The sequence below is a fragment of the Kutzneria sp. 744 genome (assembly GCF_000568255.1).
In the GTDB taxonomy this organism is placed as follows: Bacteria; Actinomycetota; Actinomycetes; order Mycobacteriales; family Pseudonocardiaceae; genus Kutzneria.
This window is the reverse complement of record NZ_KK037166.1, coordinates 9,416,119-9,471,928: the sequence shown is the minus strand read 5'-3', so window position 1 is coordinate 9,471,928 and position 55,810 is coordinate 9,416,119. Positions and strand designations below refer to the sequence as shown.

Here is a 55,810-nt window from a genome sequence, read left to right as displayed (position 1 = left end):
TGAAGGCGTCCAGGTCGGCCACGTCGATGCCGGCCACCTCCAGGGTGCGGCGGGCGACCTTGGCCATCTCCACGGTCGCCCAGCGGAACACGGGCTGCCCCTTCATGCGCAGCGCGGGCGCCTCGGCCGACGGGTCCTTGGCCAGCTGGTCCCGCCAGTCCAGCCAGCTGTGGTCCTGGCTGATCAGCTCCGACTGGCTGCCGTCGCTTCCCCACACCACCGGCCCGATGCCGGGCTCGTCGCTGCCGCCGACGACCGCCGCGCCGGCGCCGTCGGCGAACAGGAAGGCGGTGCCCGCGATCGCGGTCGTCGATCAGGTCGGTCATCCGCTCCACGCCGATCAGCAGCACGTACTCCGCGCTGCCGCCGCGCACGATGTCGCCGGCCAGCGCGAGGCCGTAGCAGAAGCCGGCACAGGCGGCGGAGATGTCCATGGCGCCGGCGTTGACCGCGCCGACCCGGGTGGCGACCTCGCTGGCCGCCGCCGGCGTCTGCTTCAGGTTGGAGATCGTCGCCAGCAGCACGCAGCCGATGCGCTCCGGGTCGACGCCGCTGCGCTCGATCGCCTCAGCCGCGGCCGCCGTGGCCATCTCGACGATCGTCTCGTCCTCGCCGGCCCAGCGGCGGCAGCGGATCCCGGACCGGGTGCGGATCCATTCGTCGGACGAGTCGATGAGCCCGGCCACCTGGTCGTTGTCCACGACCAGCCGCGGCCGGTAGGCGCCGATGCCGAGCATGGCGGCGTTGCGGACGGGGGCGTTGCTGCGAATGGACGCCCTCACGGCGGCGGCTCCTGTCGTCGACGAAAAATCACGTGCCGTCAAGGAGATCCGCTACCGATCGGTAAGGCAATTCCGTCGGCGGTCGCGTCCGCCACACCCGAAAACGAACCCGTCTCGTTTCGCAAAAATACCGGGGAAAACAACTCGGGCGCCGCGGGCCCGATCGGCCCGCGGCGCCCGTCCCGTCCCCGGTAGTACCAGCCAGAATGCCACCCGAACCGGTGATATACCACCCGAGGGCGGCGAAATCACCGGCCCAGCAGTGCCCCGAGAACCGACACGTCCACGCCGACCAGTGACTCGCGGTGCACCATGTTCGGCCCGATCGGCACATCCACGTCGCACGGCACGACCAGCACCGTGCAGCCCGCGGCAGCGGCCGACACCGAGCCGGTCGGCGAGTCCTCGACCGCCACGCAGTCGGCCGGGTCGACGCCCAGCAGCCGCGCCGCCTTCAGGTACGGCTCCGGCAGCGGCTTGTTGCGGCCGTCCACCTCGTCGCCGCAGATGGTCACGTCGAAGAAGTCACGGCCGATCGTGTCCAGGGCGACCTCGGTCAGGGCCCGCTCGGTGGACGTGACCAACGCCGTCGGGATGCCCGCCTCCTTCACGGCCACGAGCAGATCGGCCGCGCCGGGCCGCCACGGCAGGCCGTCCCGGAACAACTCCTCTGTTCGCTTGGTGAGAAACCGGCCGCCCTCCTCCATGGCCAGCCGGTCGTGCGGCAGCCCGAGGTCGTCGAACATCAGCACCATGGTCCGGTCCATGTTGGACCCGATCATGACGTCCCTGGTCTTCGGTGAGAGCACGCCGCCGAGGCCGGCGGCCAGATCGGCCAGCGAGACGTCCCAGACCTTCTCGGAGTCGATCAGAGTGCCGTCCATGTCGAACAAGACCGCCGCCGGCCTGCGCACGGTTACTCCCGCCTGTCGAAGTCGAAGCCCGTCCAACCGTAACCGAGCCGACCCCGCGGGCCTGCGGTTCGCGGGCCCGGTGCGGCCAGCGCCACACCCCTGCGCCGACGGGCCCGCGTTACGACGCGCGGGCAGTTATGAGGTGCACCGATCGAGTCGGCGGCGGCCCAGGTCGTAGGCTGGACCGGTGACCGATCCGGACCTGAACCCAGAGGGCGCCTCGGCCGAGCAGCGTCAGCTCACCGACCCCGTCCTCGTGGCCGCTTTCGAAGGGTGGAACGACGCCGGCGACGCCGCCAGCACCGCGATCGAGCACCTCGAACTGACCTGGGACGCCACTCCCCTCGCCGAACTCGACCCGGACGACTACTACGACTTCCAGGTCACGCGGCCCACGATCCGGATGGTCGAGGGCGTCACGCGGCGGATCGAGTGGCCGACCACCCGGCTGTCGGTCTGCCGCCCGCCGGGGTCGTCGGTGGACGTGGTGCTCGTGCACGGCATCGAGCCGAACATGCGGTGGCGCAAGTTCTGCGCCGAGCTGATGGGCTACGTCGAGCAGTTGGGCGTGACCACCGTCGTGACGCTCGGGGCCATGCTGATGGACACGCCGCACACCCGCCCCGTGCCCGTCACCGGCATGGCCTACGACGCCAACTCCGCGGCCAAGTTCGGGCTCGAGAGCTCGCGCTACGAGGGCGCGACCGGCATCGTCGGGGTGTTCCAGGACGCGTGCGTCCAGGCCGGCGTGCCGGCCATCTCCTTCTGGGCCGCCGTGCCGCACTACGTCTCGCAGCCCCCCGCCCCCAAGGCCACGCTCGCGCTGCTGCACCGGGTCGAGGAGGCCCTCGACATCGAGGTGCCGCTCGGCGCGCTGCCCGAGCAGGCCGAGGAGTGGGAGGTGACGGTCACCGAGATGGCCGAGGAGGACGAGGACGTGCGCAACTACGTCCGTGCCCTTGAGGAGCGCGGCGACGCCGACGCCGACAACCAGCTCAGCGAGACCAGCGGTGACGCCATCGCCGCCGATTTCGAGCGCTACCTGCGCCGCCGCGGCCGTGGCGGCCCCGGCCAGCGCGGCGACGGCCCGCCCGGGCCACTGGGCCGGCAATAGGTTGGCATGAACGCCAAGGCGGCGGGGATCTCCCCGCCGCCTTTTCTGCTCGTGTCCGGTAGCTAACGGCGGTGCCATCGAGTGCAGACGAACACACCGTCGGCCGCTCGCTCATACGTCGTCAGCACGCCTTGGACGTGGGGCACATCGGGAAACGGCGGCGTAAGCGGCAAGAAATAGCCGATCTGGGCACGCTTGTCGAAGGCCAGCCCGTCAGTCAATGTACGGCACAGGCCGGCCAGCGAATCGACGCCGTTGTCCGGATGATCCGGAAACACGACTTCCGGCCCGTGCCGCCAAAACGGCCACCATCGGTTGACTCGGCTCAGTGCCAGCTGATCCAGCCGTCGAGCGAGGTCCGCAACCGCCTTGTCGAGCATTCCGTCAAGCGGACCGGATTCGAACTCCACGTCGTCTTGAAGCATCATGGCAAGTCGTTCGAAGGCCGAGGAACTCGAAATTTTTCGCTCGCCGAAAAGCACGCACACAGTTTCCCGCAGCCCGAGCATGGCCTGCACCAGGAGCCGAGGGCGCGACCGCCGGCTACGGCTCACTCCGCAACACAGCACGATCGAGATGCCCGTTCTTTCGGAGAACCTCTCGACCACGTCGACCGGCAGGCCGACGGCGACGACGTCCCATGCTCGAAGACGGTCGGCGATGCCGGCCACACCAGCGATGGCGACGCAGGAGTCGGACACGGCGCGAGCAATGCCGTACAACTGTTCCTGATCCGCCACGGCGAGCACGGACGGTTGCCCTGCGACCAGCCCGAACTGCGCCTTACCTGCGAACCCAAAGATCCACGCGAAGGTGCCGACCCGGTCCTCACGCTGCCGGGCGCTCATTTGGCCATCACCATCGACTCGATCGCGTCCCTGATCTCGACGGTGCCCCAATCGGAGTTCGCGCTTCCGATGATCCACTTGAACGGAATGTTGCCCCGCTTGCATTGCGCGGACAGCAGCCGACGGTGGTCGACAAAAATCTGCTCGTACCGCTTCACCGCCTGCGTGCTCGTCACATCGCCCGGTCCGGTCGCTGACAGCAGGTCGAACTTACTGGCGAACAGGATGACCAAGTGCGGCCGGACTCCGAAGTTGTCCCCACCCAACACCGACAGTGGAAGGTTCAGGTAACCGGCCTGCCGGGAGACGTAGTCCGCGTCGACCGGGTCGGGCGTCGTCGGCGTCGCGAGCGGACACGGCGCGACGACGACGATCAGCACCCGTTTGGCGCGCATCGGAGTGCTGTACAGATAGTCCCGCATGAGCCAGGGCTCGGCGCCGGCCGCGTCGATGATCTTGGGTAGGATCGTGAACCGGCCAAGCAGGAACGGAGCCACCTGCGTCTCCTTGGCGCCGGTGGACGGCGGCAGGTCATGCCGAGGCGTGGTGCGGTTCTTCCAGCGCACCCACAAACCCGTCTTGCCCGCCGCGGAATGCCCCACCAGCACGATGTGTACCCGCCGCTCACGTTTCCGCCGCGCGAGGATCTTGAGCATCCAGCCCACCAGCGGAAAACCTAGCACGGCCAACGCCTTGTCCCAGTTCTGGCCGAGCCAGCGCAGCGCGGACACCGGGAAACCCGGCGCCCAGTGGCCGAGCTGGTCCGCCTTGGCGCTGTCCTGAGCGGTTCGCTCCTCGGGGCTCGAGCTGCCGGCAGTGATCTCGGCACATCCCAGGCGCAGCAGGCTGATCCGGCGGGACGGGCCATCAGTGCCGGCGAAACTGTTCTCCCGCACGCAGCCGAAGTCGACGGTCAGGCCTGAGACATCGAGGCCGGTCTCTGCTGAGCCGGCGAAAGCGATTCCCGTCAGCGTCCGACCATCCGCGCTCAAACTTGTGAACTGCGTGCTCGGTGGACTCACCTCCGGTGCCCGCTCGCCGGAGCAGCCGGACAGCAAGAGAACCCCGAACGCCAGCATCGCGACCGTGCCGACCGCCGGGCTCCTCAAGTCAACCGAAACGCCGCGCGCCAATCCGCTCGGGCTTCGTCTCGACACGATCAGATGGCTTGCACAACGTCTCACAGCATCCCCACAACCCGCCCGCGACCGATACTCGCGCTCCTAGTTCGGGTGCGGCCGGCAAAACGTTAACCGGCATTGGCCGGACACGCGGCCGTGTAAGGGCGGTGGCGATCCCCTACAGGCCCTTCAGCAGGGTGAGGGGGTTTTCGACGCAGTCGGCTACGTGGCGGAGGAAACCGCCGGCGACGCCGCCGTCGCAGACGCGGTGGTCGAAGGTGAAGGAGAGCTGGGTGACCTTGCGAACGGCGAGCTGACCGTCGACGACCCAGGGCTTGTCGACGATGCGGCCGACGCCCAGGAGACCGGCCTCGGGGTGGTTGATGATGGGCGTGGAGCCGTCGACGCCGAAAACGCCGTAGTTGTTGAGGGTGAAGGTGCCGCCGGTCATGTCCTCGACGGCCAGCGAACCGGCGCGGGCGAGCTCGGTGAGGCGGGTGAGCTCGGCGGCCAGCTCCACGGTGGTGAGGCGGTCGGCGCCCCGCACGACGGGCACGACGAGGCCCCGGTCGGACTGGACGGCGAAGCCCAGGTTGACCGAGCGCAGCCGGACGATCTCCTGCCGCTCGGTGTCCACAGTGGAATTGAGCTCGGGGTACCGGGCCAGGCCGGCGACGCAGATGCGGGCCATCAGGGCCAGCACTCCGACGCCGATCACCTTGCGGGCGGCCATGAGCTCGGTGGCGTCGACGTCGACCCAGGTGGTGGCGTCGGGAATCTCGCGGCGGCTGCGGGAGAGCTTGTCGGCGATGGCCCGCCGCATGCCCTTGAGCGGGATGCGCTCGCCGTCGACGGCCGGGCCGGGCTTGGCGATGGCGGCCTCGACGTCGCTGCGCAGCACGATGGCGTCCGGGCCGCTGGGCGTGATCGACGCGATGTCGATCCCGTTGTCCCGGGCCAGTTTCCGCACCAGCGGGGAGATCACCTTGGGGGCCTGCGCGACGGCCGGCTCGACCGGCTTGGCCACGGTGGCGACCTTGGCCCGGCGGCGGCGCGTGCTGGGTGCGTCCTTGGTGCCGTAGCCGATCAGCACATTGCCGGAGCCGGATTCGGAAGCCTCCGCGGCCGAGCCGACGGCGATCAGCGGCTCCCCCACCGACACCACGGCGCCGGCCTCGGCGAACAGCTTGAGCACGGTGCCCTCGAACGGCACGGGCACCTCGACGGCGGCCTTGGCCGTCTCGACCTCGATCACGACCTGGTCGACGTGCACGGTGTCGCCGACGGCGACCTTCCAGCCCAGCACCTCGGCCTCGGTCAGCCCCTCCCCCAGGTCGGGCAGCCGGAACAGCTGTTCCATCGTCATGAGTGAGCCCCCGTGAGATACCGATGGTCGGGCTCGTCGGTGAACTGCAACCGGTCCACGGCGTCCAGCACGCGGTCGACGCTGGGCAGGTGCGAGTGCTCCAACATGGGCGGCGGGTAAGGAATGTCGAAGCCGGACACGCGGATCACCGGCGCTGCCAACGAATGGAAGCAGCGCTCCTGGATCCGGGCGACGATCTCCGCGCCGAAGCCGGCAAAACCCGAAGCCTCCTGCACGACGACGCAACGCCCGGTCCGACGCACCGACCGCATCACGGTGTCGTCGTCGAACGGCACCAGCGAGCGCAGGTCGACCACCTCTAGGTCCACGCCCTCCTCGGCCGCGGCTTCGGCCGCCTGCAACGCGACCGGCACCGACGGCCCGTAGGCGATGAGCGTGGCGTCCTTGCCGTGCCGGCGGATCGCGGCGTGCCCGAGCGGCTCGTCGATGTGCCGGAGCTCGATGTCCTCTTTGGACCAGTAGAGCTTCTTCGGCTCCATGAAGATCACGGGGTCCGGGTCGTCGATCGCCTCGCGCAGCAACGTGTACGCGTCGTCGACGGTCGCCGGCGACACCACCTTGAGGCCCGGCGTGTGCACGTAGTACGCCTCGCTGGAGTCACAGTGGTGCTCCACGCCACCGATGCCGCCGGCGTAGGGCACCCGGATGACCATCGGCACCGACAGGTGCCCGCGGGTCCGGTTGCGCATCTTCGCCACGTGCGAGGTGATCTGCTCGAAGGCCGGGTAGGCGAAGGCGTCGAACTGCATCTCCACGACCGGCTTGAAGCCGCCCATGGCCATGCCCAGCGCGAAGCCGACGATGCCGGCCTCGGCCAGCGGCGTGTCGAAGCAGCGTTGCTCGCCGAAGTCCCTGGTCAGGCCGTCGGTGATGCGGAAGACGCCGCCGAGCTGGCCGACGTCCTCGCCGAAGACGAGCACGCGCTCGTCGGCCGTCATGGCGTCGCGCAGGGCGCGGTTGAGCGCCTGCGCCATGGTGGTGGCGGCCATCAGCCCTCCTGGGCCTTGAGCTCGGCGGCCAGCAGGTCACGCTGCTCGACGAGCTGCGTGGTCGGCCGGGCGTACACGTGGTCGAACAGCGTCATCGGGTCGAGGTGCGGCTCGGCGTTCATCCGGCTGCGCAGGTCGGCGGCCAGCCGCTCGCCCTCGGCCTGCGCCTGCGCAACGTCCTCATCGGACAGGACGCCCAGGTTGCGCAGGTGCTTCTCCAGCCGCGCCAACGGATCCGCGTCCAGCCAGCGGTCGACCTCGGCGCTGTCACGGTAGCGGGTGGCGTCGTCGGCGTTGGTGTGCGCCTCGATGCGGTAGGTGTGGGCCTCGATCAGGAACGGCCGGCCGGCGCGGGCGTGCTCGAAAGCCTTGTGCAACACGGCCAGCATGGCGACGGGGTCGTTGCCGTCGACCTGCTCGGAGCGCACGCCGTAGCCGACTCCCTTGTAGGCCAGGGAGGGCGCCGCGCTCTGCTTGTCCAGCGGCACGGAGATCGCGTACTTGTTGTTCTGCACCAGGAAAACCACCGGCGCCTCGAACACGGCGGCGAAGTTCAGCGCCTCGTGGAAGTCACCCTCGCTGGTCGCGCCGTCGCCGATCAGCGCCAGCACCGCACTGTCGGTTCCCTTGCGCCGCATCGCGTACGCCAGCCCGGTGGCGTGCAGCGTCTGCGTGGAAAGGGGGGTGCACTGCGGGGCGACCCGGGCCGCATTGGGGTCGTACCCGCAGTGCGCGTCACCGCGGAGCAGCGTCAGCACCTCGACCGGGTCCATACCCCGGGAGACCATGGCCATGCTGTCGCGGTAGGTCGGGAACAGCCAGTCGTCCTCGCGCAGCACCATGGCGGCGGCGATCTGGCACGCCTCCTGGCCGCGGCTGGACGGGTAGACCGCCAGCCGGCCCTGCTTGGTCAGGGCGGTCGACTGGGCGTCGAAGCGGCGGCCCACCACCATCCGGCGGTGCGCGTCCTTCAGCTCCTCGACGCTCGGCTGGGTGTAGCCGGCGGGTCCGTCGACGGGGGTGCCGTCTTCGGCGAGGTAGCGGACGGGGGTGGCCGAGGGCAGCAGATCGGTGGCGAGGTGGTCGGACACCGGGGTCCTCCTTCGGCAGACGTTTGCAGGCGCTTTCTCGACATTCTGAGCTCCTTGTCCGACACTGGCGGAAGATCCGAGACAGATTTCCGCCGGAAGGCCGTTTGGAGGGCAATTTGCCCATCGAGACCGACGTCACAACCGGGCCGGCCGGACGTTCGGCCGCCGAGCTCGACGACGTGGACCGCGCGATACTGGCCGAGCTGCGCCGGGACGGCCGGATGTCGATCAGGACCCTGGCCGAGCGGGTGCACATCTCGCGCACGAGCGCCTACGCGCGGTTGGACCGCCTGCTGGCCGACCAGGTGATCACCGGCTTCAGTGCCGAGATCTCGCCGCGCCGCGCCGGCCTCGGCACCAGCGCCTACGTGCTGCTGACCATCGAGCAGAACACCTGGCGCTCGGTGGCCAAGGCGCTGCGCGGCATCCGCTACATCGAGCATCTCGCCCTGGTCGGTGGCGACTTCGACGTGCTGGCCCTGGTGCACGCCCCCGACAACGTGGCGCTGCGCGAACTGGTGCTGGAGAAGATCCAGAGCATCAAGGGCGTGCGCGGCACGCGGACCTGGCTGGTCTTCGAGGAGGACCCCGGCATGGGCCCCCAGTGGGCCTGACCGGTCCTGACCGGACCTGACCCCACATGTGCGCCACATTCGACTTCCAGCGCCACATGTGCGCCACATGTGGGAAGAACTAGGCGGCCTTCTCGGCCGGCATCTCGGCCTCGACCAGCTTGGTCAGCCGGGGCACGAGGATCACCTTGAAGCCCAGGATGAACAGCACGAACAGGCCGATCACCGGCAGCTGGGAGACGAGGCTGGAGGCCACCACCTCGTCCGCGCCGAACTGGAAGGCCAGCACGACCCGCAGCACCGACTCGGCCAGCAGGATCAGGCCGAAGGCGGCGGTGCCGATCCGTTCCAGGCGGCGGAATTCGGCGGAGTTGGCCCACGCCCTGTCGTACGCCACGTCGCGTCGAGGGTCGCCGGCCACGGCCATGGGCCGGCTGACGACGAACATGAAAGCCTTGCCGCGGAAGACGGTCACGAACACGTAGGCCGCGGCGACGAAGGTGTAGAACGCCGGGCGGGCGACCAGGAAGCGCGGGTCGCCGCTGCTGACGAAGCTGAGCGCGATGCCGAGGGCCAGCTCGATCAGCACCAGCAGGGCGAAGCCGTCCAGCTTGCGGCGGCGGATGATCGACACCGCCGTGCCGACGGCCTGGAGCACTACGCCGCAGACCAGGGCGATCGGGGCCGGGACGCCGGCGGCGTACAGGCCGAACATGGCCGCCAACGAGACAACCGTGCAGGTCAGCAGCAGTGCGGTGTCACGATCGCCGGTGTCGGTGAGCTTGCCGAACGCCGCCTTGCCGGCGATCAGGATGCCGCCGGCGGCCAGCGACAGGACCGCCGGCACGCCGAGCGGCTGCAGGACGAGGTAGACCACGATCGGGACGACGATGTCCAGCGCCATGTCGAGCAGCGCGATGAGCAATACCCGTACTTTGGCCGTGTTCATGGAAAAGCTCCCCCTCAACGTTGACGGCGGCCGCGTTCGGGCCGCTGCTGTTCCTGCTGCTCGCGCTCGATCACGGCGGCCTTGCTCTGCTCGAACTTCCACAGCAGGCGGGTGAGCTCGTGGACCTCGTCCGCCTCCCAGCCTTCGAGGAAGCTCTCGTAGCGACGCATGCCGAACTCGGTCAGCTCGGCGATCTGCTGCCGGCCCTGTTCGGTGAGCTCGGCGACGAACGCCCGGCCGTCGCTGGGATCCGGCCGGACCGCCACCTTGCCCTCGTCCTCCAGATCGCGCAGTTGCCGCGTGACCAGCGAGCGGTCCACGCCCATGGCCTCGGCCAGCTCGGACGGCCTGCTGCCCTCGTGCAGGGCCACGGCTTGGAGCAGCCGCAGCTCACCAGCCTTGGGGCGCTGCTTCATCGCCCGGGTCATGCCGTTGTTGACCGTGAACAGGGCTGCGACCAGTCCCGCCACGTCCTCCCGGTTCACCATGCCGCCTACTGTAGAGGTAGTTGATGGACTCCATCAACTACTTTGGCCGAAAAGAACGCCGGCCCCGCGAAGTAGTCTTCGGTTTCCTTTTTGGTACGAACCGACATTAGAGATGTATGAGGTAAGACACCCGACTAAGAGGTTCCGGACGGTCGTTTAAAGCGGTCGTATGGGCATTGTAACTCTGAGTAGCGATCGCAGAGAGTACTGATGCTTCCATAAGCGGATAGAGGGTCGTGCGTAAATACCACCATTTCTGGCGAACTCTTTACGACTACACCCGGACCGCTAGGAGTATGTTGACGCAGTCTAGGGTTTCATCTCCCACCGAAAACGGGCCTACCGAAGTCGGGCTATTCACGACGCAATCCGCTAATAGGGACAGAACAGCCAGGCCGCCGATCACGCCGCTGACCCTCGGGTGGCATCTGGGCGATGATGTCCCGCACGGTGTCGGGGTCGGCCTCGTAGGCCATCATGCCGAAGATCAGCGGGATCTGCTCCGGCACGGCGTCGCCCGCGCCGTCGGCGATCATCTGGCCCCACTCGGCGGCGGTGATGTGCCGCTCGATCAGCGGCAGCGCCCGGGCTTCCTCGGTGGCGAGGTGCTCGACGAGGCGCTCGTACAGGTCCGTGGCCGTGGCGGCCAAGGCCGCGCCCTGCGCCGCGTCCGCGCTGGCCCGCCACTGGGCGAGGCCGCCTCGCACCTCGTCCAGGAGCTTGTCGATCGCCCCGTGCTGGTCCTCCATCACCTGCACGACCGACACCGCCTGCTCCCCCGCCCGCTCGACAAGGCGGTGCCACAGGTGCCGGTCCTCGGCGGTGTGATGGTGGTGCAGGCCGTTGTCGACGATCCGCAGATGGTCGGCGACGATCGCCGCCCGCTCGACATCGCCGTCGGCGACGCCGCGGATCAGGCCGGCGGCCAGGCCGATCTCCCGGCGGAACATGGTGTGCGCCATGTACATGTCGCGCACGTCGGCAAGGGGTTCGTCACTCATGGTTCGCTTTCCGCCCGGTCACAGGTGAAGTCTGGAATTCGAACGCTAGCAACGAAAACGACGGTTCACCCGGAACTGTCCAGTAAGCGAAAAGGTCTATCCGCGAAGCGTACGCAGCGGCTTCTGGCCGAATTTCGCCTCGTGCGCGGCGGCGAATCGACCCAGATGAGTGAAGCCCCAGCGGCGGGCGACGGCGGCCACCGAGTCGGCGAACGGATCGGCCGCGCGCAATTCCTCGTGCGCGCGGCGCAGCCGGACATCGCGGACGTACTCCATCGGCGACATGCCGAGGTGCTGCTGGAACGCCTTCTGCAGGCTCCGCGGGCCGACCCCGCAGTGCGCGGCCAGCGTCGAGAGGGTCAGCGGCGCGGACGGGTCGGACTCGATCACGTCGACGGCGGCGCGGACGGCCGCCGGGCGGGCCGCGGCCACCGGGGCGGCGAGCGCGTTGGTGGCGGCCATCAGGAAGCCGTTGACCAGGCTGTCGGCCAGCGGGGCGGCCACCAGCGGCTGCGCGAGCAGGCCGCCCGGGGCCGTGAGCTGGCGGTTCACCGACAGCAGCAGCTCGGCCCAGCTGCGGCCGTAGCCGTCGCCGGTGTTCATCACCGGCTCGAACGCGACCCGGGTGGCCGCCCGGCCGCCGAACAGCCGGGCCAGTGCGCTGTCCACCGCCGGCATCTCGATGCGCACGCACAGGGCGCGGTAGCCGGTGCCCCAGCGGGCCTGGAACCGGCCGCCGCCGGGCCGGTCGAGGGCGGCGGAGAGCGGGGTGACCATCATGTCGACGCCGCGGTGCCGCGACTCGAACCGGCCGGCGACCGGCAGCTGCACGTAAAAGCCCGTGCCGATGTCGTCGCATTCCAGGCGCAGCTCGCCGGTCATGATGACCTCGCCGATGTTCACCGGCCCGAGATCGGCGGCGCGATAGGTCGAGACCGTGACCTCGTGCTGCGGAATGGTCTCGATTGTCGAGGTGCGCACCAGCATCTGACTTCTCCGGATCCGGGCCGATCCTCGAAGTGTACAGCGCCGACTGAAAGGGCAATTTATTCGATGATTCAAGGGCAGAGGTGATGCGCTTCACAAGGTTGGTTAGCGCCACTAAGTGATACGTTCGGTGAGCAACTGACTACGCGATGTCGGGAGGGGTCACCGATGACGCAGCAGGCCGGCTGGGACATCGTCACGGATGTCGGCATCACCGCGCTGGCCGTCGCCGCCGCACGGGCGATCGAGAGCCACCGCGCGAATCCGCTGGTGTCGGATCCGTGCGCGGAGCTCTTCGTCGCCGCGGCGCGACCACAGCCGGCGATGCCGACACGGCAGGCGGATGCCGCCGAGTCGTGGCGGGACATGGCCGACTACATGGGTGTGCGGTCGCGGTACTTCGACGAGTACTTCGCCGCCGAGAAAACCGGGCAGGCCGTGGTGCTCGCGGCCGGGCTGGACGTGCGGGGCCACCGCCTCGACTGGCCGCCGGGCGCCGTCGTCTACGAGCTGGACGTGCCGAAGGTGTTGCAGTTCAAGCAGAACGTGCTGGCCGACAACGGCGTCGCAGCGCGGGCCGAGATCCGGAACGTGGCCGTCGATCTGCGCGACGACTGGCCGGCAGCCCTGATGGGGGCCGGATTCGACCGCACGGCCCCGAGTTCGTGGCTGGCCGAGGGGCTGCTGCCGTTCCTGCCCAACGACGCCGTCGAGCGCCTGTTCACGCTCGTCGACGAGCTGGCCGCCCCCGGCAGCCGATTCGCCGTCGAGCACATCGACATCGACATCGACGAGGTCGCGACCATGCGGCCGATCTCCGACATGGCCGCCGACTTCGGTATGAACGTCGCCGACATGTGGCCGCGCGGCAAGACCTTCCAGCCGGTGGCGTGGCTGGCCGACCGGGGCTGGCGGGTCACCAGCACACCGGTCGTCGCGGCGGCCGAGGGCTACGGCCGGCCGCTGCGGGACAGCGCGACGGGCCTGCGGCACACCGTGCTCATCACCGCCACCAAGGGCTAGGCCCGGTAGCGCGCGACTCCGTCCACTGTGGACGTGTGCAGCCGTCCGTCCCGGACGAGCACGTCCAGGTGGGCGGAGGTCTCGCCGATGGCCAGCATGCGGTTGAAGAAGTCCATTTCGGACAGCTTCCGGTTGTGCCGTGTCCAGCCCAGCCGGCCGGCCACCTCCGCCGCCGTCGCCTCGTCCTGGGCGAGGGCGCGTTCCGTCTCGTCCAGGCGCTTGCGGTGGTGGTCCAGCAGCTCGTCCACGCGCACGTGCGTCGAGTCCGCGACCGGGCCGTGCGCCGGCAGCAGCCTCATGTCCGGGTGTTCGCGCACCAGCCGCAGCGAGTCCATGTAGTCGCCGAGCGGCATTTCCTGCCGTATCAGCTCGAATCCGATCGACGGCGTGATGTGCGGCAGAATGTGGTCACCCGCAAACAGAAGCGACGACTCCGTGTCCAGAAACACCACGTGGCCGGCGGTGTGCCCCGGCGTCGGCAGCGCCCGCAGCGTCCGGCTGCCCAGGCGGATGTCCGTCACGCCGCGGATCCACTCGTCCGGCATCTCGTAGCCGTCCGGCTTGGGCCCGCCGCCCTTGGCCATGCTCCTGCGGATCCGGTCGGCGATGTCGTGGGCGCCCCAGCGGACCAGGTCCGTCAGCTGGCCGTCCACCTGGCCGTTGATCACCGCCTCCAGCGTCGGCTGCTCGCCGATGCCCAGGCTGATCCTCGACCCGAACATCCGCCGCAGCGTGACGCCCAGCGTGTAGTGGTCGCGGTGGGCGTGCGTGACCAGGAACCTCCGCACGCTCTCGAACCCGTGCCCGATGCTGCCCAGCGCCTGCTCCAGCTGGTCCCGCGCCTCGTCCAGCGCCCACCCCGAGTCCACGAGCACCAGCTCGTCCCCGTCGGCGATCGCGTACACGTTGACCGCGCGCAGGCCGTCGTTGGGCAGCGGAAGCGGAATCCGGTGCACCCCCGGCGCCACCTCGAACGCCCCCGGCTCCATCCAGGCCGTCCGGGCATCGGCGATATCAGTTGCCAAAGCCAACCTCCCTCTCGGGAGTGTGCCACGCCACACCCGCCCACGGCCCGCCCGGTGAACAGCGTCACGCGACAGTGGCCGCCGTCCGGCCTCTTGCGGGTGTGACACGCGGCCGTGTACTCCTGCGGAGAAAGCGCTCCCACGAGGATCGTCGGGCTCGCCGCCGGGGCTCGGCCGGAGGTGAAGCATGTCCAGCTCGATCTCGCGGCGGGAATTCGGCCGCCTCGCTGTGCTGACGGGTGGCGCACTGGCCGTCACCGCGGGCACGGCGTCGGCGGCGCCGGCCGCAACCGACTGGTCGAAGGCGGTGGTGGACTCGACCATCGCCCGGAACCCGGACCCCAAGTCGCTTGGCGGCTGGGGCTACACGCAGGGCCTGTTCCTGTACGGCACGTACCTCGTCTACCAACGCCTGCGCACGGCGTCGTACCTGGCGTACATCAAGCGCTGGGTGGACTACTCCGTCGACAGCAAGGGCCACATCAACGACGCGTTCAACAGCCTGGACTCGATGCAGGCCGGCAATCTGCTGCTGATCCTGCACCGGGAGACCGGCGACGCCCGCTACCGCACGGCGGCGCAGCAGATCCGCAACCGCTTTCCCGGCTACCCGCGGACCAGCGACGGCGCGATGTGGCACTCGACGTCGTTCACACAGCAGCTGTGGTGCGACGGGCTGTACATGGCGCAGCCGTTCCTGGCCAACTACGGCAAGCAGTACAACGACGGGACCTACTGCTTCCAGGAGGCGTGCCACAATCTGACCACGTACTTCGGCCACCTCACGTCTCCGACCGGGCTGCTGTTCCACGCGTATTCGGCCGACGGCAAGGCATCGTGGGCCAACAAGACCACGCACACGTCGCCGTACTTCTGGGCCCGGGCCGTCGGTTGGGTGGCGCTGGCCCACTTCGACGTGCTGGACGCGTTGCCGGCCAACGACTCCCGGCGGGCGCAGCTGGTGAAGAACGTGCAGCAGCTGGTGAATGCCTTTGTGAAGTACCAGGATCCGGCCACGGGCCGCTGGTTCCAGGTCGTCGACAAGGGCACCGATCCGCAGAACTGGACCGAGACCTCGGCCTCCTGCATGTACACCTACGCCATCTCCCGCGCCGTCCGCGCCGGCTACGTGCCGGCGAGCCTGTCCTCGGCGGCACAGAAGGGATATCAGGGCGTGCTGAAGAAGGTGACCCTGGGCTCCGACGGCCGCACCAACATCGCGGACATCTGCCCGGGCACCGCCGTCACCGGTTCGCTGTCGGGCTACTACAGCCGGCCGCGCACGGCCAATGACCAGCACGGCCTCGGCACGTTCCTGCTCATGAACGAGGAGCTGACCAAGCCCTAGCCACAACCCGGTGACCTGCGGCGGTCCATATAGCCGCAGGTCACCGCCGCCGTGCGGAAAACGCCGGTTGAACCTTGCAGGAAACGCCGTGGTTGACCCGAAGCGCCCTGCCTAGGTTGGGGGAAAGGCGAATTTCGTTCCGGAGGTAGTGGCGATGGATCTGCACGGCCGGCGGGCGCTGGTCACGGGAGGCACCGGGAGCATCGGGCGGGCGATCGCGGCGCGGCTGGCCGGCGCGGGCGCGACGGTGGTGATCACCGGCCGGGACGAGCGGCGTGGCGAGGAGGTCATCGCGGGCATCCGCGCCAACGGGGGCAAGGTGGACTTCGCACGGGCCGACCTGGCTTCCGGCGGCCCGGCGGTGCGAGAGCTGGCCGACCGGGCCGGTGACATCGACATCCTGGTCAACAACGCCGCCGCCAACATCCACGGCGCGATCATCCCCGTGGACGGCGGCCTCACCGCCGTCTGACTGTCACAGTCCGTACAGCTGTCCTGTCCTAGCTGGCACCGAGCCGGCGGGCGAACAGCGTTCCGCCGCAGGCAGCTGTGGAGGACCGATGAGTGACGACGCCTTCCTGCACGAGCTCGAGAGCGACGTCAAGGCCGAGCTCGACCCGGTCAGCCAGCAGGAAGACGAGTGGCTGGGCGATCCGGAAGACGGGCAGCGCTACGAAGTGGGCCTGCGCAGCCTTCTCGGTGCTGTAGAGGCTGTCGAAGACGTCGAACCGCCTCGGCCGGCCGCCAGCCCGTGGTCGCACCAGCTCGACAGCCAGTACCTCAACCACATCGAGGCGATGGACCGGCCCGTCGGACCGGCCCACTACGGACGCATGTTCTCGGGCTTGGACCCGCTGGAGACCGACGCCGCGCAGATGATGCGCGAGGGCGACAGCGGCGGGATCTGTGCTGCCCCAGGAGTAAGCACTGTGCACGGTGACGGCACGGAGGCGGCCGGCTGGCCCTTCTTCGGCCAGCTGATCGCCCACGACCTCACCGCCGACCGCTCGCCCGTCACCGGCGGCGTCGCCCCCGAGGCCCTGCACAATGCCCGCCGCCCCCGGCTCAACCTGGAGATGATCTACTCCGACGGCCCGATCGGCTCGCCGTTCCTGTTCGATCTGGCCGACCCGGCCAAGTTCCTGCTCAGCCCGGACGGCAACGACGTGCCGCGCAACCACCAGGGCGTGGCCCTGATCGGCGATCCCCGCAACGACTCGCACCTGTTCGTGCTGGCGCTGCACCTGGCTCTGTTGCGTGCACACAATCGTGTAGTCGATCTGCTGCGGGACCGCGGGGTCTCCGACTCCGCCGTCTTCGACGAGGCGCGACTGACCCTCAGCTGGCACTACCAATGGGTTGTACGCCACGACTTCCTGCCACGGCTGGTCGGGGCGGCCCTGGTCGACGAGATCGTCACCGAGGGCGGGCGCTGGTTCACGCCGCTGCCGGGGCAGGCATTCATCCCGCTGGAGTTCTCGCACGCCGCCTTCCGGTACGGCCACGGGCAGATCCGGCCCACCTATCGTCTGGTCGACGGCGGTCCCGCGGTGCCGCTGTTCCCCGACCTGATCGGATTCGGCCCGCTGTCCGCAGACCGGCGGCTTGATCTCGCGCAGATCTTCGACCTGCCCGGCCGTCCGCCTGCGCAGCGGGGCAAGCGCATCGACGGCCGGTTGGCCGCCAGCCTCATCGGGCTCCCGGAACAGCTGACCGGCGCGGTCGACGCCGACGCGCACCGTTCACTGGCCGTGCGGGATCTGTTGCGGGGGCCGATAACGAGGCTGCCCAGCGGTGAGGCGGTGGCCCGCGAAATGGGAATCACGCCGCTCAGCGCCGACGAGGTGGCGCACGTCCGGCCGCGTGGCACGCCGTTGTGGTTCTACATCCTCAAGGAGGCCGAGCATCGCGGTAACGGCGACCGGCTCGGCCCGGTCGGCGCGCGGATCGTCGCGGAGGTGCTCATCGGCCTGCTGCGGGCCGATCCGACCAGCTACCTGAGCGTGGAACCGAACTGGCAGCCGAGCCTGCCCGCCGCCGGGCCGGTCTTCGGTCTGGCGGATCTGTTGGCGCTGGGCGACAAGCGAGCGTGACGGTCCGGCCGTTCGTGAGGTCCCCGGCCGTCATCCGGACAGACCCGTCACGGCGATCGGCGTTTGGAGATCACTGCTGGTGTCCGTGCTCGATCACCCGGGTGGAGGATCTCGATGCGAAAGCACTACCTGGTCGGTATCGCCCTGCTGGCCGCGTTGTCCGGCGTCTTACCGGTGACGGCCGACGCCTCGCCGCCGGTCGTCGACGCCACGGCGAGGCCGCCGGCCGGCTTCGCCGAACACAAGATCGACGTGGGCGGCGGCGTCCACATCAACTTCGTGGAAGGCGGGCAGGGCAAGACCTTGGTGCTGATCCACGGCTACCCGCAGAGCTGGTACGAGTGGCACAAGGTCATGCCCGAGCTGGCCCGGCACTATCACGTGATCGCGCCCGACCTGCGCGGTGCGGGCGGCAGCGACGCCCCCGCGACCGGCTATGACAAGAAGACCATGGCCGCGGACATTCACGGGCTGCTGGTCCGGCTCGGCCGTGATCACGATGTTCGTGTTGTCGGCCATGACATCGGCACGATGGTGGCGTACGCCTACGCCGCCGCCAACCGCCAGGACGTCACCGAGCTCGTGCTGTCCGAGGCCCCGATCCCCGACCGGCAGCTGTACACGTTCCCCGCGCTCAACGCCCAGGGCGGGGGCGCCTGGAATCTCGGTTTCTTCAACGTCCGCAACGGTCTGCCGGAGAAGACGATCAAGGGCCGGGAGACCGAGTGGGTCGACGGCTTCACCGATCTGTTGGAGTACAACAAGGACGGTGTCACCCCGGCCGACGCCGCCCTCTACGGCCACAACCTCGCGCAGCCCGGGCATCTGCGGGCCAGCTTCGAATGGTTCCGCGCCTTCAACCAGGACGTGGCCGACAACGCCGTCAACGGCCGGACGAAACTCGCCATGCCGGTGCTGGCCCTCGGCGCCGACCACAGCTGGGGTGGCTTCGTCGCCGACCAGGTCCGTCAGTACGCCACCAACGTGACCGGCGCGGTCGTCCAGGACTCGGGACACTGGCTCTGGGAGGAGAAGCCGGCTGAGCTGACCGGCCGGCTACTCGCGTTCCTCGGCAGCTGAGCGGACACCGACGGCGGGTTCGGGCCCGCCGCTGGTGCCCAGCGGGTATCACAGGCGTGGCAGAAGGTCTTGGACGGCAAGGGATCTCCCGCGCGAGTATGGAGACCATGCGACACGACATCGAGTTCGACGCCGAGGGCGTCACACTGCGGGGCTGGTTCTACGAGGCGGAGGGCGTGAATGGACCCGCGCCGTGCGTGGTGATGGCCCACGGCTGGTCGGCCACCCGCCGGATCTACCTGGACCGGTTCGCCGAGGTGTTTGCGGCGGCGGGATTGTGCGTGCTGTTGTGGGACAACCGTGGCTTCGGCGACTCGGACACGGCGCCGGGCAAGCCTCGGTACGAGATCGATCCGTGGGAACAGGTCCGCGACTACCAGCACGGGATTTCCTACGCGCAGAACCGGTCCGAAGTGGACCCCGAGCGGATCGGCGTGTGGGGCAGCAGCTTCTCCGGCGGGCACGCGTTCGTGGTGGCGGCGATCGACCAGCGGGTGAAGGCCGTGTGCGGCCAGGCGCCGTTCGTCAGCGGTCGCGACACGTACGCCAATCTGGCCCGGGTGAACAACCTGGTGATCGATCCCCATCTGCTGGCCGCCGACCGCCGGGCCCGGGCGGCGGGCGAGCCGCCGGCGATGATCCCGGTCATCGGCACGGATCCGGGGCAGGTGACCGGAATTCCGACCCCGGACGCGCACGAGTTCTTCACCGAGGCGCGGGCCGGCATGGCCCCGGAGTGGCACAACGAGGTCACCCTGCGCAGCCTGGAGCTGATGCGCGGCTACGAGCCCGGCCTGTACCTGCCGCTGATCACGCCGACGCCGCTGCTGATGATCGTCGCCAGCCACGACGGCCTGACCGGCGGCAACCTGGCGGCATCGGCCTTCGCCACGGCGGCGGAGCCGAAGCAGGCGGTGTTCGTCCCAGGTGGACACTTCGCCGCCTACACCGGCCCCGGCTTCGAGATCGCGTCGGCCGCCGCCCGGGACTGGTTCGTGCGGCACCTGGCCTAGGGCCTCGGGGCGCGCAGATGGGCGCGCCGGGCCAGCTCCTCGTCCTCGACCAGGGTGAGCATCGGCTGCCCCGGCGCGCACAGCATCGTGACGACGAACTTGGCCGGCTCGTCCGCCGAGGCGTTGCCGTTCTGGTAGTGGATCTTGTCGCCACCCGGCTCGTACAGCGTCTCGCCGGCCTTGATCACCTGCTCCGGCTCGCCCTCCAGCTCGAACCGGATGGCGCCCTCCAGCACATAGCCGAAGCACGGCCCGGAGTGGCGGTGCGGCGGGGTCCCGGGATGCCCGGGCGGCCACTCCACCAGAACCGTCATTCCCGAGGCTCCCGCCGGAATGAACGGCGGCTTGACGTCCGCCAGCATCTTGGGACCGACACCGTCCACCGTGCCCATCTCGTGCACTGCACCACCTCCGTAGTCGCGGCTGTCGCAGTGAAGACAAGGCACAGCGCGGTTCTGTGACACTGATCAGCGGGCGGCCACACCGCGCGGACCGGGGACGACGAGCTGGCCGTCGGTGACGAGCATGAACCGTTCCAGGCCGGGGACGAAGACGTTGACCACGGCCAGGTTCTCGGACATCCACTGCTGGCGCACGTATGCCGGCAGCCCGGCTTCGCGCAGCGCGGCCAGCAGCGCCTTGAGGTGACCCGAAGGCGTAGCGGGCGCCTCGCTGTCCTCGTACGCGACGACGTGAGCGTTCGGGATGCCCGGCGAGAAGTCCGCCAGGTAGCAGGCGTGCAGCTCGAGGTACGAGGTGGTCCACACCGTGCGCTTCTCCTCTCGCTCGCCGAGCTGGGCCATGGCGTGGAGTTGCACGAGTTCTGTCAGCGACCGCGCGATGGCGTAGTGCCGCGAGAGCGATGCGCCGCAGCCGCGCATGCGGGCCGGCTGACCGGGCGCGGAGGGGAGGTAGGCGTAGTAGGCCGGGATGCCCAGGTCCGTAGCCATGTCGATGAGGTGCACGCGGGCACCGACCGCTTCCTCGGTGCTGGCCAGGAGCGCCATGAGATCGCCCGGCAGCGTCGCCCGGTCGACCAGCCTTATCGGCCGGGCGGCCAGGAAGTGCTCGATCAGCAGCAGCGACAGGGCGTCCCGCTCGATGATCTCGTTGAGCGCGTGGACCATCGCCTCGGTCGCGTCGGCCCCGGCGGCCCAGCCGTTGTTGGCCGAGTAGCGCCCGACCGTCGTGTAGTCGTAGTGGTCGCCAAGGCCCGCCCGCAGCTCCGCCGCGCCCTTGGCCAGAAAGTCCGGCATGGAAAGAAAAATCGGCACGTCCGTGCCGCGATCGCCGGTGAGCGACTCGTAGCGTAGACAGGCGATCGGGCGCGCCGGGCCTTCGGTCAGCATGGTGACGGCGACGTCGGAGCGCAGGGGGCCGGCAGCGATGGCGTGGGGGTCGCGGAGGGTGGCGGCGGGCGGGAGGCCGGCGCGGCCGCTGAGGTGGTGTTCAAGGGCCTCGAAGACGGCGCCTACCCGTGCCGCTTCGCGGTTGCCCTTGCCGGAGCCGAATCCGCCGGGCACGGGCACGCCGTCCCGGAGCAGGCGGCAGGTCCAGGCCCCGGGATTGTTGTCCGACGCCGCGGTCACCTCGGCGGTGAGGCCTAGTTCGGCGACGGCCCGCAGGCCTTTCTGCCACGCCTGATCGAGCGAGGATTGCCGTTCGCCGAACTGGTTGGCGCCGCGGTCGAGTGTGTTGGTCATGGCCTCACCTTTTCCATGGGAAAAGGCGCCGCCGTCGGCTCGTGGACGCGTGCCGACGGCGGCGCCGCTCATCACTCTTCCGGGGCCGACGCGGCCTGGTTCTCGGCCTTGACCAGCTCGGCGATCACCTGCTGCTCATGGGCCGGCAGCACCAGCTCCTCGGCGTTGTGGCCGTACAGATCCTTGAGAAAACCCATTTCCAACCTCCGCGTTCCGAGTGGTGAATGGAGCACGGACAGTTACCTAGAACTCGCGGATCCGGGTAAACACGCAAAGCCTTTAGTTCTCGCTTCGCTGCACGTTCTGTCGAGGCAACATAAGCCGCGACAACTTGGGCAGCATCAGGCGAACGTTCATTGTGGGATCAGGAAAGCTCGGCCATAATCCGCCGCCGGTCAGCGCGTGACGGGAAGCGCCAACGCGGTGCCGGCAAGCATGAGGCAGGCGCTGACGATGAGGGCCAGTCGGAGGTCGACGGTGCCGAGTGCGCCGCCGAGGAGAGCGCCGAGCGGTTGGGTGCCGTAGACGAGGAAGCGCCAGCCGGCGTTGACGCGCGACAGCTGCGCAGGGGCGACGAGGGTCTGACGGAAGGTCTGCTGGTTCACGCCGTAGAGCGCGGGGCCGGTGCCGCGCAGGACCTGGGAGAGCAGCGCGGGACCGGCCGCCAGCAGCAGGCCGGCGGCCGAGGACAAGAGCATGCCCAGCACGAAGGTGCGGCCAGGGCCAAGCCTTCGGGTAACCGTCGGCGTGATCAGGGCGCCGAGAATGCTGGCCGCACCGGCCATCGTGACGGCGATGCCGACCAGCCAAGGCAAGAAACCCAGTACATGCACCAAATACAGGACCAGGACGGCGTTCTGCATCTGCCCGCCGAGGGCGCCAAGGGTCGCGGCGATGGTGACCGGCCGCAGTACCGGGTGGGTGAACGTGATGCGCAGGCCGCCGAAGAGATCGGCCTTGCCCCGCAAGGAATTCGCGGTGCCGGGGATGGCGATTCGGGCCTTGCAGAGGGCGGCCGCCAGGAAGGACGCGGCGTCGACGGCCATGGCCAGCGGTGCGGCGAGCAGGACGACCAGGGCGCTGCCGAGGGTGGAGCCGGCGACGTTGACGGTGGAGCTGGTCAGCATGAGGGCGCTGTTGGCCGGCAGGAGTTGGTCGCGCGGCACGAGCATCGGCGTGAAGGACTGCGCCGCGATCGCGTCGAAGAGGGAACAGACGCCGGCCAACGTGACCACGAAATACAGCTGGGTCAACGTGAGGACGCCCAGGACGGCGGCGACGGGGATCGAGCCGATCAGGAGGAGCTGGCCCAGGTCGGCGAGGACGAGGATTCGCCGGTAGGGCAACCGATCGGCCCACACCCCGGCCGGGAGGCCGAGCACGAGGTGCGGCAGAAACGCCACCGCGCCCAGCAGACCCATCTCGAACGCCGTGGCGTGGAGGGAGACGACCGCGACCAGCGGCAGCGCCACCGTCGTCACGCTGGAACCCAGCAGGGACACGGAGTTGCCGACGAACAGCCGCCGGAAATCCTTGTGCTGCACGAGCAAGCTCACGGCCGCGACCCTACAAGTCAGAACGCACGACAGGGCCGTCCTCTGCTGTGAGCAGATCGAGCACAGCTGGCTACATTTTCACAACCCAGATGTGACGTGCGCCCACCTGAGTATCAAAATTAAAGTTAGATGGGTAGTGTGGATCCCATGGACATCAAAGGAGCTGTGGCACTGGTGACGGGGGCTAACCGGGGCATCGGCCGGGCCTTCACGCGGGCGCTGATCGAGCACGGCGCGGCCAAGGTCTACGCCGGCGTCCGTGACCCCGCCTCGGTCACCGACCCCGACCTCACGCCGCTGCACCTGGACGTCACGAACCCGGAGCATGTTGTCAGGGCGGCAGAAGCGGCCGGTGACGTCACCATCGTGGTCAACAACGCGGGCGTGCTGGGCGCTGTGAACGACCTGCTCGAAGGCGACCTGGACGTGGCTCGCCGGGTGTTGGAGGCGAACTTCTTCGGCACCTGGGCGGTGTCCCGCGCGTTCGCCCCGGTCCTGGCCCGCAACGGCGGCGGCGCGCTGGTCAACATGCTGTCCGTGGCCTCATGGAGCGGCTCGGCGGTGACGCCGGCGTACTCGGCGTCCAAGGCGGCGCAGTGGTCGCTGACCGACGCGTTCCGGGAAGGCCTGCGGGAACAGGGAACCCTGGTCGTGGGCGTACACGTCGGACCGGTCGACACCGAGGGGGCCGCCTGGATGAACGCGCCCAAGGTCGAGGCCGCCGACGTCGCGGAGCAGACCCTGAAAGCCTTGGCCGCCAACAACACCGAGGTGCTCGTCGACGACATCGCGCGGGCGGTCAAGGCCTCGCTGTCGCAACCACGCTGACCTCAGACGTTGCGCCGGTACTGACCTCCCACCTCGAAGAACGCCTCGGTGATCTGGCCGAGGGTGCACACCCGGGCGGCGTCCATCAGCACCGCGAACACGTTCTCGCCGCTGGTCGCCGCGGCCCGCAGCCGGGCCAGCGCGTCGGCGGCGTCGGAACGGTGCCGGTGCTGGAAGTCCAGGGTCCGCGAGACCTGGGACTCCTTCTCCTGCTCGGTGGCGCGGGCGAGCTCGATCTCCACCGGGCCCTCGTCGGCCTGCGGGGCCAGGAACGTGTTCACGCCGATCAGCGGCAGCGACCCGTTGTGCTTGCGCTGCTCGTACAGCATCGACTCGTCCTGGATGCGGCCACGCTGGTAACCGGTTTCCATGGCCCCCAGCACGCCGCCGCGCTCGGAGATCCGGTCGAACTCGGCCAGCACGGCCTCCTCGACCAGATCCGTCAGCTCGTCGATGACGAACGAACCCTGCAACGGGTTCTCGTTCATCGACAGGCCCCACTCCTTGTTGATGATCAGCTGGATGGCCATGGCCCGGCGCACCGAGCTCTCGGTCGGCGTGGTGACGGCCTCGTCGTAGGCGTTGGTGTGCAAGCTGTTGCAGTTGTCGTACAGCGCGCACAGGGCCTGCAGCGTGGTGCGGATGTCGTTGAAGTTCATCTCCTGCGCGTGCAGCGAGCGGCCCGAGGTCTGCACGTGGTACTTGAACTTCTGCGACCGCTCGTTGGCGCGATAGCGGTCCCGCATGGCCACCGCCCAGATCCGCCGGGCCACCCGGCCGATCACGCTGTACTCGGCGTCCATGCCGTTGGAGAAGAAGAACGACAGGTTGGCCGCGAAGTCGTCGATGCTCATGCCGCGGGCCAGGTACGACTCGACGTAGGTGAACCCGTTGGCCAGCGTGAAGGCCAGCTGGCTGATGGGGTTGGCCCCGGCCTCGGCGATGTGGTAACCGGAGATCGACACCGAGTAGAAGTTGCGGACCCGGTTGTCGATGAACCATTCCTGGATGTCGGCCATCATGCGCAGGCTGAACTCGGTGGAGAAGATGCAGGTGTTCTGCCCCTGGTCCTCCTTGAGGATGTCGGCCTGCACGGTGCCGCGCACGTTGGCCAGCGCCCACGCCCGCAGCTCGTCGGCCTCCTCCGCGTTGGGCTCACGGCCGTGTTCGGCGCGGAACGCCGCCACGCGCTGGTCGATCGCCGTGTTCAGGAAGTACGCGAGGATCGTCGGCGCCGGGCCGTTGATCGTCATCGACACGGACGTGGTCGGCGAGGTGAGGTCGAAGCCGTCGTAGAGGGCCTTCATGTCCTCCAGCGACGCGATCGAGACGCCGGAGGTGCCGATCTTGCCGTAGACGTCGGGCGGGGTGTCGGGGTCGCGGCCGTAGAGCGTGACCGAGTCGAAAGCGGTCGACAGCCGCGTCGCCGCCGAGCCCTCCGACAGCAGCTTGAACCGCTTGTTGGTGCGGAACGCGTCGCCCTCGCCGGCGAACATGCGGGCCGGGTCCTCGCCGTCCCTCTTGAACGGGAAAACGCCTGCGGTGTAAGGGAAGCGGCCGGGCAGGTTCTCGTTGCGCAGCCAGCGCAGCAGCGTGCCCTCGTCGTCGAACTTAGGCAGGCTGACCCGGCGGACCTTGTTGCCGGACAGCGTCTCCCGGGTCAACGCGGTGCGGATCTCCTTGTCCCGCACGGTGAACACCAGCTCGTCGCCGGAGTACTGCTCGACCGTGCGCGGCCAGTCGGCCAGCAGGTCGGCGCTGTCCCGGTCCACCTTGCGCTCGCTGGCGTCCACCAGCTCGGAAAGGTCCGAAGTGGACTTTCCGGCGGCGTCGAGCGCCTTCCGCGCGGCGGCGAGGTGCGAGCGCTGACGGACGGCGTCGACCTGCTCCTCGGTCCGTCGGTGGTAGGTGCGGACGATGTCGGCGATGTCGGAGAGGTAGCGGGCGCGGGCCGCCGGCACGATGGTCGACGCCGAGGTGGAGACCTTGCCCTCGACCACGGGCAGCACCCCGTGCTCGAATCCCAGCTCCGACACCAGGTGCTGGTACAGCGCCGTGACTCCGTCGTCGTTGAAGGTGGCGGCGCTGGTGCCGAAGACCGGCATGTCCTGCCACGTGGCGCCGAACGCCTCGCGGTTGCGCACCAGCTGGCGGGCCACGTCCCGGCGGGCGTCCTCGGCCCCGCGGCGCTCGAACTTGTTGATCGCCACCGCGTCGGCGAAGTCCAGCATGTCGATCTTCTCCAGCTGCGACGCGGCGCCGAACTCCGGCGTCATCACGTACAGCGAGTGGTCGACGAAGGGCACGATCGCGGCGTCGCCCTGGCCGATGCCCGGCGTCTCGACGACGATCAGGTCCGCGCCGGCCGCCTTGCAGGCCAGGATCGCGTCGGCCAGGCCGTCCGGCACCTCCGCGCCGGCCCGGCGCGTGGCCATGGAACGGAAGAAGACCCGCTCGCGGTCGAGGCAGTTCATCCGGATCCGGTCGCCCAGCAGGGCGCCGCCGCCACGGCGGCGCGACGGGTCGACGGCCAGCACCGCGATGTGCAGCTTGTCCTGCTGGTCGAGGCGGAACCGGCGGACCAGCTCGTCGGTCAGCGAGGACTTGCCGGAGCCGCCGGTGCCGGTGATGCCCAGCACGGGCACGTGCCGATCGCCCACCGCGTCGGTCATCGCCGCCCGCAGCTCGTCCGACAGCTTGCCGGCCTCGATCACCGTGATGGCGCGGGAAAGCGCGTCCTGCGCGCCGGTGAACAGGCCGTCCCAGCTGGCCGGAACCGTCTCGGACAGGTCGGTGTCGCAGCCCTCGACCATGGTGTTGATCATCTGGGCCAGGCCCATGTGCTGGCCGTCGGCCGGCGAGAAGATGCGGGCCACGCCCCGTGAGTGCAGCAGCTCGATCTCCCGCGGCACGATCACGCCGCCACCGCCGCCGTACACCTTGACGTGCCCGGCCCCGCGTTCGGCCAGCAGCTCCACCAGGTACGTGAAGTACTCGACGTGCCCGCCCTGGTAGGCGCTGATGGCGACGCCCTGGGCGTCCTCCTGGATCGCCGCCGTGACGACCTCGTCCACCGACCGGTTGTGGCCCAGGTGGATCACCTCGGCGCCCTGTGACTGCAGGATGCGCCGCATGATGTTGATCGCGGCGTCGTGCCCGTCGAACAGGCTGGCTGCGGTGATGAACCGGACCGGGTTGCTCGGCTTGTGGAGAGCAACTGCGGCGTTCATGGGGACTCCTAGGGGTGGCCTCCTAAATACTTTGCCTTCCTACTATCGGGAGTGCAACTAACACCGGGGAGGCCTCGCTCACACGACCCGACCGAACCGGTCATGACCGGCGGAAACGACCACCTCGACGCCGTACGGGTTAACGGCGTTCATCCATCCGGCGACCAGCGCGATGCGGTTATCGGTTGAGCCTGTCGGTAACGCCTACCCGCAAGTAGGGTCCCACTCCGGTGCCGCCACACCACCCTGTTCCCATCAGGACTGAGGAGATCCCTATGCGGGTGAGCAAGGTCGCGGTCGCGGTGCTGGCGCTGGCGGGGCTGACGGCCGGGACCGCGTCGGCCGACGGCACCGGGTCGCTGCGGCTGTCCGAGGCCACCACCGTCGGCATCCACAACACCTACGACACGGCTGCCTACCAGTACCTGGCCCAGTCGCTGGACGCCGGCGCGAACCTGATCGAGCTGGACGCGTGGTTCAACATCTTCACGCACAAGTGGAACGTCAGCCACAGCAACCCGATCGGCAGCGACAACAACTGCGTGCAGGCCAAGTCGCCGACCGCCAACCTCTACAGCGGCACGCGCAACCAGAACCTCAACGACTGCCTCGACGACATCAACGTCTGGCTGGGCAACCACCCGACCGCCGGGCCGCTGACCGTGAAGATCGAGCTCAAGGCCGGCTTCGACGGCAACATCGGGATGGGGCCGGCCAGCCTCGACAGCTACGTGCACAACAGCCTGGGCAGCCGGGTGTTCCGCCCGGTCGACCTGCTCGGCTCGTACCCGACGCTGGACGACGCGGCCAAGGCCAACAACTGGCCGACACGGTCCGCGCTGGCCGGGCGGGTACTGGTCGAGATCATCCCGGGCACGGTGGAGGAACAGAACCCGACCGACCACCTGTGGACGGACGTCGAGTACGCCCAGTACCTCAAGGGCCTGGCCGCCGCGGGCAACCTGAGCCAGGCGCAGATCTTCCCGGCCGTGCACAACGCCGCCGCCGGCGACCCGCGCACCCGGTACGCCGACGCCACGCTCCGCCCCTGGTTCGTGGTGTTCGACGGTGACGCCAGCGGCTACATCGACGGCGGCATCGACACCTCGTTCTACGTGAACAACCACTACTTCCTGATCATGACCGACGCGGAGAACGTCAAGCCGGCCATCGACGACGTGAACCCGACCGTGCAGCAGGCCCAGGACCGGGTCGCGCTGGTGGCCAGCAAGGGCGCCTCCGTGGTGGGCACCGACTGGCGCCAGCTCACGACCGTGCTGCCCGAGGTGCTCCCCCGCGGCTGATTTTCTGTCACATGCGCTTCCCATGTGGCGCCTGGACGCACATGGGAAGCGCATGTGGCATCAGGGGATCGTTACGAGAATGAAGTGCGTTGCCCGAGTGGTCCTCGCACCAGGAGTAGACGATCTTGGGCATGGCACTCAGCGCTCCGGAGACACCCTGGCGGCACGTCCTCCGCGCGGCGGCGGTGGGCGGCGGCCTGACCGCGTTGTGGATCGTCATCGTGTGGGTCGCCTACACGTCGCCGGTCTGCCAGGGCACGTGGACCTGCGGGATCCTGCTGATCTTCGGCTACTGGGTCATCCCGGCCGTCGGCGCGGTGGTGGCGTGGCCGGTGATGCGGTGGGCCGGCGTCCGGCCGGCCTGGCTGATCGTGCTGGTCGGCGCGGTGGTCGCCATGCTGGGCGTGATGGCCAGGGACGGATTCGGCTACTCGCCGACGTTGACGTCCCCGTGGCTGGTGCCGATCGTCGCCGTCGCCTACGCCGTGGCCGCGTGGGCGGTCGTCGCCCGGGTTCCGTTGCAGTGGCGGGTGTTGCCGCTGGTGCTCGCCCTGCTGCCGTGGCCGGTCGTCGAGTTGACGGCCGGCGCGCGGGCCGCCAGCGCCCAGCAACAGGAGCTGACCCAGGCCGGTGTGCCGCTGCTCGGCCCCGATCTGCCCGCCGGCTACGTGGTCCGGCGTGCCGGCACCGAGGGCGGCACCCAGCGAGAACTCTTCTACCGCCTGGAGCCCGCGTCCATCGGCACGACTCCCGATCTCACCACCGAAGAGAACAACACCATCTGGGTCATCGTCGCGCCGACCTCCCCCACGTTCGCCCCGCCCGACCGCTGCACCGTCGCGGGCACCACCGGCACGCAGGACTACCGCCCACCGTGCCCGCAGGTCGCCGACAACGTGTGGCGTTGGAACAACGGCGACTACGTCAGCTACTTCGTCCGCAAAGGCGACGTCATGGTGGCCGTCGAGCGGACCAGCGCCAACGTGCCGGAAGACCTCCTTCGCGGCATCACCCGCACCCTCTCCCCGCGCGACCCGTCCTACTTCACCGACTAGTGGCTTGTCTCGGATCGTTGACCCGGTAATTGATGGCCGCCGGTTCCAGACTCATGCGAGCACCCGACGGTTTGCCCCTTCTGATCACGCTGCGCAGTTGACCGACGGTATGGTGTCACTGTGGGGGACACGACCAGCGGCGTGGTGCGCCGGGCTGAGCTGCGCCGCCTGCTGGATGCCCTCGACGCGACCGCCGAGCAGATCGTCGAGCTGGTCGGCGACCCGGGTAGCGGCAAGACCCGGCTGATCGCCGAGCTGGCCGGCGAGGCCCGGCGTCGTGGATTCCTCACGTTCGGCGGCCGGCTGAGCCAGCGCCACCAGTCGCTGCACCAGTACCACCGCACGACGGACGGCTCGCGGCGGGTGTTGCTGACGCTGGACGATTTCCACTGGGCGGACACCGAATCCGTTGAGCTGATCGACCGCATGACCCACTGGCCGCTGGAGTCGCCGGCGCTGATCGTGCTGGCCTACCGACCCCGCCAGGCGTCGATGCGTCTGCGCAGCGCGCTGGCCTACGGCGTGGAGACCGGCACGGTGCTGCGCACCGAACTGGGCCCGCTGTCCGCCGAGCAGACCGCCGAGTTGCTGGGCCTGCCGGCCGACAGCCCCCGGCTGGACCGGCTTTACCGCACTGGTGAGGGCAATCCGCTCTACCTGCGGGTCCTGGCTGAGACCGAGGACGAGATCCCGCACCAGTTCGCCGCGCTGATGGCCGGCGAGATCGCCGAGCTGGATGAGGACGAGCTGGCCACGGCCACCGTGGCGGCGCTGCTGGGCGAGCGGTTCGACCTGGCCGCCGTGGCCGAGGTCGGCGGCCTTCCCGAGTCGGTGGCCGGCGACGCGCTGACCCGGCTGGTCCGGCGCGACGTGCTGCGGCCGGTCAACGGCACGGCCACCTTCGCCTTTCGGCACGCGGTGCTGCGCCGGCTGTTCTGCCAGCACCACGACCCACTGCGCCGGATCGAGACGCACCGCAAGGCCCTCGCGCTGTTGGCCGGCCGGGGCGCGCCGCCGGTGGAGCTCGCCCCGCACATCGAGAACTCCCTGGTCCACGTGACCTCGGAGGACCTGGACGTGCTGGTCCGCGCGGCCGACGACTCCGAGCCAAGCGCCGCCGAGCGCTGGCTGCGGGTCGCCCTGTCCACCGGGCTCGACCGCCCGCGGCTACGGCTGGAACTGGCCAAGGTGCTGATTCGCGGCGGGCAGCTGGCCGCCGCCCGGGAGGAGCTGGCCGAGGTGTTGCGGCTGGTCCCGGAACCGGGCGGGCAGCGGCTGCCGGCGGTGGTCGGATCGGCGCTGGCCGAGGCGTTCCTTGGCCGCTATGCCGACGCGAACACGCTGGTCCGGGTCGAGCTGGCCGCGTTGGCTGCGCGTGACAGCCCGATGGTCGTCGACCTGCTCGTCGTCAAGGCGATGATTGGGCTGATGGACGGTGCGCTGCCCACCGACGCCCGGATCGCCGAGGCGCTACGAGTGGCCCGGGGGCTCGGCGACCCGGCTCGGCTGTCGGCCGTGCTGGCCGTGCGGGGGTTGTGCGCCGCCAGCGGCGGCCACGCAGCCGTGGCCAGGGCCGCGCTCGCGGAGAGCGCCGCGTTGATCAACCCGCTGTCCGACGCGCTGGTGATCGAGCACCCCGAGTTCCTGTTGCTGCTGGCCTGGGCGGAAACCCTGCTCGGGTTGTTCTCCCACGCGGAGGGGCACTTCGGCCGGGGCCTGTCGTTGGCACGGGAGCGACCCGCCCCGTTCGTGCACGTGATGTCGCTGATCGGCCTGTCCAGCGACTACCGGCACATCGGCCGGTACGGGGACGCGGTGCGGCTGGCCCGGCAGGCCAAGGAGGCCGCGACCCTGCTCGGTGCCCCGCCCGTCGTCAACCTGGCGATCTCGGTCGAGTCGCTGAGCAGTGCGCTGCTGAGCCGGGAGGCCGGCGCCGGGGGCACGCTGGCCCTCGCCGAGCAGGCGTCCGGAGGCCAGCAGGGCGACAAGCGCCATTGGTTCGGCGTGACCGCCGCGATGTCGTTGGCGCAGGCCGCCGAGATGGACGGCGACCCCCGCCGTTGCATCATGCTGATCACCGACACCGGCGGCGGCGCGGACCTGCCCAACCTGCCGGTCATCCAGCGCCCCAAGTGCTACGAGCTGCTGACCGCCTCGGCGGTGATGGCCGGCGACACGGCGGGCGCGGTGGACTGGGCGCGGCGAGCGGATGCGGCGGCCACCGTGCTGGGCCTGCCCTATCAGCTCGCATGGGCCACGCAGGCGCGGGCCCACGTGCTGCGCGACGCCCGGGACATGGACGCCGCCACCGACACCTATCTGGCCGCTGCCAACGGTTTCGCGTCCATCGGCGCGATCGGCTCGCAGGCGACGGCGCTGGTGTTCGCGGCCCGCTGCGCCGAGGCCGCCGGTCGTGTCGCAGACGCCGAGTCGCTTTTGGTGCTGAGCAAGGACCTGGCCCACAAGTGCGGCGCGACGCGGCTGCACGGCGGGCCCGACGACGTGCCCGGTCCGCTGCGGAAGTGGACTGTGCCGCCGGTCGACGCCGCGCTGTCGGTGCTGACCACACGTGAGCGGGAGATCGCGGGGAACGCCGGCTCCGGCATGACCACCCGGAGCATCGCCAGCCGGCTCTCGCTGAGCCCACGCACGGTGGACGCCCATCTCACCAACATCTACCGCAAGCTCAACGTGCGCTCGCGGGTCGATCTTGCCCGGCTGATCGCCGAGGGTGGTTGACCCGCGTCGCGCGGGCCAAGCACCCCGGAGCCAACCGACTCGCCCCGCCTCTGGTCGGCGCGAGTCGGTCGTCCTTTGTCGACCTCTCAGAGGTCGAGCGCCAGCACGGCCCGGCGCGTCTCTCGCAGGGGCCGGCCCGGCCGGCAACGAATCCGACGAGTACCCGATACCGACCCAGCGCCAGTTTCGATTCGACCAGAAGATCGGCGCATTCCAACCAGGCCGCGTCGAGCCAGGCCCCGATACTGTTCACGATGGGCCCATTGCGAAGGCCAGGCAGCGCGTCTCCACGCCATATGTCCAACGCCGCTGCAACGCCCGCACCGCGGTCTCGTGCCGTCCGGCCCGAATCAGCACGGTGACCAACAGAACCTCCACCTGGCGCGCGCCGACAGTCCAATAGCCGACACCGTCGTGAATGAGCAGCGCACCCATGACTTCGTACCAAACCACTGACTGACAACACGGTCTTCGCCAAAGGGCGGCTGAACTGTAGCAATGAGGTGATGTCTCGGACGGCTTGGCCCTGGCCGGACATCAGGACACGATCACCCAACGCATCTTGCCTGAGTCCTTAGCGGTCCTGCTTACTCGTTGCGGCATTCCTTCATCGACAGTGCTCGGACGAACGCCTCGGGTCAACGGGCTACAACCACCTACCGCAGTCGGCCGGCGGGACCAGCCTCACCTGTTCCTGGCGAAGATCAGTTACCGGGTCAATGATCCGAGACGAGCCACTAGGTAGGTGATTTCTCTGATGTCCCGGCGCGTCGGGACTGTGCCAGACTGAGCGGGCGCTCGTCACGAACTGGGGGGAAACTCATAGCGCAGATCACTCGTCGGCAGCTGCGGCAGGCAAGAGCCCGCCCGCATTTAGGCTGGGGTTGACGCAAAGGCTGACACTTCAACCATGGTTGGCGATGACGCAGTCATCGGAAAGCGTCGACCATATCGTCAACCTCGGCTTGCGACGAGTTGGGTAGACATAGACGCCGGCTGACCTGGGGGGTGGGTAGCGGCTTGTTCGAGCCGGACCCTACCGGGGCGGCGGCCAACCTAGAGCAAACTTGCCGGGAGGCTCGCTTGTTGTCTCGGATGAGAAAACTGATGACTGGCATGTCATCGCTTGCGATCGTCGGACTGGGTGTCGTGTTCGCGCCGGCCGCCTCGGCGGCGACGGCTGAAGTCCCGTCCGCAGGTGTCCATGCGACGTTCACGAGAAGTGCCACGCAGGCCGCGGACGACTACCTGTACTCGTTTCGCAACCACAACAGTCAGCAGTGCGCGGTCGTGCGTGGCACCGCATTGAATGCTCCCGCCGTGCAGACTGGGTGCGATCGCGGCTTCTCTGACCAGTTGTGGAAGTTCCTGCCGAATCCCGACCCCACAGGGTCGGGAACTGCGTATCAGATCTGGAATTACAACAGCGGACAGTGCCTGGTTGTCCGGGGAACCGCGTCGGACGCGCCTGCGGTGCAGACCGGGTGCAATGCGAATTACGCGGACCAGCTGTACGCCATCTACGAGAACGCTGCCGGTGAGCATTATCTTCGGAATATCAACAGCAACATGTGCCTCGTCGTGCGCGGCACTGCTGCCGGTACTCCGTTGTTGCAGACACCGTGCAATCCGACGGCTTATGTCGACCAGCAGTGGGAATTTGTCTGACAGCTGACGTTACGGGGCGGTCCGGCGTGTCCGGGCCGCCCTTGAGCGGTGGACTTGACATCGTGATCGCCGGACATCGGCGCGTTTCTGATCGGTGGTGCGGTCGTCGCTGGGGAGGGTTTTGGCGTCGGCGCACAGCAGGTCGTGTGCCATGCGGTCCTCGACCGCGGGCAGGATAGCGGTGGGAGTGGCCGGATCTCGACGCGGCGGTCGGATCGGGCTTTCTGGTGGCGTTGTTGGTAGCCGGTGGGGTCGGCCGGACGACCGGGGCGGTGGTGCGGCTGCCTAGCGGCTCGTCACGCAACCTTGGCCGGGTAGTGCGTCCACGGTCGGATCAGTAAGTCGGTGGCCTGGGCGCGGGCGTTTCACGCAACTTCGCCAGCGACCAGGTCGCGAACGCGGTGATGCCCAGTCGGCGGGGGACGTCCGGGCGATCAGGCAGATCCGCTCACGGATCTGCTCACCGATCGTCTTCGGTCGTCCCCCGTTCCGTTTTGGGTCTAGCGCGTCGAACCCCCGCTCGGTGAACGCGTGGTCACTCGCCGCAGCTTGCGGCCTTCCACCATCGACAGGGCTCGGACGAACACCTCGGGTGGACGAGCCACTAGCTCGGGCGGGAGGCGCGGCGGAAGGAGCGGCGGAGCTGGATGATGCGGCCGTAGCCGGGGATGGCGACGAGCAGGACGCCGCAGATGGCGGCCAGCAGGAGGGCGACGCCGAGGGGGAACTGGCCGCCCCAGCCGAAGAAGTAGATGGTCACGTAGGTGTTGTTCTGCACGATGAACACGAGCAGCAGCAACAGCACGACGGCGGCGATGACGATGCCGGTCCACAGGCCGCTGATGCGGGTGCGTTTGATGCGGACGGGCTGAGCGGCCGGCGGTTCCCGCTCGGCGACCGACGGCCTGGTGACCGACTGTTCAACCACCGAGGGGTCGGTCGAGGGCTCGACCGCGGCCGACGGGCCGGTGGGTTCGATGACACCGCCGCCGCCGGGGACGGCGCCGCCGGGCATGGCGGGGACGGCCGGGGTCTCGGGCACGGCGTCACGCATGGGCGGGACCTCGGGCACATCGCGTTCGGCGGCGGCGCCGCGCTTCGGCTCGGTCATGGAGGCCACCTCTTCGCAGGAGTTCGTCCCCTAGTTTGCCCCCCTTTGGTACCCGCGAACCGCCGGCGCCGCGCGTCGAACCTAGCCCGTTCGGGTGTCGTAGACGGTCAAACTGCTCACGACCCGGTTCCGGCCGGCCCGCTTGGCCCGGTAGAGGGCGGTGTCGGCGGCGTGCACGAGCCCGTCGACGCCGGAGGCGGCATCGGGGTACACAGCGACGCCGATGGAGGCCGACAGCGCGGACAGCGTGGTGTCGCAGGAGGGCAGCGGCACCCGCAGCTGGCTGATGGCCCGCCGGATGCGCTCGGCGATGGCCAGCACGTCGCCGTCACGAAGGCCGGGCAGCAGCACGACGAACTCCTCGCCGCCGAACCGGCCGACGGAGTCGTAGTCCCGCACGGACCGCCGCACGGTGCCGGCGACGGCCTTGAGCACCTCGTCCCCGGCGAGGTGCCCGTAGGTGTCGTTGACCCGCTTGAAGTGGTCGAGGTCGACCATCAGCACCCCGAACGGCGAGCCGCGGGTCAGCTCCTTGCTGGCCAGGTCCTGCCAGGTGGTGACGTTGAGCAGGCCGGTCTTCTGGTCCTTGGTGGCCAGCTCCTCCAGGTGTTTGACCAGCACGCTGCGGTGCAGCACGAACAGCGGCACGAACAGGAACAGCAGCGCGAACGGCTGGTAGACCAGCACCAGCCCGATCACCGCCCCGATGCAGATGGTGGCCAGCTCCAGGGCGTTGTCGTCGGCCGAGCCGATCAGGTCCCGCAGCGGCCGCCGGCCGGCGTCGACCCGGAGGCTGACGGCGATGAGCACGCCGTCGACGGCGAAGAACACCACGGCCGCGGCCAGCACGACCCCGATGGACACGGCATCGAGGGCGGTCGCGCGGGTCAGCACCGGGACGCCCCCCGCGTCCAGCACCAGCCGTGCCGCCCAGGCCGCCAGCACCATCGCGGCGGCGTTCATCACCTGACGGTGCGGGTAGCTGCGCTGCACCCGGTAGCTGCGCAGCACGACGTGCGCCGACACGAGGCCGGTCAGCACCGCCACCCAGGACATCGGCAGCGTCAGCACGGCCGCGAACACCCACACGGACACCATGTTGATGTGCACGGATCCGCTCATCACCCGGCGCAGCCGCTCGATTCGCCGGGACGCCTCGCCCTGCACGAATGCGGCGACGGCCAGGGCCGCCGCGGCCACCACCGGCAGATCGGCGCCGCCGGGTCGGGCGAACGCGGCGGCGATCACCGCCAATGCGCCGAGATCTACCGCAAGCACATACCAGATCGAGATCGCCGGCCGCCCCCACAACGGCCATTTTTCGATTCTTGCCAACCCAAGGTCATCTTGTCGTATGCTCGCCATGGCTCTCCCCCCACGGTTTCCATGGAGTATGCGGGAAGCTGCGGAGTGTGTTCTGGAAACGGATCAGGACCACCCGGCTAGCGCAACGGAGGTCGGACAATGCGTGGTAGGACAACCTGATCAGATCAAGGTGATCCATCGAACGGGGTCGGCGGCGGTCCGCCAATCGTCGCCGACCGTGTTCACCACCTAGCCGGTCAGCTGCACGGCCAGTTGCGCGGGATCGGCGACCCGGCGCCATGCCAATGCCAGTCCGGCGGCCAGCACGACGCCGATGCACCCGACGATCGCCATTCCACCGGCCGGCGTGAACACCTGAGCGAAAGCGCCCGCGACAAGTGCGCCGACGCCTTGCACGGACTGGATGACCGCGGACGCGAATCCCATTCCCTGGGCGCGCACCGAATTGGGCAGCAAACGGGACGCGGTGGTCATCGCTTGAATGGTGTAAATCGTTGCGGCGGCCCCGCTGCACGCGAACAACACCATGGACAGCACCAGGTTGGGGTACAGCGCGCAGGCCGCGATCGGTGCCCCGGCGGCCACCCCGAGCCAGCCCACCGACCGCAGCCGGGCCACCTCGGACAGCCGCTCGAACAGCAGCGAGCCGACGACGGCGCCGATCGGGTCGGCGGCCATCAGCAGGCCCACCGCCACCGGCCCCATGCCCAACTGCTTGGCGTACGGCGCGCCCAGTGCCTCGGGTGCGATGTAGAACAGGGCCAGCGCGCCGATGCCCAGCAGGATGCGGGTCCGCGGGTCACGCCAGATCACCGTGAATCCGTGCAGCATCGAGGTCGGCTCGGCCTGCTCGGATCGCACCGCCGGCCGTCGGCGGATCCCTGTCCACAGCAGCAACGCCGACACCACGAACGTCAGCGAGTCGACGGCCAGCCCCAGGTAGGGGTTCAGCACGGCGATCAGCAGCCCACCGCCGGCGAAGCCGGCCAGCTGCGCCGAGTAGGTCGTCACGTTGCGCAGCGACATCGCCGTGACGTAGCGCTGGCCGCCGAGCAGGTCCGGCAGGATCGCCAGCTGCGCGGCGTTGAACGGCCCGGTGGCCAGCACCGACACCGCCAGCAGCACGCACAGCGCCGGCAGCGGCACCCCGGGCACGGCCATCGCGGCGACCAGCACCGCCTGCACGACGTTGGCCGCGACCATCACCTCACGCCGCGGGAACCGATCCCCCAGGCTGGACAGGAAGATCCCGCCCAGCAGCGTCGGCACGTAGGTCAGGGCGAAGGTCAGGCCGGTCAGCACGGCCGAGTCGGTGGTGGTGAAGACGAGCACCGCCAGCGCCACCCTGGCCACCTGGTCGCCCAGGGTGGACAGCAGCTCGGCCAGCCAGAGCGCCCGGAACTCGCCGGTTCGGAGCACGGTCGCGAAGGTGACCCGCTCGGGTTCGGCATCCATGATCAAGTTGTCCCCCGTAACCGGCGCTCCCCAGCACCGATCTCACGAGGGTAGCGGGATCGTCACGTTGCGTACCGGTTTTCGGCGAGGTCACGCGTGCCCGTTGAGGCCATCTCGTGGCCCAGTCGGCGCAGGACATCGGCCACATCGGCGTCGGCGTGCCGGCAGGCCGCCTCGAACACCGCCAGCCGTGCCTCGTACCCCAGGTCGTCGTACGGCTCGACGTCCTCGGCCAGCCGGTGCACGGCGTCGGCCTTGTCGAACACGATGCGCTCCACCGCGTCGCAAGCCACCCGCAGGCTGTCGGCGAAGCCGCCGATGCGCTGCCACACCGCCCGCTGCCACGGGTCGTGCCGCGCGTCGAGCATGTCCGAACAGAGCGACTCCAGGCGTTCGGCGTCGGCCCGTAACTCGGCGAGCGGGATGTCGCGCTGCGTGTCGTAGCGGGAGCCGATCTCCTCGTCGAAATCGAACTGCCCGTGACGGCGCCGGGCGTGCTCCGGGCCGTGCCGGCGGAAGTACTCCAGCCCGGACGCCCCAGCGTCCAGTATCGATGTCGACGAGGGCTCACCCGCGCTGCCGAACACCTCCAGCCGCGCCGCCAACTCCGCCAGGTAACCGGTGCGAACGTTTGTCGTGTCACAGCGTGCCAACAGCTGGGCCAGCTCGGCCCGCGAATCCCCGATTCGCTCGTCGAAGGCCACGCGCATGCGCAGCGAAGCGTCGTCCATGAGCGAGCCCCCCACCGTGATCGTGCCGCGTAAACCATGGCATGACGCGCGGGCAGCTGGTAGGACCTTTCAGGCATGTCCAAAAGGTTCCGCGCGGGCAACCCGGGACCGGATGCGACCATCTCAAGGGGAGGGGGTGGACGATGACCGGCACGCTGCGCCTGCACTTCACGGCCGAGGATCTGCTGCGCACGAGGGTGTTGACCGAGCCCGATCCCCTGTGGGAGCTGGTGCTGAGCGTCCATCACCTCTCCCCGGGCGGCGAGCCGGACCGGCACGCGGCGTGGCGGCGAGAGGTCCGACCTCGACTGTCCGAGGCCGAGTCGGCGCACGCGGTCGGGCTGCTGCGGCGGCTGATCCCCCGGCGCGGCAACTTTCCCGACTTCCTGACGCCCTTGCCCACATCGGACGGCATCGACGGCGCGTTCGACGTAATACGGTCTACGCCGAGATCCCGCCTCGCGCTGGACATGAGTCCGGCTCGGCTGCGCCGCGTCGAGGCCTCCCGCTTCGGTCACGGCCTGGCCGCCGGCCACACCGAACCGATGACCGACCTGGTCGGCGCGTTGCGGCGCTACTACGACGCGGCGATCGCGCCGGTGTGGGACGAGGTCGGCGAGATTGTCCGCGCCGACGGCGAATCCCGGGTCCGTGAGCTGCTGGACGACGGTCTGGGCGGCATGTTCGCCCGGCTCGGGCCGTCTTTTCGCTGGCGCTGGCCGTGGTTGGAGACGGACTATCCCCGCACGCACGAGATCCGCCTGGGCGGCCGCGGGGTGACGCTGGTGCCGTCGTTCTTCTGCGTCGGCGCTCCCGTCACGCTGATCGACGAGGAACTGCCGCCCATGCTGGTGTTTCCGGCTCGGCCGCTGCGCCGCGACCCGGCGGCCGAGGAGCGCGCGCTGTTCCATCTCACCCAGGTCATCGGCCGCACGCGGGCCCGGATCCTGGTCGCGCTGCGCACGCCGCGGTCCACGTCGGAGCTGGCCGGGACCATCGGCATGTCGTTGGCTTCGGCCAGCCAGCAGGTCACTTTGCTGCGCAACGCGGGCTTCGTGGTGAGCCGCCGACACGGACAGGCAGTGCGGCACTCCGTCACCCGAAAGGGTAAAGCATTGCTGGAGTCGAACTAACGAAACCGCCCGGCGGTACGACTATGCGTAGGTCCGAACGACAACCGTCGGGAGCGAGATGACCCACGTGGTCGACGACGCCGTGGAGACCGGGTCGCTGTCAGCGCAGGCCGAGGCCGCCGCGTTGGAGGGTGACCTGGACACCGCTTCCCTGCTGGCCGACCGGGCGATCCTCGACGGGGACCGGCACGGCGCGGAGGTCGCGGCGGCGGTGCTGGCGCAGCGCGGCATGCTGGCCGACAGCGTCGCCCTGTACCGGTGGGCGGAGAGTGTGGACGGTGGCCGCTCGGGTTTCGCCGTCGCGGCGCTGTTGGGCATCGGCGACCTGGCACAGGCCAGAGAGCAGCTGTCCGCCTTCGACGACGCCGTGCGGACGCCCACTTCGCTGTCCACTGTCGAATCCCTTGTGGCCCACGCGTTGAGCGAGTCGGTGACGGGATCGGCCGTGGCGGCGCTGTCGCAGCTCGTGCAGGCCTCGGCGGTGCTGGAACCCCATGCCGGCAAGGTGTTGCTGCCGGACACCCCGGCCGCGCTGGCCTGCCTGATCGCCCTGCACCTGGGGCAGCTGGACATGGCGGAATCGGCCGTCGGCGACGATTCCATGCGGCATGCCCTGCTCCGGGCCTGGATTTCGTTGCAGCGCGGCGATCTTGCCGCGGCCGACGTGCCGGGGCACTGCGCCCGTCCCCGTGACGAGCTGTTCGCGGCGGCGATCACGATCGGCGTGGCCCGGCGGCGTTCCGACCTGGCCGGACTGTTGGACGCGTGGCCACGGGCCCGTGACGCCGTGATCGCACACCCGGTGGACCTGTTCGTGTTGCAGCCGCTGGGCGAGATCGCCGTCGCGGCGGCGCGGTTGCATGAGGACGAGTGGTTGGCGCCGCGGCTGGCCGAGGCCGACGGGCTGCTGGAGCGGCTGGGGCGGCCGGCGCTGTGGTCGGTGCCGCTGCACTGGTTCGCGTTGCAGGCCGCTGTGGCGGCGGAGTCGCCGTCCGCGGCGGCACGGCACGCTGCCGCGCTGTCCACCATGGCCCGCACCTCCCGCTACGCGGCGGCGCTGGCCGGGTGCGCCCGCGCCTGGCTGCGGGTGCTGGCCGGAGACGTGCAGGTGGAGCCGGTGGTGGCTGCCGCCCGTGAGCTACGGGCGGTCGGCTTGGGCTGGGACGGCGCCCGGCTCGCCGGGCAGGCCGCCATCCGCACCGCCGACCGCACGGAGATGACCACCCTGCTGACCTGCGCCCGGGCCCTGCACGGGGCCCCGCACAGCGCCGAGGACTCGCCCGCGCCGCAGCTGTCGGCCCGGGAGATCGAGGTGGCGGAGCTGCTGGTCGGCGGCATGACGTACAAGCAGATCGGGGAACGCCTGTTCATCTCGGCCAAGACCGTGGAGCACCACGTGGCCCGGATCCGGCAGCGCCTCGGCTCGAACTCCCGCCGCGAGCTGCTGGTCCGGCTCCGGGCCCTCGTGGCCGGGAGCTAGCTGACCAGGGCGAAGCTGGCGTAGTGGTCGGCCTCGGCGTGCCGGCCGCCGGCCCCGACATGCGGGCTGACCTCGGCCCCGACCCAGCCCTGGAACACGCCCGCGTCGTCGAGCACCTGGAGCATGGGCCGGACGTGGCTGTTGGCCAGGTAGCACTTCCCGTAGGCCAGGCACTCGCAGTAGAACTCGTAGCTGTCGCGGCGGCCGCCCAGGATGCCGGTCATGGAGTAGAACCGCCGGTCGCCGGTGTCCTTGATCTTCTGGACGCAGGCGTCGTGGTTGGCGTCCTTGGGACAGCAGGAGTTGGCGTCGCAGCCGGCGTTGTACTGCACGAAGCCGAGGCAGGAGGCATCGTCGCAGGCGTTCCAGGTCGGGCCCACGGTGAGCGCGCCGGCGTGGCCCCGGGCCCAGGTGGCGACCTGGTCGGAGTTCCAGCCCTGGCCCTCCAGCACGTACGGCCGCTCGGCGCCGTGGATGGTGGTCATGGAGGCCTTGGCCGCCAGGGAGGCGTTGCTGCCGTAGCCGATGCCGGTGGTCAGGCCGTAGGTGTTGGCCGTCAGGGCGAGACGGCCGAGGCCGGTTCGGGGCTGGGAGACGGCCCAGGTCTCGCCTAAGTCGATCTTCCCCGACACGCCGTTGACCGTGCTGTCGGTCCAGGTCACGATGACCTGGCCGGCCGTGGCGTCGTAGGCGTAGGTGCCGGTGTAGTGGCCGTTGGGCTCGCCGGTGAAGCCCGCGCCGGTGCGGATGGCGCAGTTGTTCTTCGGGTTGGTGCCGGGATGCCACTGGCCGCAGTAGTAGACGTCGCCGCTGTTCACCGGGATCGGATAGTCCTGCTGTTTCCACAGCCAGAAGTCGTGCTTGACGAACTTGCTGGCCGGGTCGAACACCAGGTAGCCCAGGCGCATCGAGTTGGTGTGGTCGGCCGACGGTGTGAAGGACGCCAGGCTCACCACCCAGTTCTGCTTGCCCAGCGGCGATGCCGCCGCCTGGGCCACGCCGGTCGTCGAGGCGAGCACGAACAGGACGACAGCCCCGATTGCCGCCAAGCGGCGGAAAACCCCCATCTGCATGGCGGCATGCTAGCTGGGACGGTCGGCCGTGTGCGGGCTTTCGCCGCAGTGGTCACGACAACTCGGCGGCCATGCCCTCGCAGGTGCGGACGACGACCCGGGCCACGTCCACGGTCGCCTTGCGTGACAACGGGTTCTCGGCCTGGCGCTGCCAGCGGGCCAAGGCGTCGAGGACCGCGGCCCGTTGGTCGTCCTCGTTCACGTTCGGGGCCAGGCCCAGGCGGGACCAGGCCTGCGCGCCGCCGGCCCCGAGCAGCCGCTCGGCCTCATCCATGGCGTGATCGCTGAGGTCGGTCACGCCGGAACGCAGTGCGCCGAGGACGCGGAGCTCGGTGAACTCGTGCGCGCCGGCCAGGATCCGCTCGACCTCGTCTCGCAGGATTTCGGTACCCGGACGGGAGTCCTTGCGCAGCAAGGCATCCACCGCCAGCAGGGCGGAGCGGGACTTGAGCAGGTCGCGGCGCTGCGTGAACTGGGCGGCGAACACCGCCCGCAGCTCGTCGATGCCGCTGCGCCGGGTGAGCTCGGCGGCGAGATGCCCGGGATCGTTGAAGCCCTGGCGGATCAGTGCCAGCGACAGCCGCACGCCGAACAGCCCGAACCGTTCCAGCAGCGCGAAACCGTCCGTGTACTGGATGAACCGGTCGGCCGACAGCAGCGCCGACTCGACCTCGGCCCGCGGCGTCGCGGCGATCCGGGCCAGCGCGTCGAATTCCTGCTGGTGCAACGATCGCGCGGTCTCGGCCAGCAGCCCGGCCACCGGCACGACGCCTTGGCAGAGGCGTCGCAGGCGCGGATCGGACCGGTAGCGGCGGGCGATCTTGCTGGCCGACATCAGGGCGTCCACCCGGCCGACACCGATCTCGTCCGCTCTGGACAGCACGGCGATCGTGTTCACCGGGTTGGCCCGGGCGATTCCGTTGTCGTGGAAGGACTCCAGCAGACGCAGGTCCGCACTGTGCAGGTGCCGCATCAGGTAGACGACCGCGTCGGCCTCGCTGGGCTCGTCGTCCGGAACGAGAAAACCGTTGGCGCGCGCGGAAACGTCCGTCGACAGCGAGGCGATGCCGGGCGTGTCGATGAGGATGGTGTCCGACAGCCCGCGTGACGGCCAGTCCACCACCAGCCGCTCGACGTGGGCGGGATTGAGGCCCTCCAGGTCGATGCGCAGGGCCCCGTCCTCGCGGTCGATGCGCAGCTGCCTCGGGCCGCCGCCCAGCGGATGCGCGCAGACCCGGGGCCGGTGCCCCTGCCGGTACCAGGTGACGATGCGGGTGCACTCCCCCGCGTCCGTCGGCGCCAGCCGCTCCCCCACCAACGCGTTGAGCAGCGTCGACTTGCCCGCCTTGACCTGGCCGGCGATCGCCACCCGCAGCGGCCCGTCCAGCCGGTCCAGGTGCTCACGGAGCGACTGCGCGATCTCCGGTGTCTCCCGGAAAACCTCGACAGCGTCCCGAAGAAGGGTGCGAACCTGCCCGCCCAGCCGGCTCATCGGGCCAGCTCCAGGGCCAGGCCCGCCAGGTGGTCGACCCGGGACAGCTCCGCCGTGACGTCCTTGATCCGCCCGTCCCGGCTGCCGGAATCGGCCTTCAAGGCCTGCTGGGCCGCGCTCAGCGCCTCCTGCACCGACCGGGACAGCTCCTGCGCGTGGGCGGTGAAGTGGTCCCGCAGCGTCCGCTGGAGTTCACGCAGCAGGTCGCGGGATTCCTTGCCCACCTGGAAGATCAGGTCGTCGACGAATCTCCGGGCCGCCGACTTGGCCTCGCTCTGGCGTCGTTGCAGCATGCGTTTGCGCTCGTCCTTCACGGTCTTGCGGCCCAGCAAAAGGCCGGCCGCCACCGACACCGGGTTGAGCAGGGTGAGGCCGGCGACCGTGCTCAGCATGCCGATCATGATCGTGCCGCCGTAGCCGCCGCGCATGCCGGTGATCACCTTCTGGCCGATGCCGAAGCGCTCGCCGACCGGCATCTCGAAGCTGCTGGACGCGGTCGGGGCGTGGAAGCTCAGTCGGGCAGGGCCTGTTTCGCCGGCGTCGCCGAAGTGCTTCGGTCACCTGCCGGGCCAGCCACTGCGCCCGCTGGTGCGTCCACACGAAGTTGGCCGACGCCGCGGCCGCACCCCGCTGGTGCAGCCACAGCGTGAACTCTTCGTCCACAGTGGCCGGATCGACGGTCTCCAGCTCCTCCTCGGCCTCCCGCAACAGATGTCGCATGCGGTCGCGCAGGTCGTAGTCGATGTCGGCGATCAGGTCGCTGACGCCGTCGTTGAGGGTCTGCTGCCAGCGCGCGGAACGCTCCTTCAACGCGTCGACACGGCCGCGGGCCCGGGTCAGCTCGGCGATGAGATCCTCGGCGTGGTTGGGATCCCGGTACGCGGCCAGCTCGGCCTGCATCGACGCCGACAGCTGGGTGGTCACCGACAGCACGTCGTTGGCCACCGAACGATCGGCGAGTGCCGCCGCCTGGGCGAGAATGTCGTGGCGCAGCCGGTGGATCAGCTCGGGGAAGCCGGACTCGTCGTTCAGCTGCGCGTCCTGGGCCCGGATGGCGTGCTGCCGCAAGGTGGACGAGACGGGGATCAGATCGGCGTCCACGTCGGCGGCGGCGAGATGCCCCCGGTTCAGCTCGGCGATCCGCCGCCACTGCGGGTAGAGGTCCGTCTTCGTCAGTACACACAGGACAGTCGGGCACATCTTCATGGCCTGCCGCAGGAAGTCCAGCTCCGGCCCGGTGTACTCCTGGGCCGCGTCGGACACCAGGATCACGGCGTCGGCGGTGGGCAGCACGGCCATGGTGCTGGCGCCGTGGGCCGAGTCGAGGCCGCCCACTCCCGGCGTGTCGACCAGGCAGAGGCCGCCGGACAGCACGGTGCGGGGAACCCGACCTCCGCGTAGCGCAGTCGCTCGCGGTTGCCGGGGTTCCCCGCTTCCGAGACGTGCTGGGCGAGCTGGTCGATCGGCACCTGACGCCGCTGGTGCTCGTCGTCGCCGACCAGCACCACCGACGGCTCCGGGGCGTAGCGGACCAGCGTGGGCACCGCCGTGGCCAGGTCGTCGTCGACCGGGCACACCGGGGCGTCCACCAGGGAGTTGACCAGCAAGCTCTTGCCCTGCTTGAACTCGCCGACCACCAGGACCCGGACCTCCGGGTCGAGCAGGCGGCGGCGCGCCACCGCCAACCGCTCGCCGAGATCTTCCCTGCGGTAGGCCGCGGTGGCCCTGATCGCGAGGTCAAGCAGCTCGGCGGCGGTCGGCGGCATGGTGGCGGCTCCCGATCAGATGTGGATGAGGTTGTGGTCGACCTCGTTGTTGGAGGCGATGTCGTTGTTCGACGCGACATCCGTGTCGTTGTGCGAGTCCAGCTCGGTCAGGCTGTGGTCGTGCGAGTCGTTGCCCGAGCCGATGGCCGTGTTGTTGTCGGAGGCGATGTCGTCGTGCGAGTCGTTCCCGGAGCCGATCGCCGTGTTGACGTCGTCGTGGGAGTCGTCGTGCGAGTCGTTGCCGGAGTCGACCGCGGTGTTGTCGTGCGAGTCGTTCCCGGAGCCGACGGCCGTGTTGTCGTGCGAGTCGTCGTGCGAGTCGTTGCCGGAGCCGATCGCCGTGTTGTCGTGCGAGTCGTTCCCGGAGCCGACGGCCGTGTTGTCGTGCGAGTCGTTGCCCGACCCGACCGCGGTGTTGTTGTGCGAGTCGTTGTGGCTGTCGGTGCTGTTGTGGCTGTCGGTCGTGTTGTGCGAGTCGGTCTGGCTCAGGCTGCTGCCGTTGGTCGCCGTGGCCACGTCGCCGCTGCCGTAGGCGTGCACGTCAGTGGAGTTGTCGTCGTTGGAGCCCGTGGCGCTACCTCCCACGGCCACCGCGCCGCCGTGGTCGGCCGTCAGGTCGCCGTTCTGCACCTCGTTGCCGTTGCCGACGACGTTGTGGTCGCCCGTGGTGACCACGGAGTGGTTGTCGAAGCTCTGGAAGACGTCGCGGGCCCACACGTTCTGGTTCACCGAGTTGTCGACCACGGTGTTGTGGCTGTCCACCGAGTACGAGTAGTTCTGCGTGATGTAGCGGATCTGCTCGATGGCGTGCTCCATGCCGCCGCCACCGTGCACCGGCGGGGGCGGCGGCGGGGTCACCACGTGGCTCGGGCCGCCGGCGTCGTAGGTTCTGTCGAACGACTGCGCGGCGTCGATGACCAGGGGCATCGCGTCGTGCACGTCGGCGGCGCACAGGTGGTTGAAGCCGTGGTCGTTGAGCACCTGCTGCGGGTTGGACTCGAAATGGTCGCGGGCGCTCTGGTCGCCCAGCAGCTCCATGATGAAGTCCAGCAAGCTGATTCCGGTCGCCATGGGAATCTCCTCCTCGGTCGGCGAGTTGCCATGACGCTAGGTAGCGATCAGCCGTGGGGGCATCGGGTGGCGGCCCCCGTCTCGTTTCCCCGGTGTTGGGGGATCGGATACGGGGGTCGATTGGGGGATTATTGGGGGTTTTCGGCGCTAATGACCACCCAGAGTGTCGCGATGAGTCTCCCGTGGGCTATCTGTTGGGATTGGACCTGGGCACGACATTCACCGCGGCCGCCATACGCCGAGGTGGTGGGCCCCCGGAAATGGTCACCCTTGGTAACAGAAGTACGTGCATGCCCTCGGTGCTGTACATCGGCCGCGACGGCTCCGTGCTGGTCGGCGACGCCGCCGAGCGGCGGTCCGCGGCCGATCCGTCCGGGGTGGCACGCGAGTTCAAGCGGCGGATCGGCGACGTCACGCCGATGCTGCTCGGCGACGGCGGGCACACCGCCCACGAGCTGACCGCGCGGCTGGCCCGCTGGGTCGTCGACCTCGTACGGTCACGAGAGGGCGGCGAACCCGAGCAAGTCTCGATCACGCACCCGGCCGGCTGGGGCGGCCACAAGACCGCGCTGCTGGGCACCGCGCTGGCCGAGTACGGCCTCGGCGACTCGCTGCTGCTCAGCGAGCCGGCCGCCGCCGCCATCGCCTACGCCTCGACCGAGCGGCTCGCGCCCGGCGCGGCCATCGGCGTCTACGACCTCGGCGGCGGCACCGTGGACACGGCCGTGCTGCGCAAGGACGCCATCGGCTCGTTCGAGCTGCTCGGCGAGCCCGCCGGCGACGACCACCTCGGCGGCGTCGACTTCGACGAGCTGCTGTTCGAGCGGATCCGCAACCAGTTCCCCGAGCTCATGACCGGCCTGTCGGCCGACGACCCGCTCGCCGTGAGCGCGGTCGGCCGGCTGCGGCGGGAGATCACCGAGGCCAAGGAGGCCCTCTCGCTGGACACCGAGGCCGTGATCCCCGTGCTGCTGCCGTCCGGGCAGCGGCAGGCGCGGCTGATCCGGGCCGAGTTCGAGGCGATGATCCGGGCCGCGCTGGAGGAGACCGTCGACCTGCTGCGGCGGACCATCCGCTCGGCCGGCCTGACCGAAGCCGACCTGGCGGCGGTGCTGCTCGTCGGCGGTTCGTCGCGGATTCCGCTGGTCACCGAGCTGCTGTCGGCCGGGTTGGGGCGTCCCGTGGCCGTCGACGCCGATCCCAAGGCCACCGTCGCCATCGGGGCCGTGTTGTCGGCGTCGCTGGACAACGTCGTCGAGCCCGTGCCGGCGATCGTCGCGATGACCGCGCCGCCGGCTCGGCCGACCGAACCCGAGATCCCGCTGCACCTGGTCACTCCGGCACCCCGGCCGTCGCGGTTCGTCCGGCCCCGGATGTTCGCCGGCGCCGCCGGGTTGGCTCTGGTCGCGATGGCCAGCAGCGCCTTGGTGTACAGCGCCCAGACCGCCGACCCCGGCGCCCCGGCGCAGGCCGCGACCCCCGGCACCACGCCGTCCGTCGCCCAGCCGCCCGCCGGCGGCGCCAGCGGCACGAACGCCGCCGCGCACAAGCCGTCCAAGACGACCACTCACAGCACGTCGACGTCCAAGACCTCCGGCAGCAACGCCACCAGCACCTCCGGCGCGGCGCCGACCACCTCCCCCGCCTCGGACACCAGCGTCCAGGACCGGGCCGGTGCGCCGATGATCGGACCTCCCCCGGACGACAGCACGTCCTCCTCGGACGCCCCGCCGCCGACCACCACCACCGTGGACACGCCGCCGCCGTCGACCAGCGCCGCCGCGCCGCGCAACAACCCGCCGCCCGACGACACGCCCCCCGCCACGATCGTCACCTCGGCCCCCGCCGACACCACGACGTCGGTCATCGCCTCAACCACCGACCCCGGCCCCACGACGACCTGACGCTCACGCTCCACACCCGCTCACCGTCCACACCCACCCGCTCTCCACCCCCGCAAACGCCACATGTGCGCCACAGTCCGCACTGGGCGCCACATGTGGACCACATGTGGCGGGAAAACGAGGTGGGGTGGGTGGGTTGGGTGGTGGGGTGGGCGAGGTCAGAGCTCGTCCACCTCTTCGGGGGCTTCGTAGATGGGCTCCGTGGCGCCGTAGACCGTGTGGATCTCCACCGAGCCCAGGCCGATCGTCACCAGGAACTCGCGCACCTGGGGCTCGGTCGCGCCGCCGAAGATCAGATGTGTTGTCCAGGCCGGGCGGTCCGGCCGCTCCTCGAACTGGATGTAGTGCAGCAGTCCGTGCGGCACCTCGCCGCGCTCGATGACCTGCTCCGGCCGGCCCCACTCGGCCATCAGCAGCTCCGTGTACTGGCCGCCGCCCGAGCCCAGCTGTGCGAACAGCACGGGATCGAGCAGTTTCACCTGCGGTTGTTCGCCGTTCCACGACGCTAACTCCGACACCTCGACATCATGGGCGTGAGAGGGTGGGAAAGCAAAGATCACTTGTGATGGGAGTGCGCCGTGGATCTGCTGCGACTGGACCGGGAGGACGCCGGCCTGGCCGTGCTGACCGTCGACGCGCCGCCGCTGAACCTCTACACCGCTGACATGCAGGCCGAACTCCTCGACGCCATCGGGCAGATCGAGGCCATGCGGCCGCGGGCGCTGTTGATCAGGGCCGTCGGGCGGGTGGTGACCGGCGGCGTCGACGTTGCCCTTTTCGACGCACAACCCTCGGCCGCCGCGGCCAAGGAGGCGTTCGACGAGATGCTGACGATCCCCGACCGGATCGCGGCGCTGCCGTTCCCGACTGTGTTCGCCGCGCACGCTCTGTGTCTGACCTGGGCGTTCGAGATCGCCGTGGCCTGCGATGTGCTGCTGGCGGCCGAGCGGGCCAAGTTCGGCTTGGTGGAGAACGTCATCGGGCTGACGCCGACCATGGGCGGCACGCAGCGGCTGGCCGCGCGGGCCGGGGTCGGGCGGGCCAAGGAGTTCGTGATGACCGGCGACCGCTACGACGCGGCGACGCTGGAGCGGTGGAACGTCGTCAACCGGGTGCTGCCGGATGACGGATTCGACGACGCCGCGCTGGCCTACGCCCGGCGGCTCGCGGCCGGGCCGACCAAGGCCCACGCGGCGACCAAGCAGGTGTTGCGACACTTCGAGCACGGCGGCGTTCCCGAGGCGAACGAGCACGTCACCGCCATCGCCGCCGAGCTGTTCGACACCGAGGACCTGCGCGGGGCCGTGCGCTCGTTCCTGACCGACGGTCCCGGCAAGGCCACTTTCTCAGGCCATTGACAGGTTCTCCGGGAACCTTCCCTCCATTGCAGACCGTTTACCTGGTGTTGGTGAACGGAGGAGGTGGCGGGAATGGGTTCCGGAGTGGTCGTCAGCGCGGTCGACGAGGCCGTCAAGGCCCACCACGACGGCGCCGACGGCCGTGCCCTGGCCGACCGGATGCGCCTCGCCGCGCATCCGGCCCTGGCCGGCATTCTGTTGCCTCCCAAGGACTGCCGACCCATCCCGGTCGGCGACCGGTGGGTCAGCGTGTGGCCGCTCGGCGCTCCCGTCGCCGACGACGAGGCCGCCGCGCCGTGGGCCGAGGCCGGCGGCAAAACTGGCCCGCCTGCACCGCGTCGACCCGTCCCGCCTCGGCCACATCCCCGCCGCCGGCACCCCCGCCCGGCTGTCCGGGGCCATCGCCCGATTACGCGGAAACCCTTCCGCCGCACCGGTTCTCGCCGCGTGGGACACCGTCCGGCCGTTGGAGCCCGGCTACCACCTCGTGCACGGCGACTGGCACCTCGGGCAGCTCGTCCGCTACCGGGGCCGGTGGCTGCTGATCGACGTCGACGATCTCGGGCTCGGGGATCCCGCCTGGGACCTCGGCCGCATCGCCGCCGGCTACGCCATCGGGGCCCTGCCCGAGCACGGCTGGCAGCGCTTCCTCGCCGGCTACCGCGCCGGTCACGGCCCCGCCATCGCCCTGTCCGGCGATCCCTGGCCCGTTCTCGAACCCATCGCCCGCGCCTTCGTCGTCTACACCGCCGCTTGCGCGTTGCTCGCCGACCGCCCCCTCGACGACGTGGACCGGGCCCTGCTCGCCGCGTGCCGCCGAATGACCGAAACCGAGGAGACCAGATGAACTGCCCCAAGTGCCCCGGCTCCATGCGCAGCTACGAGCGCAACGGCGTGCATGTCGAGCAGTGCGACACCTGCCGCGGCATCTTCCTTGACCACGGCGAGCTTGAGGCCCTCACCCGCGCCGAGGCCCAGTGGTCCAACAACCAGCAGCGGTACGCCAACCAGCCGCCCCAGCAGCACTACGCCCCCGGCCCCGGCTACGGCGGCGGCCACCACAACGGCCCCGGCTGGGGCGACCGCCGTCAACGCAAGGGCGGCTTCGGCCGGTTTCCTGTCTCCTCCTGACGACGGTGTCGCACACTTGGGGTACTGGCGATAGAGATAAAGCAACGTCAGTGCTTACGCTGATAACCTGCTAGAAAGACGGAATTAAAGCTAGGAGTCGCGCGCCGCTGGCAGGACGACACAATGAGCGATACCCTTGGGAAGGGGTAGAAAAATGACAGCTTTAAGTTACTAAGGGCGCGGCGGACTGCCTAAGACATACCTCCCATTGACCCTTGAGACATCAGCCGCTCCCAGCCGCGCCGGCGTCAGTCGAGGAAGCGCTCGGCGACGGTCTCGCCGTGGAAGGTCTGGCCGGTGGGCGTGAAGCCCAGTCCCAGGTAGAACTGCTCGGGTCCGTCCGGGTCGGGCACCCAGAGCACGGTGATCCGGTTCTGCCCGCGGCGCCGGGCCTCGGCGCAGAACTGCTCGACGGCGAACCGCCCGTACCCGCTGCGCTGGTGACCGGCGGCCACGTTGAGCCGCCAGATGCCGCAGCGGAAGAAGTCGAACGGGGCAGCGGGGTCGAAGCAGCCCATGAGGAAGGCGACGAGCCGGTCGTCGTCGTAGACCAGGCGGGGCCAGGCCGCGGCGGGCTGGGTGTAGGCCTCGGCCAGGGACTCCGCCACGGGCGCGACGAACTTCTCCTGCCACGGCTCGATCTTCAGCGCGCAGGCGGCCGAAACGTTGTCCGGGGTCACGGTTTCCAGTCGGAGAGGCATGACCGGGGAGTCTGGACAACCGCCAGGACGCGTGTCCACGCGCGAGCGGGCGAGATCACAGAGCCGGTCAGGCCCGGACGGTGGGCCCGAACGAGGGCAGGTACATGGGCACGGTGTCGGCGAACTCCAGGCGGGGCAGGACGGCGGTGTCCATCTCCCGGGCCAGCTCCTCGGGGGTGCGCCACACCTTGGCCTGCTGCCGGTAGGAGTTGACGGCGCGCAGGGCGGTGCCGGGCTCGGTGGGGTCGTCGGCGTAGATGTAGGGCCGGCGGAACCAGCCGGAGATGGGGTCGGTGCTCTCGTCGGGGGTCTCGGGCAGGGACTTGACCTGCTCGAGATCGAAGTCGGCGGCGCCGAAGCCGTAGCCGCCGATGACGTCGACGTTGAACAGGGCGAGCTTGGGCTCCTCGGGGATGGGCGGGGCGGCCAGCCAGTGGCGCACCTCGTCCTCGGTCATGTCGGAGCCCAGCGTGGTCAGGACCCGGGTCCAGACGGCTTCGACGGAGTCGCCGAAGGCGGCGATGACGTGGTCGAGCACGGCGCACGAGGTGGCGCGTCGTCCCCGGCGCAGCTTGGAACCCGGCTCGCGGCAGCGGGTGCAGCGGCCGTTCTCGTCGACCACGTGGTCGTCGAGGAGCGCGACCAGGGCGGCGCACATGCGCAGCATCCAGTCACGCTCGTCGTCGGAGCCGAGCACGCGGACGGAGTCGACCGCGCCGGTCTCCAGCCACGCGACGACCCGGTCGAGCTCCATGATCGCTCGTTCACGCAGGGTCAATTTCCGCAAGCGGCCAGGATAGGGCCTTTCCGTCACGGCGCGGGATCGGCCGACAGCGGGATTGTCACCCCGCTGACAAAAGATCAAGGATCATCGGCAGCTCACCGACCCCGGAGATCACCTTCGCCGCGCGGGCCACGACCTGCGGGTCGGGCGGGAAGTGCTCGTTGGGCACGGCCACCACGATCATGCCGGCGTTCAACGCCGCCTTGATGCCGTTGGTGGAGTCCTCGACCGCCACGGACTTCGTCGGGTCGACGCCCAAAGCCTTGGCAGCGGCCAGGTACACGTCGGGCGCGGGCTTGCCGGCCCCGGTCAGCTCGCTGGACAGCGCGACCTTCACGACGTCGCCCAGACCGGTCGACCGGACCACTTCGTTGATCAACGCGGGCGGCGAGGAGCTGGCGATGGCGACCGGGCAGCGGGCGGCCGCGGCCCGCACGGCCTCGACGGCGCCGGGCAGCAGGGGCGGGCCCTCGGCGTAGCGGGCGACCATGCCGTCGACCACCAGTTGGGCGATCTTGTCGGGGGTCAGCCGCACTCCACGTGCAGTAGCCAGATACTCCGCCCACTCCGGCGTGCTCATGCCCATCAGCGCCCGGGTCGTGTTCTCGCCGTCCCAGGTGCCGCCGTGCTCGGCCGTGACCGCCCGCCGCACCTCGTCCCAGGTCCGCTCGGAGTCGACCAGCACGCCGTCCAGATCAAATACCACCGCGTCCACACCCGGAGGCTAATGGATGACGTCTGCGTGAAGTGAAGATTGAATCATTGCTCCCGCTGCGTGGGCGGGAGATCCTCGTGCGGCGAGTTCACCTTCCCCTGCACCGGAGGTACGCACCCATGCGCCCCATCACCGGCGCGGCGCTCGTCGCCGCGCTGACCGCGGCCGTCCTACCCGGACTGGCCGCCAGTGCCCACGCTGCCACCACGCATCGTGTCCTTTTCGACGCCACCAAGGCCGAAACCGCCGGCAACGCGGACTGGATCATCAGCACCAGCCAGCCCGATCCGCTCAAGCAGAACTCAACGCCCAATAGCGACAAGGACTGGACCGGGGCGCTGTCCTCGTGGGGCGTCGCGCTGCAGAAGACCGGTCAGTACACATTGGACACCCTGCCGGCCGGCAACACGATCACCTACGGCGGCTCGGGCGCGCTGGACCTGAAGAACTTCGACGAGTTCGTGCTGCCCGAGCCCAACATCCAGCTGTCCGCAGCGGAGAAGAAGGCGCTGCTGACCTTCGTGCAGAACGGTGGCGGGCTGTTCCTGATCTCCGACCATACCGGCAGCGACCGCAACAACGACGGCTGGGACTCGCCGAAGATCATCAACGACATCATGACCAGCAACGGCGTCGACAACACCGACCCGTTCGGCTTCTCGGTCGACCTGAAGAACATCAGCACCGACCACCCGGTGGCCATCAGCGACTCCTCCAACCCGGTGCTCAACGGCTCCTTCGGCGCGGTGAAGCACAGCCTGATCGCCAACGGCACCACGTTCACGCTCAAGCCGGCCGACAACCCGAACGTGAAGGGCCTGCTGTACCTGAGCACCTCCTCGCCGGGCAACGCCAACGCCACCTTCGTCACCAGCACGTTCGGCCAGGGCCGGGTGGCGATCTGGAACGACAGCTCCCCCATCGACGACGGCACCGGCGAGTCGGGCAAGACCCTGTACAACGGCTGGTCCGACTCCACGGCCAACAACGCCGCCCTGGCCCTGAACGCGACCGCGTGGCTGGCCGGCAGTGGTTCCACCACTCCCCCGGGCGGCGGCACCTGCGCCTCGCCCGGGCAGGAACTGGCCAACGCCGGCTTCGAGAGCGGCACCACGTCGTGGAGCGGCAACGCCACCATCGGCACGGGTCAGACGCCGCACGCCGGCACCAGCGACGCCGCGTTCGACGGCAAGGGCGTGGCGACCACCAACACGGAGAGCCAGACCGTCTCCATCCCCGCCGGCTGCTCCGCCAGCCTGAGCTTCTGGCTGCACGTCGCCACCGCCGAGACGACCACCAGCAGCAAGTACGACACCTTCAGCGTGGCGGTCGGCTCCAGCACCGTCGCCACGTACTCCAACCTCGACGCGGCGAGCGGCTACCAGCAGCACTCCGTGGACCTGTCGGCCTACGCCGGCCAGTCCGTGACGATCAAGTTCACCGGCGCCGAGGACTACGAGAAGCAGACCACCTTCGTCCTCGACGACACCGCCCTGACGGCCTCCTGACCTCTCCCCCCATGCAGGGAAGGACGCCTTACCCTCGTTGAACGCGGGTAAGGCGTCCTTCCCTGCATCAGGCCGCGAGCAGGGCGCCGCAGTCGCCGAACTCCGGGTGCATCTCGGCGTACGAGACCAGGACGCCGTAGCCGTCGGCCCCCTCGGCCAGCACGGCGAGGCGGAGGTGGTCCATCTTGCGGGCGGGATCCAGGGCCAGGCCGGCGGCCGTCAACGCCTCGTAGAGGGTGACGCCGCGGACCTCGTGCCGCTCGGTGCGGCGGCGGGTCACGTAGTCGATGCTCAGGGGCCGGCAGGCGCGGGCGTGCAGCGCTGAGGTGCACCGCACCGTGCCCGGCGTGGCGACCTCGCCGGCGATAACCAGCTCATCAAGCCGCAGCGGCGTCACAAGGACCAGAATAGATCCGCAACTGCGGTTGTGTGATCGGTTTCACTCCTCAGTAGCAGCGGTAAAGCGCGTTTGCTTCGTTGTGTGACCGTGAGCAGGACGGGGACCGCACTGGCGGTCGCAGCGGGTGTCGGCGGCGTGGCGTTGAACGTGATCGCGCGGCGGGCGCCCTGGCGGCGGTATCCGCTATCCCTGGTGGGCATGGGGTTCGGCGTCGTCGGCGCGGAGGCCTCGGTGCCGGCCGCGGCGGCACAGCTCGCGGTCACGGGCGTGGCGGCGGCGCTCAAGGCCCATCGCAGCAAGATCGGCGTGGCGGCAATGGCCGTGTCCCTGGGCGCGGCGGTCGGCCTGGCGGCGCTCCAGAAGCCCGCGAACGACACCCGGCGGCACCTCCAGGGCGCGGTCGACGAGGCCCTGGGCCGTGGTGCGGTGGAGGTGTGGGCCCCGACTCCGGCGCTACCGCAGGGATATCGCCGCAAGGAGTTCATCGTCGCCGACGGCGTCCGCTACTCGGACGACCAGCAGCTGGACGTGTGGCGCAAGGCGGGCGTCACCGGCGCGCCCGTGCTGATCCAGGTGCACGGCGGCTCCTGGACCGGCGGCGACCGCCGCCAGCAGAACCTGCCGCTGCTGGCCCACATGGCCGACAACGGCTGGGTCTGCGTGGCCGTCGACTACCGGCTCGGCCCCAAGCACCGCTGGCCGGCACAGATCGTGGACGTGAAGCGGGCCATCGCCTGGTCCGCGACAACATCGAGCGGGTACG

Annotated in this window: 55 protein-coding genes and 1 pseudogene (1 of these 56 cut by a window edge); 21 read left to right on the top strand and 35 right to left on the bottom strand. The window is 69.7% G+C overall.

Annotated features, from left to right (window positions below; all coding sequences use genetic code 11):
* The 3 genes and pseudogenes from KUTG_RS66710 to KUTG_RS43305 all read right to left on the bottom strand — a co-directional run.
* On the bottom strand, window positions 1–220 hold the beginning of the coding sequence (locus tag KUTG_RS66710) for a 3-oxoacyl-[acyl-carrier-protein] synthase III C-terminal domain-containing protein (RefSeq protein WP_369794577.1). 236 nt of this gene lie to the left of the window's left edge; only the first 220 of its 456 coding nucleotides appear in the window; the start codon lies at window positions 218–220; the stop codon falls past the left edge of the window.
* 136 nt (window positions 221–356) lie between these two features.
* Window positions 357–590, bottom strand: a pseudogene (locus KUTG_RS66705) (3-oxoacyl-ACP synthase); the annotation flags it as partial.
* A 440-nt stretch (window positions 591–1,030) separates the two neighbouring features.
* Window positions 1,031–1,666, bottom strand: coding sequence for an HAD family hydrolase (locus tag KUTG_RS43305; protein ID WP_043725445.1), 636 nt, complete (start codon window positions 1,664–1,666; stop codon window positions 1,031–1,033).
* A gap of 217 nt (window positions 1,667–1,883) precedes the next feature.
* Between KUTG_RS43305 and KUTG_RS43300 the strand changes: the two genes are divergently transcribed.
* Window positions 1,884–2,810, top strand: a complete 927-nt coding sequence (locus KUTG_RS43300) for a PAC2 family protein (RefSeq protein WP_043725443.1) — start codon at window positions 1,884–1,886, stop codon at window positions 2,808–2,810.
* A gap of 62 nt (window positions 2,811–2,872) precedes the next feature.
* Here KUTG_RS43300 and KUTG_RS43295 read toward each other — a convergent pair whose 3' ends face one another.
* From KUTG_RS43295 to pdhA, 5 genes are all read right to left on the bottom strand, one after another.
* On the bottom strand, window positions 2,873–3,658 hold the full coding sequence (locus KUTG_RS43295; RefSeq protein ID WP_043725442.1) for a hypothetical protein: 786 nt from the start codon (window positions 3,656–3,658) through the stop codon (window positions 2,873–2,875).
* Window positions 3,655–4,791, bottom strand: a complete 1,137-nt coding sequence (locus KUTG_RS43290; protein WP_043725440.1) for a hypothetical protein — start codon at window positions 4,789–4,791, stop codon at window positions 3,655–3,657. Before KUTG_RS43290 ends, KUTG_RS43295 begins: the two co-directional genes overlap by 4 nt.
* A 166-nt stretch (window positions 4,792–4,957) precedes the next feature.
* Entirely contained in the window at window positions 4,958–6,145 is a 1,188-nt protein-coding gene (locus KUTG_RS43285; protein WP_043725438.1) for a dihydrolipoamide acetyltransferase family protein, read from the bottom strand.
* On the bottom strand, window positions 6,142–7,155 hold the full coding sequence (locus KUTG_RS43280; protein WP_043725437.1) for an alpha-ketoacid dehydrogenase subunit beta: 1,014 nt from the start codon (window positions 7,153–7,155) through the stop codon (window positions 6,142–6,144). The genes KUTG_RS43285 and KUTG_RS43280 overlap by 4 nt, the downstream gene beginning before the upstream one ends.
* Complete coding sequence (gene pdhA, locus KUTG_RS43275) at window positions 7,155–8,246, bottom strand: pyruvate dehydrogenase (acetyl-transferring) E1 component subunit alpha (RefSeq protein ID WP_043725434.1); 1,092 nt, start codon at window positions 8,244–8,246, stop codon at window positions 7,155–7,157. Before pdhA ends, KUTG_RS43280 begins: the two co-directional genes overlap by 1 nt.
* Window positions 8,247–8,362: 116 nt before the next feature.
* Here pdhA and KUTG_RS43270 point away from each other — a divergent pair, with 116 nt between their 5' ends.
* Window positions 8,363–8,860, top strand: coding sequence for an Lrp/AsnC family transcriptional regulator (locus KUTG_RS43270; protein WP_052396820.1), 498 nt, complete (start codon window positions 8,363–8,365; stop codon window positions 8,858–8,860).
* A 79-nt stretch (window positions 8,861–8,939) separates the two neighbouring features.
* Here the strand turns inward: KUTG_RS43270 and KUTG_RS43265 are convergent, their stop codons facing one another.
* From KUTG_RS43265 to KUTG_RS43250, 4 genes are all read right to left on the bottom strand, one after another.
* Window positions 8,940–9,767: a VC0807 family protein gene (locus KUTG_RS43265; RefSeq protein WP_157495200.1), complete on the bottom strand. Its 828-nt coding sequence runs from the start codon at window positions 9,765–9,767 to the stop codon at window positions 8,940–8,942.
* 14 nt (window positions 9,768–9,781) lie between these two features.
* Entirely contained in the window at window positions 9,782–10,255 is a 474-nt protein-coding gene (locus KUTG_RS54685; RefSeq protein WP_052396088.1) for a MarR family winged helix-turn-helix transcriptional regulator, read from the bottom strand.
* A 353-nt stretch (window positions 10,256–10,608) separates the two neighbouring features.
* Complete coding sequence (locus tag KUTG_RS43255; protein WP_052396087.1) at window positions 10,609–11,256, bottom strand: hemerythrin domain-containing protein; 648 nt, start codon at window positions 11,254–11,256, stop codon at window positions 10,609–10,611.
* Window positions 11,257–11,352: 96 nt separating this feature from the next.
* Window positions 11,353–12,237, bottom strand: coding sequence for a helix-turn-helix transcriptional regulator (locus tag KUTG_RS43250; protein ID WP_198047504.1), 885 nt, complete (start codon window positions 12,235–12,237; stop codon window positions 11,353–11,355).
* Window positions 12,238–12,411: 174 nt separating this feature from the next.
* Here KUTG_RS43250 and KUTG_RS43245 point away from each other — a divergent pair, with 174 nt between their 5' ends.
* A complete protein-coding gene (locus KUTG_RS43245) occupies window positions 12,412–13,266 on the top strand; it encodes an SAM-dependent methyltransferase (RefSeq protein ID WP_043725426.1) in 855 nt (284 codons plus the stop codon).
* Here the strand turns inward: KUTG_RS43245 and KUTG_RS43240 are convergent.
* On the bottom strand, window positions 13,263–14,255 hold the full coding sequence (locus tag KUTG_RS43240) for an MBL fold metallo-hydrolase (RefSeq protein ID WP_052396085.1): 993 nt from the start codon (window positions 14,253–14,255) through the stop codon (window positions 13,263–13,265). The genes KUTG_RS43245 and KUTG_RS43240 overlap by 4 nt on opposite strands.
* A gap of 223 nt (window positions 14,256–14,478) precedes the next feature.
* Here KUTG_RS43240 and KUTG_RS43235 point away from each other — a divergent pair, with 223 nt between their 5' ends.
* The 5 genes from KUTG_RS43235 to KUTG_RS43215 all read left to right on the top strand — a co-directional run bounded on the left by KUTG_RS43235 (window position 14,479) and on the right by KUTG_RS43215 (window position 19,825).
* Window positions 14,479–15,639: a glycoside hydrolase family 88/105 protein gene (locus KUTG_RS43235; RefSeq protein WP_052396084.1), complete on the top strand. Its 1,161-nt coding sequence runs from the start codon at window positions 14,479–14,481 to the stop codon at window positions 15,637–15,639.
* A 154-nt stretch (window positions 15,640–15,793) separates the two neighbouring features.
* Window positions 15,794–16,111 (top strand): SDR family NAD(P)-dependent oxidoreductase, encoded by a 318-nt coding sequence (locus tag KUTG_RS43230; RefSeq protein WP_052396083.1) that lies wholly within the window; start codon window positions 15,794–15,796, stop codon window positions 16,109–16,111.
* Between the two features lie 88 nt (window positions 16,112–16,199).
* Window positions 16,200–17,732 (top strand): peroxidase family protein, encoded by a 1,533-nt coding sequence (locus KUTG_RS43225; protein ID WP_198047503.1) that lies wholly within the window; start codon window positions 16,200–16,202, stop codon window positions 17,730–17,732.
* A gap of 114 nt (window positions 17,733–17,846) precedes the next feature.
* A complete protein-coding gene (locus KUTG_RS43220) occupies window positions 17,847–18,812 on the top strand; it encodes an alpha/beta fold hydrolase (protein WP_052396082.1) in 966 nt (321 codons plus the stop codon).
* A 107-nt stretch (window positions 18,813–18,919) separates the two neighbouring features.
* On the top strand, window positions 18,920–19,825 hold the full coding sequence (locus tag KUTG_RS43215; protein WP_043732676.1) for an alpha/beta hydrolase: 906 nt from the start codon (window positions 18,920–18,922) through the stop codon (window positions 19,823–19,825).
* Here KUTG_RS43215 and KUTG_RS43210 read toward each other — a convergent pair.
* The 4 genes from KUTG_RS43210 to KUTG_RS43200 all read right to left on the bottom strand — a co-directional run bounded on the left by KUTG_RS43210 (window position 19,822) and on the right by KUTG_RS43200 (window position 23,084).
* A complete protein-coding gene (locus KUTG_RS43210) occupies window positions 19,822–20,217 on the bottom strand; it encodes a cupin domain-containing protein (protein WP_043732673.1) in 396 nt (131 codons plus the stop codon). The two genes, KUTG_RS43215 and KUTG_RS43210, sit on opposite strands and share 4 nt — an antisense overlap.
* 75 nt (window positions 20,218–20,292) lie before the next feature.
* Complete coding sequence (locus KUTG_RS43205; RefSeq protein ID WP_043732670.1) at window positions 20,293–21,528, bottom strand: YcaO-like family protein; 1,236 nt, start codon at window positions 21,526–21,528, stop codon at window positions 20,293–20,295.
* Between the two features lie 71 nt (window positions 21,529–21,599).
* Entirely contained in the window at window positions 21,600–21,725 is a 126-nt protein-coding gene (locus KUTG_RS65485; RefSeq protein WP_255360976.1) for a hypothetical protein, read from the bottom strand.
* 198 nt (window positions 21,726–21,923) lie between these two features.
* Complete coding sequence (locus KUTG_RS43200) at window positions 21,924–23,084, bottom strand: MFS transporter (protein WP_052396080.1); 1,161 nt, start codon at window positions 23,082–23,084, stop codon at window positions 21,924–21,926.
* Window positions 23,085–23,231: 147 nt separating this feature from the next.
* Here KUTG_RS43200 and KUTG_RS43195 point away from each other — a divergent pair, with 147 nt between their 5' ends.
* Window positions 23,232–23,912 carry an SDR family oxidoreductase gene (locus KUTG_RS43195; protein ID WP_043725423.1) on the top strand — a complete coding sequence of 227 codons (681 nt, stop codon included), beginning with the start codon at window positions 23,232–23,234 and terminating at the stop codon, window positions 23,910–23,912.
* 2 nt (window positions 23,913–23,914) lie between these two features.
* On the opposite strand, the gene icmF is transcribed toward KUTG_RS43195, so the two are convergent.
* On the bottom strand, window positions 23,915–27,142 hold the full coding sequence (gene icmF, locus KUTG_RS43190; protein ID WP_043725421.1) for a fused isobutyryl-CoA mutase/GTPase IcmF: 3,228 nt from the start codon (window positions 27,140–27,142) through the stop codon (window positions 23,915–23,917).
* A 275-nt stretch (window positions 27,143–27,417) separates the two neighbouring features.
* Here icmF and KUTG_RS43185 point away from each other — a divergent pair, with 275 nt between their 5' ends.
* The 3 genes from KUTG_RS43185 to KUTG_RS43175 all read left to right on the top strand — a co-directional run bounded on the left by KUTG_RS43185 (window position 27,418) and on the right by KUTG_RS43175 (window position 32,240).
* The gene (locus KUTG_RS43185; RefSeq protein WP_043725419.1) at window positions 27,418–28,446 is read left to right on the top strand and encodes a phosphatidylinositol-specific phospholipase C domain-containing protein; all 1,029 of its coding nucleotides are present in this window, start codon (window positions 27,418–27,420) and stop codon (window positions 28,444–28,446) included.
* Window positions 28,447–28,577: 131 nt separating this feature from the next.
* A complete protein-coding gene (locus tag KUTG_RS43180; protein WP_157495198.1) occupies window positions 28,578–29,501 on the top strand; it encodes a hypothetical protein in 924 nt (307 codons plus the stop codon).
* Between the two features lie 120 nt (window positions 29,502–29,621).
* Window positions 29,622–32,240, top strand: a complete 2,619-nt coding sequence (locus KUTG_RS43175) for a helix-turn-helix transcriptional regulator (RefSeq protein ID WP_043725416.1) — start codon at window positions 29,622–29,624, stop codon at window positions 32,238–32,240.
* Here KUTG_RS43175 and KUTG_RS66700 read toward each other — a convergent pair.
* Both KUTG_RS66700 and KUTG_RS64625 read right to left on the bottom strand, forming a co-directional pair.
* Entirely contained in the window at window positions 32,188–32,544 is a 357-nt protein-coding gene (locus KUTG_RS66700; RefSeq protein WP_369794576.1) for a BTAD domain-containing putative transcriptional regulator, read from the bottom strand. The genes KUTG_RS43175 and KUTG_RS66700 overlap by 53 nt on opposite strands.
* The gene (locus tag KUTG_RS64625; RefSeq protein ID WP_043725415.1) at window positions 32,490–32,675 is read right to left on the bottom strand and encodes a hypothetical protein; all 186 of its coding nucleotides are present in this window, start codon (window positions 32,673–32,675) and stop codon (window positions 32,490–32,492) included. The genes KUTG_RS66700 and KUTG_RS64625 overlap by 55 nt, the downstream gene beginning before the upstream one ends.
* A 660-nt stretch (window positions 32,676–33,335) precedes the next feature.
* Between KUTG_RS64625 and KUTG_RS43165 the strand changes: the two genes are divergently transcribed.
* The gene (locus KUTG_RS43165; RefSeq protein WP_157495197.1) at window positions 33,336–33,908 is read left to right on the top strand and encodes an RICIN domain-containing protein; all 573 of its coding nucleotides are present in this window, start codon (window positions 33,336–33,338) and stop codon (window positions 33,906–33,908) included.
* Window positions 33,909–34,512: 604 nt separating this feature from the next.
* On the opposite strand, the gene KUTG_RS43160 is transcribed toward KUTG_RS43165, so the two are convergent.
* From KUTG_RS43160 to KUTG_RS43145, 4 genes are all read right to left on the bottom strand, one after another.
* Complete coding sequence (locus tag KUTG_RS43160) at window positions 34,513–35,019, bottom strand: LapA family protein (RefSeq protein ID WP_232241261.1); 507 nt, start codon at window positions 35,017–35,019, stop codon at window positions 34,513–34,515.
* 81 nt (window positions 35,020–35,100) lie between these two features.
* Entirely contained in the window at window positions 35,101–36,297 is a 1,197-nt protein-coding gene (locus KUTG_RS43155) for a GGDEF domain-containing protein (RefSeq protein ID WP_157495196.1), read from the bottom strand.
* 276 nt (window positions 36,298–36,573) lie between these two features.
* Complete coding sequence (locus tag KUTG_RS43150; protein WP_043732659.1) at window positions 36,574–37,800, bottom strand: MFS transporter; 1,227 nt, start codon at window positions 37,798–37,800, stop codon at window positions 36,574–36,576.
* 62 nt (window positions 37,801–37,862) lie between these two features.
* Window positions 37,863–38,531 (bottom strand): hypothetical protein, encoded by a 669-nt coding sequence (locus KUTG_RS43145; RefSeq protein WP_043725410.1) that lies wholly within the window; start codon window positions 38,529–38,531, stop codon window positions 37,863–37,865.
* A 143-nt stretch (window positions 38,532–38,674) separates the two neighbouring features.
* Between KUTG_RS43145 and KUTG_RS43140 the strand changes: the two genes are divergently transcribed.
* Both KUTG_RS43140 and KUTG_RS43135 read left to right on the top strand, forming a co-directional pair.
* Entirely contained in the window at window positions 38,675–39,664 is a 990-nt protein-coding gene (locus KUTG_RS43140) for an ArsR/SmtB family transcription factor (protein ID WP_043725408.1), read from the top strand.
* 58 nt (window positions 39,665–39,722) lie between these two features.
* Entirely contained in the window at window positions 39,723–41,144 is a 1,422-nt protein-coding gene (locus KUTG_RS43135; protein WP_052396078.1) for a helix-turn-helix domain-containing protein, read from the top strand.
* Here the strand turns inward: KUTG_RS43135 and KUTG_RS43130 are convergent.
* From KUTG_RS43130 to KUTG_RS54680, 6 genes are read right to left on the bottom strand one after another with little or no spacing between them, the layout of a single operon-like run.
* Entirely contained in the window at window positions 41,141–42,217 is a 1,077-nt protein-coding gene (locus tag KUTG_RS43130) for a hypothetical protein (RefSeq protein WP_043725406.1), read from the bottom strand. The two genes, KUTG_RS43135 and KUTG_RS43130, sit on opposite strands and share 4 nt — an antisense overlap.
* A gap of 52 nt (window positions 42,218–42,269) precedes the next feature.
* Window positions 42,270–43,709: a dynamin family protein gene (locus tag KUTG_RS43125; protein WP_043725405.1), complete on the bottom strand. Its 1,440-nt coding sequence runs from the start codon at window positions 43,707–43,709 to the stop codon at window positions 42,270–42,272.
* Complete coding sequence (locus KUTG_RS64620) at window positions 43,706–43,933, bottom strand: hypothetical protein (RefSeq protein ID WP_043725403.1); 228 nt, start codon at window positions 43,931–43,933, stop codon at window positions 43,706–43,708. Before KUTG_RS64620 ends, KUTG_RS43125 begins: the two co-directional genes overlap by 4 nt.
* Window positions 43,902–45,044, bottom strand: a complete 1,143-nt coding sequence (locus KUTG_RS64615) for a P-loop NTPase family protein (protein WP_232241260.1) — start codon at window positions 45,042–45,044, stop codon at window positions 43,902–43,904. The genes KUTG_RS64620 and KUTG_RS64615 overlap by 32 nt, the downstream gene beginning before the upstream one ends.
* Window positions 44,978–45,475 (bottom strand): dynamin family protein, encoded by a 498-nt coding sequence (locus KUTG_RS64610; RefSeq protein WP_232241259.1) that lies wholly within the window; start codon window positions 45,473–45,475, stop codon window positions 44,978–44,980. Before KUTG_RS64610 ends, KUTG_RS64615 begins: the two co-directional genes overlap by 67 nt.
* Before the next feature lie 15 nt (window positions 45,476–45,490).
* On the bottom strand, window positions 45,491–46,546 hold the full coding sequence (locus KUTG_RS54680) for an IniB N-terminal domain-containing protein (RefSeq protein WP_052396077.1): 1,056 nt from the start codon (window positions 46,544–46,546) through the stop codon (window positions 45,491–45,493).
* Window positions 46,547–46,599: 53 nt separating this feature from the next.
* Between KUTG_RS54680 and KUTG_RS43105 the strand changes: the two genes are divergently transcribed.
* A complete protein-coding gene (locus KUTG_RS43105) occupies window positions 46,600–48,450 on the top strand; it encodes an Hsp70 family protein (RefSeq protein ID WP_157495195.1) in 1,851 nt (616 codons plus the stop codon).
* A gap of 158 nt (window positions 48,451–48,608) precedes the next feature.
* On the opposite strand, the gene KUTG_RS43100 is transcribed toward KUTG_RS43105, so the two are convergent.
* Window positions 48,609–48,968: a hypothetical protein gene (locus KUTG_RS43100; RefSeq protein ID WP_043725399.1), complete on the bottom strand. Its 360-nt coding sequence runs from the start codon at window positions 48,966–48,968 to the stop codon at window positions 48,609–48,611.
* 69 nt (window positions 48,969–49,037) lie between these two features.
* Between KUTG_RS43100 and KUTG_RS43095 the strand changes: the two genes are divergently transcribed.
* The 3 genes from KUTG_RS43095 to KUTG_RS43085 all read left to right on the top strand — a co-directional run bounded on the left by KUTG_RS43095 (window position 49,038) and on the right by KUTG_RS43085 (window position 50,939).
* Complete coding sequence (locus KUTG_RS43095) at window positions 49,038–49,808, top strand: enoyl-CoA hydratase/isomerase family protein (protein WP_043732653.1); 771 nt, start codon at window positions 49,038–49,040, stop codon at window positions 49,806–49,808.
* Window positions 49,809–49,950: 142 nt separating this feature from the next.
* The gene (locus tag KUTG_RS57245) at window positions 49,951–50,655 is read left to right on the top strand and encodes a phosphotransferase family protein (protein ID WP_084580469.1); all 705 of its coding nucleotides are present in this window, start codon (window positions 49,951–49,953) and stop codon (window positions 50,653–50,655) included.
* Window positions 50,652–50,939, top strand: a complete 288-nt coding sequence (locus KUTG_RS43085) for a TFIIB-type zinc ribbon-containing protein (protein WP_043725398.1) — start codon at window positions 50,652–50,654, stop codon at window positions 50,937–50,939. The genes KUTG_RS57245 and KUTG_RS43085 overlap by 4 nt, the downstream gene beginning before the upstream one ends.
* Window positions 50,940–51,187: 248 nt before the next feature.
* Here KUTG_RS43085 and KUTG_RS43080 read toward each other — a convergent pair whose 3' ends face one another.
* The 3 genes from KUTG_RS43080 to KUTG_RS43070 form a co-directional block, all read right to left on the bottom strand.
* Window positions 51,188–51,640 carry a GNAT family N-acetyltransferase gene (locus KUTG_RS43080; RefSeq protein WP_043725396.1) on the bottom strand — a complete coding sequence of 151 codons (453 nt, stop codon included), beginning with the start codon at window positions 51,638–51,640 and terminating at the stop codon, window positions 51,188–51,190.
* Window positions 51,641–51,707: 67 nt separating this feature from the next.
* A complete protein-coding gene (locus KUTG_RS43075) occupies window positions 51,708–52,427 on the bottom strand; it encodes a hypothetical protein (RefSeq protein ID WP_157495193.1) in 720 nt (239 codons plus the stop codon).
* Between the two features lie 55 nt (window positions 52,428–52,482).
* Window positions 52,483–53,139, bottom strand: a complete 657-nt coding sequence (locus tag KUTG_RS43070) for an HAD family hydrolase (RefSeq protein WP_043725392.1) — start codon at window positions 53,137–53,139, stop codon at window positions 52,483–52,485.
* A gap of 119 nt (window positions 53,140–53,258) precedes the next feature.
* On the opposite strand from KUTG_RS43070, the gene KUTG_RS43065 reads away from it, so the two are divergent.
* Entirely contained in the window at window positions 53,259–54,647 is a 1,389-nt protein-coding gene (locus KUTG_RS43065) for a hypothetical protein (RefSeq protein WP_043725389.1), read from the top strand.
* A 67-nt stretch (window positions 54,648–54,714) separates the two neighbouring features.
* Here KUTG_RS43065 and KUTG_RS43060 read toward each other — a convergent pair whose 3' ends face one another.
* Window positions 54,715–55,044 carry a hypothetical protein gene (locus KUTG_RS43060; protein ID WP_052396075.1) on the bottom strand — a complete coding sequence of 110 codons (330 nt, stop codon included), beginning with the start codon at window positions 55,042–55,044 and terminating at the stop codon, window positions 54,715–54,717.
* A gap of 90 nt (window positions 55,045–55,134) precedes the next feature.
* On the opposite strand from KUTG_RS43060, the gene KUTG_RS62315 reads away from it, so the two are divergent.
* Window positions 55,135–55,810: alpha/beta hydrolase (locus KUTG_RS62315; protein ID WP_198047501.1), on the top strand; the 676-nt coding region annotated here is incomplete at its 3' end.

What these genes read in the sequence shown, in the direction of transcription:
- KUTG_RS43285 (WP_043725438.1), bottom strand. Translation starts at nt 6,145, where the DNA reads ATGACGATGGAACAGCTGTTCCGGCTGCCCGACCTGGGGGAGGGGCTG.
- KUTG_RS43240 (WP_052396085.1), bottom strand. Translation starts at nt 14,255, where the DNA reads ATGGAGCCGGGGGCGTTCGAGGTGGCGCCGGGGGTGCACCGGATTCCG.
- KUTG_RS43225 (WP_198047503.1), top strand. Translation starts at nt 16,200, where the DNA reads ATGAGTGACGACGCCTTCCTGCACGAGCTCGAGAGCGACGTCAAGGCC.
- KUTG_RS43180 (WP_157495198.1), top strand. Translation starts at nt 28,578, where the DNA reads ATGGCACTCAGCGCTCCGGAGACACCCTGGCGGCACGTCCTCCGCGCG.
- KUTG_RS43125 (WP_043725405.1), bottom strand. Translation starts at nt 43,709, where the DNA reads ATGAGCCGGCTGGGCGGGCAGGTTCGCACCCTTCTTCGGGACGCTGTC.
- KUTG_RS43255 (WP_052396087.1), bottom strand. Translation starts at nt 11,256, where the DNA reads ATGAGTGACGAACCCCTTGCCGACGTGCGCGACATGTACATGGCGCAC.
- KUTG_RS43245 (WP_043725426.1), top strand. Translation starts at nt 12,412, where the DNA reads ATGACGCAGCAGGCCGGCTGGGACATCGTCACGGATGTCGGCATCACC.
- KUTG_RS43135 (WP_052396078.1), top strand. Translation starts at nt 39,723, where the DNA reads ATGACCCACGTGGTCGACGACGCCGTGGAGACCGGGTCGCTGTCAGCG.
- KUTG_RS43145 (WP_043725410.1), bottom strand. Translation starts at nt 38,531, where the DNA reads ATGGACGACGCTTCGCTGCGCATGCGCGTGGCCTTCGACGAGCGAATC.
- KUTG_RS43195 (WP_043725423.1), top strand. Translation starts at nt 23,232, where the DNA reads ATGGACATCAAAGGAGCTGTGGCACTGGTGACGGGGGCTAACCGGGGC.
- KUTG_RS43280 (WP_043725437.1), bottom strand. Translation starts at nt 7,155, where the DNA reads ATGGCCGCCACCACCATGGCGCAGGCGCTCAACCGCGCCCTGCGCGAC.
- KUTG_RS43210 (WP_043732673.1), bottom strand. Translation starts at nt 20,217, where the DNA reads ATGGGCACGGTGGACGGTGTCGGTCCCAAGATGCTGGCGGACGTCAAG.
- KUTG_RS43295 (WP_043725442.1), bottom strand. Translation starts at nt 3,658, where the DNA reads ATGAGCGCCCGGCAGCGTGAGGACCGGGTCGGCACCTTCGCGTGGATC.
- KUTG_RS43080 (WP_043725396.1), bottom strand. Translation starts at nt 51,640, where the DNA reads ATGCCTCTCCGACTGGAAACCGTGACCCCGGACAACGTTTCGGCCGCC.
- KUTG_RS43230 (WP_052396083.1), top strand. Translation starts at nt 15,794, where the DNA reads ATGGATCTGCACGGCCGGCGGGCGCTGGTCACGGGAGGCACCGGGAGC.
- KUTG_RS43085 (WP_043725398.1), top strand. Translation starts at nt 50,652, where the DNA reads ATGAACTGCCCCAAGTGCCCCGGCTCCATGCGCAGCTACGAGCGCAAC.
- KUTG_RS43305 (WP_043725445.1), bottom strand. Translation starts at nt 1,666, where the DNA reads ATGGACGGCACTCTGATCGACTCCGAGAAGGTCTGGGACGTCTCGCTG.
- icmF (WP_043725421.1), bottom strand. Translation starts at nt 27,142, where the DNA reads ATGAACGCCGCAGTTGCTCTCCACAAGCCGAGCAACCCGGTCCGGTTC.
- KUTG_RS43130 (WP_043725406.1), bottom strand. Translation starts at nt 42,217, where the DNA reads ATGCAGATGGGGGTTTTCCGCCGCTTGGCGGCAATCGGGGCTGTCGTC.
- KUTG_RS64610 (WP_232241259.1), bottom strand. Translation starts at nt 45,475, where the DNA reads ATGCCGCCGACCGCCGCCGAGCTGCTTGACCTCGCGATCAGGGCCACC.
- KUTG_RS43140 (WP_043725408.1), top strand. Translation starts at nt 38,675, where the DNA reads ATGACCGGCACGCTGCGCCTGCACTTCACGGCCGAGGATCTGCTGCGC.
- KUTG_RS43265 (WP_157495200.1), bottom strand. Translation starts at nt 9,767, where the DNA reads ATGAACACGGCCAAAGTACGGGTATTGCTCATCGCGCTGCTCGACATG.
- KUTG_RS43215 (WP_043732676.1), top strand. Translation starts at nt 18,920, where the DNA reads ATGCGACACGACATCGAGTTCGACGCCGAGGGCGTCACACTGCGGGGC.
- KUTG_RS43235 (WP_052396084.1), top strand. Translation starts at nt 14,479, where the DNA reads ATGTCCAGCTCGATCTCGCGGCGGGAATTCGGCCGCCTCGCTGTGCTG.
- KUTG_RS43185 (WP_043725419.1), top strand. Translation starts at nt 27,418, where the DNA reads ATGCGGGTGAGCAAGGTCGCGGTCGCGGTGCTGGCGCTGGCGGGGCTG.
- KUTG_RS43165 (WP_157495197.1), top strand. Translation starts at nt 33,336, where the DNA reads ATGAGAAAACTGATGACTGGCATGTCATCGCTTGCGATCGTCGGACTG.
- KUTG_RS43220 (WP_052396082.1), top strand. Translation starts at nt 17,847, where the DNA reads ATGCGAAAGCACTACCTGGTCGGTATCGCCCTGCTGGCCGCGTTGTCC.
- KUTG_RS54680 (WP_052396077.1), bottom strand. Translation starts at nt 46,546, where the DNA reads ATGGCGACCGGAATCAGCTTGCTGGACTTCATCATGGAGCTGCTGGGC.
- KUTG_RS54685 (WP_052396088.1), bottom strand. Translation starts at nt 10,255, where the DNA reads ATGGTGAACCGGGAGGACGTGGCGGGACTGGTCGCAGCCCTGTTCACG.
- KUTG_RS65485 (WP_255360976.1), bottom strand. Translation starts at nt 21,725, where the DNA reads ATGGGTTTTCTCAAGGATCTGTACGGCCACAACGCCGAGGAGCTGGTG.
- KUTG_RS64625 (WP_043725415.1), bottom strand. Translation starts at nt 32,675, where the DNA reads ATGGGTGCGCTGCTCATTCACGACGGTGTCGGCTATTGGACTGTCGGC.
- KUTG_RS43150 (WP_043732659.1), bottom strand. Translation starts at nt 37,800, where the DNA reads ATGGATGCCGAACCCGAGCGGGTCACCTTCGCGACCGTGCTCCGAACC.
- KUTG_RS43065 (WP_043725389.1), top strand. Translation starts at nt 53,259, where the DNA reads ATGCGCCCCATCACCGGCGCGGCGCTCGTCGCCGCGCTGACCGCGGCC.
- KUTG_RS43205 (WP_043732670.1), bottom strand. Translation starts at nt 21,528, where the DNA reads ATGACCAACACACTCGACCGCGGCGCCAACCAGTTCGGCGAACGGCAA.
- KUTG_RS43160 (WP_232241261.1), bottom strand. Translation starts at nt 35,019, where the DNA reads ATGACCGAGCCGAAGCGCGGCGCCGCCGCCGAACGCGATGTGCCCGAG.